56 protein-coding genes, 1 tRNA gene and 1 pseudogene (1 of these 58 running past the window's edge) are annotated in these 57671 nt (G+C 42.5%); 32 read left to right on the forward strand and 26 right to left on the reverse strand.

Annotated elements, in window-relative coordinates; translation table 11 throughout:
• Positions 1–163: 163 nt before the first annotated feature.
• The 10 genes from Q7U33_RS08030 to Q7U33_RS08075 all read right to left on the reverse strand — a co-directional run bounded on the left by Q7U33_RS08030 (position 164) and on the right by Q7U33_RS08075 (position 9739).
• A tRNA-Met gene (locus Q7U33_RS08030) sits at positions 164–240 on the reverse strand.
• A 158-nt stretch (positions 241–398) separates the two neighbouring features.
• Positions 399–1184, reverse strand: coding sequence for a 3-deoxy-manno-octulosonate cytidylyltransferase (gene kdsB / locus Q7U33_RS08035; RefSeq protein WP_304859539.1), 786 nt, complete (start codon positions 1182–1184; stop codon positions 399–401).
• Positions 1168–1350 (reverse strand): Trm112 family protein, encoded by a 183-nt coding sequence (locus Q7U33_RS08040; RefSeq protein WP_304859541.1) that lies wholly within the window; start codon positions 1348–1350, stop codon positions 1168–1170. Before Q7U33_RS08040 ends, kdsB begins: the two co-directional genes overlap by 17 nt.
• Positions 1351–2355 (reverse strand): tetraacyldisaccharide 4'-kinase, encoded by a 1005-nt coding sequence (gene lpxK, locus Q7U33_RS08045; RefSeq protein ID WP_304859543.1) that lies wholly within the window; start codon positions 2353–2355, stop codon positions 1351–1353.
• 11 nt (positions 2356–2366) lie between these two features.
• The gene (gene msbA / locus Q7U33_RS08050; protein ID WP_304859545.1) at positions 2367–4139 is read right to left on the reverse strand and encodes a lipid A export permease/ATP-binding protein MsbA; all 1773 of its coding nucleotides are present in this window, start codon (positions 4137–4139) and stop codon (positions 2367–2369) included.
• Between the two features lie 54 nt (positions 4140–4193).
• Complete coding sequence (locus Q7U33_RS08055; protein WP_304859548.1) at positions 4194–4619, reverse strand: biopolymer transporter ExbD; 426 nt, start codon at positions 4617–4619, stop codon at positions 4194–4196.
• Positions 4620–4649: 30 nt separating this feature from the next.
• Positions 4650–5255 carry a MotA/TolQ/ExbB proton channel family protein gene (locus Q7U33_RS08060; protein WP_304859550.1) on the reverse strand — a complete coding sequence of 202 codons (606 nt, stop codon included), beginning with the start codon at positions 5253–5255 and terminating at the stop codon, positions 4650–4652.
• Positions 5256–5403: 148 nt separating this feature from the next.
• Entirely contained in the window at positions 5404–7788 is a 2385-nt protein-coding gene (locus Q7U33_RS08065; RefSeq protein WP_304859552.1) for a DNA internalization-related competence protein ComEC/Rec2, read from the reverse strand.
• Positions 7789–7791: 3 nt separating this feature from the next.
• Positions 7792–8478 (reverse strand): lipoprotein-releasing ABC transporter ATP-binding protein LolD, encoded by a 687-nt coding sequence (gene lolD / locus Q7U33_RS08070; RefSeq protein WP_304859554.1) that lies wholly within the window; start codon positions 8476–8478, stop codon positions 7792–7794.
• Positions 8471–9739 carry a lipoprotein-releasing ABC transporter permease subunit gene (locus Q7U33_RS08075; protein ID WP_304859556.1) on the reverse strand — a complete coding sequence of 423 codons (1269 nt, stop codon included), beginning with the start codon at positions 9737–9739 and terminating at the stop codon, positions 8471–8473. The genes lolD and Q7U33_RS08075 overlap by 8 nt, the downstream gene beginning before the upstream one ends.
• A gap of 58 nt (positions 9740–9797) precedes the next feature.
• Between Q7U33_RS08075 and Q7U33_RS08080 the strand changes: the two genes are divergently transcribed.
• The 7 genes from Q7U33_RS08080 (at position 9798) to Q7U33_RS08110 (ending at position 15607) form a co-directional block, all read left to right on the forward strand.
• The gene (locus tag Q7U33_RS08080; protein ID WP_304859558.1) at positions 9798–10454 is read left to right on the forward strand and encodes a riboflavin synthase; all 657 of its coding nucleotides are present in this window, start codon (positions 9798–9800) and stop codon (positions 10452–10454) included.
• 2 nt (positions 10455–10456) lie between these two features.
• Entirely contained in the window at positions 10457–11578 is a 1122-nt protein-coding gene (gene ribBA, locus Q7U33_RS08085; RefSeq protein WP_304859561.1) for a bifunctional 3,4-dihydroxy-2-butanone-4-phosphate synthase/GTP cyclohydrolase II, read from the forward strand.
• A 19-nt stretch (positions 11579–11597) separates the two neighbouring features.
• Positions 11598–12179: a YqgE/AlgH family protein gene (locus Q7U33_RS08090; protein WP_304859564.1), complete on the forward strand. Its 582-nt coding sequence runs from the start codon at positions 11598–11600 to the stop codon at positions 12177–12179.
• 17 nt (positions 12180–12196) lie between these two features.
• Complete coding sequence (gene ruvX / locus Q7U33_RS08095) at positions 12197–12667, forward strand: Holliday junction resolvase RuvX (RefSeq protein WP_304860187.1); 471 nt, start codon at positions 12197–12199, stop codon at positions 12665–12667.
• A gap of 144 nt (positions 12668–12811) precedes the next feature.
• The gene (gene pyrR, locus Q7U33_RS08100) at positions 12812–13369 is read left to right on the forward strand and encodes a bifunctional pyr operon transcriptional regulator/uracil phosphoribosyltransferase PyrR (RefSeq protein ID WP_304859566.1); all 558 of its coding nucleotides are present in this window, start codon (positions 12812–12814) and stop codon (positions 13367–13369) included.
• Positions 13370–13373: 4 nt separating this feature from the next.
• Entirely contained in the window at positions 13374–14336 is a 963-nt protein-coding gene (locus tag Q7U33_RS08105; RefSeq protein ID WP_304859568.1) for an aspartate carbamoyltransferase catalytic subunit, read from the forward strand.
• On the forward strand, positions 14333–15607 hold the full coding sequence (locus tag Q7U33_RS08110; protein WP_304859570.1) for a dihydroorotase: 1275 nt from the start codon (positions 14333–14335) through the stop codon (positions 15605–15607). Before Q7U33_RS08105 ends, Q7U33_RS08110 begins: the two co-directional genes overlap by 4 nt.
• Positions 15608–15710: 103 nt before the next feature.
• Here the strand turns inward: Q7U33_RS08110 and Q7U33_RS08115 are convergent, their stop codons facing one another.
• Positions 15711–16847 carry a PilT/PilU family type 4a pilus ATPase gene (locus Q7U33_RS08115; RefSeq protein WP_019899406.1) on the reverse strand — a complete coding sequence of 379 codons (1137 nt, stop codon included), beginning with the start codon at positions 16845–16847 and terminating at the stop codon, positions 15711–15713.
• Between the two features lie 72 nt (positions 16848–16919).
• Positions 16920–17963, reverse strand: a complete 1044-nt coding sequence (locus Q7U33_RS08120; RefSeq protein ID WP_019899407.1) for a type IV pilus twitching motility protein PilT — start codon at positions 17961–17963, stop codon at positions 16920–16922.
• 73 nt (positions 17964–18036) lie between these two features.
• Here Q7U33_RS08120 and Q7U33_RS08125 point away from each other — a divergent pair, with 73 nt between their 5' ends.
• From Q7U33_RS08125 to Q7U33_RS08140, 4 genes are all read left to right on the forward strand, one after another.
• Complete coding sequence (locus tag Q7U33_RS08125) at positions 18037–18756, forward strand: YggS family pyridoxal phosphate-dependent enzyme (protein ID WP_304859575.1); 720 nt, start codon at positions 18037–18039, stop codon at positions 18754–18756.
• Positions 18757–18835: 79 nt separating this feature from the next.
• Positions 18836–19642 carry a pyrroline-5-carboxylate reductase gene (proC, locus tag Q7U33_RS08130; protein ID WP_304859577.1) on the forward strand — a complete coding sequence of 269 codons (807 nt, stop codon included), beginning with the start codon at positions 18836–18838 and terminating at the stop codon, positions 19640–19642.
• A gap of 31 nt (positions 19643–19673) precedes the next feature.
• Entirely contained in the window at positions 19674–20249 is a 576-nt protein-coding gene (locus Q7U33_RS08135) for a YggT family protein (RefSeq protein WP_304859579.1), read from the forward strand.
• Positions 20250–20263: 14 nt separating this feature from the next.
• Positions 20264–22339, forward strand: a complete 2076-nt coding sequence (locus tag Q7U33_RS08140) for a dynamin family protein (protein ID WP_304859581.1) — start codon at positions 20264–20266, stop codon at positions 22337–22339.
• Positions 22340–22452: 113 nt separating this feature from the next.
• Here Q7U33_RS08140 and rng read toward each other — a convergent pair whose 3' ends face one another.
• On the reverse strand, positions 22453–23904 hold the full coding sequence (gene rng / locus Q7U33_RS08145; protein ID WP_304859583.1) for a ribonuclease G: 1452 nt from the start codon (positions 23902–23904) through the stop codon (positions 22453–22455).
• A 27-nt stretch (positions 23905–23931) separates the two neighbouring features.
• A complete protein-coding gene (locus Q7U33_RS08150; RefSeq protein ID WP_304859585.1) occupies positions 23932–24534 on the reverse strand; it encodes a nucleoside triphosphate pyrophosphatase in 603 nt (200 codons plus the stop codon).
• A gap of 74 nt (positions 24535–24608) precedes the next feature.
• On the opposite strand from Q7U33_RS08150, the gene Q7U33_RS08155 reads away from it, so the two are divergent.
• The 4 genes from Q7U33_RS08155 to Q7U33_RS08170 all read left to right on the forward strand — a co-directional run bounded on the left by Q7U33_RS08155 (position 24609) and on the right by Q7U33_RS08170 (position 27245).
• Positions 24609–25241, forward strand: coding sequence for a YchE family NAAT transporter (locus Q7U33_RS08155; protein ID WP_304859587.1), 633 nt, complete (start codon positions 24609–24611; stop codon positions 25239–25241).
• An 82-nt stretch (positions 25242–25323) separates the two neighbouring features.
• Positions 25324–25767, forward strand: a complete 444-nt coding sequence (locus tag Q7U33_RS08160) for an NUDIX hydrolase (protein WP_304859589.1) — start codon at positions 25324–25326, stop codon at positions 25765–25767.
• 23 nt (positions 25768–25790) lie between these two features.
• On the forward strand, positions 25791–26900 hold the full coding sequence (gene mnmA / locus Q7U33_RS08165) for a tRNA 2-thiouridine(34) synthase MnmA (protein WP_304859592.1): 1110 nt from the start codon (positions 25791–25793) through the stop codon (positions 26898–26900).
• 15 nt (positions 26901–26915) lie between these two features.
• Entirely contained in the window at positions 26916–27245 is a 330-nt protein-coding gene (locus tag Q7U33_RS08170; RefSeq protein WP_304859594.1) for a hypothetical protein, read from the forward strand.
• Between the two features lie 154 nt (positions 27246–27399).
• Here the strand turns inward: Q7U33_RS08170 and Q7U33_RS08175 are convergent, their stop codons facing one another.
• Positions 27400–28014 (reverse strand): glutathione S-transferase N-terminal domain-containing protein, encoded by a 615-nt coding sequence (locus Q7U33_RS08175; RefSeq protein ID WP_304859596.1) that lies wholly within the window; start codon positions 28012–28014, stop codon positions 27400–27402.
• Positions 28015–28099: 85 nt separating this feature from the next.
• On the opposite strand from Q7U33_RS08175, the gene nadC reads away from it, so the two are divergent.
• From nadC to asd, 6 genes and pseudogenes are all read left to right on the forward strand, one after another.
• Positions 28100–28996, forward strand: coding sequence for a carboxylating nicotinate-nucleotide diphosphorylase (gene nadC, locus Q7U33_RS08180; RefSeq protein ID WP_304859598.1), 897 nt, complete (start codon positions 28100–28102; stop codon positions 28994–28996).
• Positions 28997–29136: 140 nt separating this feature from the next.
• The gene (locus tag Q7U33_RS08185; protein ID WP_304859601.1) at positions 29137–30921 is read left to right on the forward strand and encodes a GspE/PulE family protein; all 1785 of its coding nucleotides are present in this window, start codon (positions 29137–29139) and stop codon (positions 30919–30921) included.
• 172 nt (positions 30922–31093) lie between these two features.
• Positions 31094–32818, forward strand: coding sequence for an acetolactate synthase 3 catalytic subunit (locus Q7U33_RS08190; RefSeq protein WP_304859603.1), 1725 nt, complete (start codon positions 31094–31096; stop codon positions 32816–32818).
• Complete coding sequence (gene ilvN / locus Q7U33_RS08195; protein ID WP_019899427.1) at positions 32818–33309, forward strand: acetolactate synthase small subunit; 492 nt, start codon at positions 32818–32820, stop codon at positions 33307–33309. Before Q7U33_RS08190 ends, ilvN begins: the two co-directional genes overlap by 1 nt.
• A 263-nt stretch (positions 33310–33572) precedes the next feature.
• A pseudogene (ilvC, locus tag Q7U33_RS08200) lies at positions 33573–34583 on the forward strand (ketol-acid reductoisomerase); the annotation flags it as partial.
• 193 nt (positions 34584–34776) lie between these two features.
• Positions 34777–35643, forward strand: a complete 867-nt coding sequence (asd, locus tag Q7U33_RS08205) for an archaetidylserine decarboxylase (protein ID WP_304859610.1) — start codon at positions 34777–34779, stop codon at positions 35641–35643.
• A gap of 49 nt (positions 35644–35692) precedes the next feature.
• Here asd and Q7U33_RS08210 read toward each other — a convergent pair whose 3' ends face one another.
• Positions 35693–36178, reverse strand: coding sequence for an RNA pyrophosphohydrolase (locus Q7U33_RS08210; RefSeq protein WP_304859612.1), 486 nt, complete (start codon positions 36176–36178; stop codon positions 35693–35695).
• 109 nt (positions 36179–36287) lie between these two features.
• Here Q7U33_RS08210 and Q7U33_RS08215 point away from each other — a divergent pair, with 109 nt between their 5' ends.
• The 3 genes from Q7U33_RS08215 to Q7U33_RS08225 all read left to right on the forward strand — a co-directional run bounded on the left by Q7U33_RS08215 (position 36288) and on the right by Q7U33_RS08225 (position 39382).
• Positions 36288–37283 (forward strand): beta-propeller fold lactonase family protein, encoded by a 996-nt coding sequence (locus tag Q7U33_RS08215; RefSeq protein ID WP_370651999.1) that lies wholly within the window; start codon positions 36288–36290, stop codon positions 37281–37283.
• A gap of 756 nt (positions 37284–38039) precedes the next feature.
• The gene (locus Q7U33_RS08220; protein ID WP_304859618.1) at positions 38040–38576 is read left to right on the forward strand and encodes an SRPBCC family protein; all 537 of its coding nucleotides are present in this window, start codon (positions 38040–38042) and stop codon (positions 38574–38576) included.
• A 458-nt stretch (positions 38577–39034) separates the two neighbouring features.
• Positions 39035–39382: a prepilin-type N-terminal cleavage/methylation domain-containing protein gene (locus tag Q7U33_RS08225; RefSeq protein WP_304859621.1), complete on the forward strand. Its 348-nt coding sequence runs from the start codon at positions 39035–39037 to the stop codon at positions 39380–39382.
• A 173-nt stretch (positions 39383–39555) separates the two neighbouring features.
• Here the strand turns inward: Q7U33_RS08225 and Q7U33_RS08230 are convergent, their stop codons facing one another.
• Together Q7U33_RS08230 and Q7U33_RS08235 are read right to left on the reverse strand one after the other, a co-directional pair.
• Positions 39556–40638 carry a cyclic nucleotide-binding domain-containing protein gene (locus Q7U33_RS08230; protein ID WP_304859623.1) on the reverse strand — a complete coding sequence of 361 codons (1083 nt, stop codon included), beginning with the start codon at positions 40636–40638 and terminating at the stop codon, positions 39556–39558.
• Between the two features lie 185 nt (positions 40639–40823).
• Positions 40824–41606 (reverse strand): 3',5'-cyclic-nucleotide phosphodiesterase, encoded by a 783-nt coding sequence (locus tag Q7U33_RS08235; protein WP_304859625.1) that lies wholly within the window; start codon positions 41604–41606, stop codon positions 40824–40826.
• A 77-nt stretch (positions 41607–41683) separates the two neighbouring features.
• Between Q7U33_RS08235 and Q7U33_RS08240 the strand changes: the two genes are divergently transcribed.
• From Q7U33_RS08240 to folE2, 5 genes are read left to right on the forward strand one after another with little or no spacing between them, the layout of a single operon-like run.
• Positions 41684–42412, forward strand: coding sequence for an alpha/beta hydrolase (locus Q7U33_RS08240; RefSeq protein ID WP_370652000.1), 729 nt, complete (start codon positions 41684–41686; stop codon positions 42410–42412).
• A 46-nt stretch (positions 42413–42458) separates the two neighbouring features.
• The gene (locus Q7U33_RS08245) at positions 42459–42728 is read left to right on the forward strand and encodes an exodeoxyribonuclease VII small subunit (RefSeq protein WP_304859628.1); all 270 of its coding nucleotides are present in this window, start codon (positions 42459–42461) and stop codon (positions 42726–42728) included.
• Positions 42721–43632, forward strand: coding sequence for a polyprenyl synthetase family protein (locus tag Q7U33_RS08250; protein ID WP_304859630.1), 912 nt, complete (start codon positions 42721–42723; stop codon positions 43630–43632). The genes Q7U33_RS08245 and Q7U33_RS08250 overlap by 8 nt, the downstream gene beginning before the upstream one ends.
• A 34-nt stretch (positions 43633–43666) precedes the next feature.
• Positions 43667–45520: a 1-deoxy-D-xylulose-5-phosphate synthase gene (gene dxs / locus Q7U33_RS08255; RefSeq protein WP_304859632.1), complete on the forward strand. Its 1854-nt coding sequence runs from the start codon at positions 43667–43669 to the stop codon at positions 45518–45520.
• 42 nt (positions 45521–45562) lie between these two features.
• Positions 45563–46363, forward strand: a complete 801-nt coding sequence (folE2, locus tag Q7U33_RS08260; RefSeq protein WP_304859634.1) for a GTP cyclohydrolase FolE2 — start codon at positions 45563–45565, stop codon at positions 46361–46363.
• 112 nt (positions 46364–46475) lie between these two features.
• Here the strand turns inward: folE2 and Q7U33_RS08265 are convergent, their stop codons facing one another.
• From Q7U33_RS08265 to Q7U33_RS08285, 5 genes are all read right to left on the reverse strand, one after another.
• Positions 46476–47141: a TIGR02281 family clan AA aspartic protease gene (locus Q7U33_RS08265; RefSeq protein ID WP_370652001.1), complete on the reverse strand. Its 666-nt coding sequence runs from the start codon at positions 47139–47141 to the stop codon at positions 46476–46478.
• Entirely contained in the window at positions 47141–48313 is a 1173-nt protein-coding gene (locus tag Q7U33_RS08270; protein WP_304859636.1) for an MFS transporter, read from the reverse strand. The genes Q7U33_RS08265 and Q7U33_RS08270 overlap by 1 nt, the downstream gene beginning before the upstream one ends.
• Before the next feature lie 79 nt (positions 48314–48392).
• Positions 48393–49481, reverse strand: coding sequence for a chorismate synthase (gene aroC, locus Q7U33_RS08275; RefSeq protein ID WP_304859638.1), 1089 nt, complete (start codon positions 49479–49481; stop codon positions 48393–48395).
• 195 nt (positions 49482–49676) lie between these two features.
• Positions 49677–50384, reverse strand: coding sequence for a type 1 glutamine amidotransferase (locus Q7U33_RS08280; protein ID WP_304859641.1), 708 nt, complete (start codon positions 50382–50384; stop codon positions 49677–49679).
• The gene (locus Q7U33_RS08285; RefSeq protein WP_304859643.1) at positions 50381–50935 is read right to left on the reverse strand and encodes a pseudouridine synthase; all 555 of its coding nucleotides are present in this window, start codon (positions 50933–50935) and stop codon (positions 50381–50383) included. The genes Q7U33_RS08280 and Q7U33_RS08285 overlap by 4 nt, the downstream gene beginning before the upstream one ends.
• Before the next feature lie 15 nt (positions 50936–50950).
• Here Q7U33_RS08285 and icd point away from each other — a divergent pair, with 15 nt between their 5' ends.
• Complete coding sequence (gene icd / locus Q7U33_RS08290; RefSeq protein ID WP_304859645.1) at positions 50951–52207, forward strand: NADP-dependent isocitrate dehydrogenase; 1257 nt, start codon at positions 50951–50953, stop codon at positions 52205–52207.
• A gap of 111 nt (positions 52208–52318) precedes the next feature.
• Here the strand turns inward: icd and Q7U33_RS08295 are convergent, their stop codons facing one another.
• A complete protein-coding gene (locus Q7U33_RS08295; RefSeq protein WP_015831543.1) occupies positions 52319–52522 on the reverse strand; it encodes a cold-shock protein in 204 nt (67 codons plus the stop codon).
• 347 nt (positions 52523–52869) lie between these two features.
• Here Q7U33_RS08295 and pilB point away from each other — a divergent pair, with 347 nt between their 5' ends.
• Positions 52870–54594 carry a type IV-A pilus assembly ATPase PilB gene (pilB, locus tag Q7U33_RS08300; protein WP_304859655.1) on the forward strand — a complete coding sequence of 575 codons (1725 nt, stop codon included), beginning with the start codon at positions 52870–52872 and terminating at the stop codon, positions 54592–54594.
• Positions 54595–54641: 47 nt separating this feature from the next.
• Positions 54642–55862, forward strand: a complete 1221-nt coding sequence (locus Q7U33_RS08305; RefSeq protein WP_304859657.1) for a type II secretion system F family protein — start codon at positions 54642–54644, stop codon at positions 55860–55862.
• Positions 55863–55971: 109 nt separating this feature from the next.
• Here the strand turns inward: Q7U33_RS08305 and Q7U33_RS08310 are convergent, their stop codons facing one another.
• Together Q7U33_RS08310 and Q7U33_RS08315 are read right to left on the reverse strand one after the other, a co-directional pair.
• Positions 55972–56688 carry a DsbC family protein gene (locus Q7U33_RS08310; protein ID WP_304859659.1) on the reverse strand — a complete coding sequence of 239 codons (717 nt, stop codon included), beginning with the start codon at positions 56686–56688 and terminating at the stop codon, positions 55972–55974.
• A 91-nt stretch (positions 56689–56779) separates the two neighbouring features.
• Positions 56780–57671, reverse strand: the 3' portion of a protein-coding gene (locus tag Q7U33_RS08315) for an FAD-dependent monooxygenase (protein WP_304859662.1). Its footprint extends 305 nt past the window's final position; 892 of the gene's 1197 nt are visible here — the last part of the coding sequence; its start codon lies beyond the right edge, outside the window; the stop codon is at positions 56780–56782.

Here is a 57671-nt window from a genome sequence, read left to right on the forward strand (position 1 = left end):
GCACCCACACTTATCAGTTGTTATATTGTTAAAGAACTTTTTGTTTCCCCGTTACGCTTTGCGTTAACGAGGTGCGCATTATACAGAGCTTTTAACGCTCGTCAACCTTAATTTCGTAATATTTACTCATTAAAATTAACCTATATAACACACCATTAATACTTGGTTGCGGGAACAGGATTTGAACCTGTGACCTTCGGGTTATGAGCCCGACGAGCTGCCAGACTGCTCCATCCCGCGTCCGGCTCGACATCACTTAATACATGTTGCGTCGAGAGGTGAGACTATAGCAAAGGTAGATTGTTTCTGCAAGGACTATTGAGAGAATTTATGATAAATACCGAGCACTTATTTAGCCAGACTTAGCAAAACTGATACATATGAATGACTTAGCTAAATTAGGCCATTAATGCACGAACACGCATTAAGTCACTTTCAGTATCTACACCTGCAGCAGGCGCATTATCCGAAATAGTGACAGCTATCTTATAGCCTTGATATAGGACACGAAGTTGCTCTAAACATTCATATTGTTCTATTGCTGCTGGTGCAAGATTTGCATATTGCTTCAGGAAGCTTGCACGGTAAGCGTAAATCCCGATATGTCGATAGGCAGGAATGCCATCAACCAACCCCTGATCATTACCAAAGGTATCTCTAGGATATGGAATAGGTGCCCTACTAAAATACATCGCATTTCCATTCACATCCATCACAACTTTAACAACGTTAGGGTTTGTAAAGTCCGACTTATCATGAATAGGGTGGCATGCCGTTGCCATCACCGCCTCATGATTAGTAGACAACGCAGTCGCAACCTCTACAATAAGCTTGGCATCTATCAGCGGCTCGTCACCTTGTACATTCACAACAATTGCATCATCACGCCAACCTTCAACAGATGCAACCTCTGCAATACGATCCGTTCCGCTTACGTGATCTGCTTTTGTCATCAACGCTGCATGACCATGCTGATTCACAACATTAACGATGCGCAAGTCATCCGTAGCAACAATAACTTGTTTCGCCCCACTAACTAGTGCGCGCTCAGCAACCCAGACAACCATAGGTTTACCAGCAATATCCAATAAAGGCTTTCCTGGCAACCTTGTACTGGCGTGACGAGCTGGTATTACCACATAAAATTCAGGTACCACTGTTAAAGGCTTAGGCAATTTCTTCATCGTCCGCTAGTTTACGTGCTTCGTCTTCTAACATAACAGGAATACCATCGCGCACTGGATATGCTAAACGCGCTGATTTAGAAATCAGTTCACTCGTCGCCTTGTTATAAACTAAAGGGCCCTTTGTCACTGGGCAGACCAAAATCTGTAAGAGTTTCACATCCATTTAATTTCTCAATTTATCTAGTTTACTTAATATGTTGGTTAACAACTGTTTATCAATATCCGCATTGACTGGCAATACCCAAAAATTAGGGCGCGCAAATGATGTACATTTAACAGCGTCTTTCTCTGTCATGAGAATAATATCGGTTTCCACATCCTCAAAGTCTTGAGCACTGTATTGATAGTGATCATTATATGCTTTGCATTTAAAATGCAAACCCATCGTGCTTAATTGGCGAAAGAAGCGTTCAGGATTGCCAATGCCAGCAATGGCCGTGATAGATTTTCCTGCAAACGCTGCTGGGCCTAACGCTAACTCACGATTATTAAGGTTATAGAAAGCACTTGCTTTCAATTGCATTTCAATGGGTAACGGTGTGATTATCTGATTTGTATCTGCTTGAGCACCATTTCGCACTAAGAGATCGACCGTGTTGAGTCTACCAATTGGCTCACGCAAAGGTCCTGCTGGTAAAAGAGCGCCGTTGCCAAAACCTTTCATACCGTCAAAAACCACCAACTCTACATCTCTTTGCAAGGCATAGTGTTGAAGACCATCATCACTGATAATAATATCGCACTCTGGATGCATCTTTAAAAGAGCTAAGCCAACTTCCACTCGCTTAGCCCCAACAAACACAGGACATGCCGTGCGCATGGCAATCAAAACTGGCTCGTCACCAACCGTGGACGCCACGCTATCAGGAGATACCGACGCCACGCCAATCAAGCTACTTCCATAGCCGCGACTAATAATTCCAGGTTTATAGCCAGCCTGCTTTAATTGCTCAGCCAACCATATGACCAAGGGGGTTTTACCCGCGCCACCTACATTAATGTTTCCAACGATCACAACAGGAACATTTAAACGATAGCTGCGAAAAAAACCTACTTTATATAAGAGCCTTCTTAAGGTTACAACTATTGAGAACAAGCAAGAAATAGGCAGAAGCAACAGATGCCAGAGTGTGAAAGTGAGCCACTGTTTTTGTAGCCAATTAGCCATTTGTATCAGGCTTACACGCTAAATTGCTTGTGATATAGCTTTGCATAATATCCATCAAGCTTCATTAGTTCATCATGTGAGCCAATCTCAACAATACGGCCATGTTCCATCACCATGATGCGGTCTGCATTTTCGATGGTGCTTAATCTGTGTGCGATGACAATACTCGTACGATTAAGCATCAGCGCATCCATGGCTTGCTGAACATGCTGCTCAGATTCAGTATCTAACGCTGATGTCGCTTCATCTAACAACAATATTGGCGCATTTTTTAGAATGGCACGCGCAATAGCAATACGCTGACGCTGACCACCTGACAGTTTAACGCCACGATCACCGATTTCATTTTGCAAGCCATTGGGCAGTTGCTGGATAAATTCCCAGATGTTAGCGGCTTTAGCTGCAGCAATCACTTCTGCTTCGGTTGCATTACGCAATACACCATATGCAATATTATTGAAAATAGTATCATTGAATAAAATAATATCTTGGCTAACTAACGCAAATTGCTGACGCAAATTTTTAAGTTGTATTGCACGACAATCGACACCATCTAACAATACCGCACCATGCTGCAACTCATAAAACCTAGGGAGTAAATTTACTAGCGAGGTTTTACCACCGCCTGAGCGCCCAACCAAGGCGACTTTTTCCCCAGCCTTAATAGTAAAACTTAAGTTATCCAATGCTGGCTTTGGCGTATCTTCATAGTGCAAAGTAACATTCCTAAACTCAATATCACCTTTTGTTCGATCTAATGTCAACTCTCCTTGATCCATTTCTGGCTGACTATCGATCACATCAAAAATACTTTGTGCAGCGGTTAACCCAACTTGCAAGTCTTCATTGGCAGCAGCGATGTGCTTAATTGGAGAAATAAGCATGAGTAACGCACCAACAAAGGCAGCAAACTCACCTACACTAAAGTTACCCATCGCATAATAAATAACTAAGCCTAAGGCCAGTGCAGCAAATAGCTCGACAACAAAACTACTCAAACCAGCTATGCGCGCTACGCGCAATTCAATTTTCCGGTTATTAGAAACAATTTGAGAAAAACGACTATATTCAAAATCTTGTGCGCCAAAAATCTTAACGATTCTCTGGCCGGCAATCGCCTCCTCAGCAGACTTGGTCATTTCACCCACGCTGTACTGCACCTGCTTTGCATTTTTCTTTAATTTTGGCGTCATTTTTTTCAAATACAACGCTATAAAAGGAAGGACGGCTGCAAAAATTAGCGTCAGTCGCCAATCAAGATAGAGCATATAGCCAATTAAACCTATCACCGTCAACAAATCACGCAACACGTTCATCCATGAACGAGTGGTAGCTGTTGAAAGCCTTTCTACATCATAGGTAAATTTAGAAACAATAGACCCTGCAGATCTTGCATCAAAGTAATGTACTGGTAACAGCATTAATTTAGAAAACATTTCCTTACGAAAGTCTTCAACCACACGGCGCGCAACCACGCGCATACAATAGGATGAAACAAACCCAGTAATACCTCTTGCCACCATCAGCGCAACAATCATCAATGGTAAAAGTATTGCCTTATCCGCTGATTTTTTGACAAAACCTTCATCCGTCACTTGTTTAATGAGCGCAAGAAACGCAGTATTGCTCCCAGCCAATAAAACCAGTGCGAGAATACTCAGCATGAACACATATTTGTAATGCCACGCATAGCGGAACAAACGCAAATATAAAGCTTTTGCGTTTGATATATGCGCGACATCGTGCGTTTTAGATTTAGATTTTTTTAGATTTGAGTTCGACATGAGCTAACGTCGATAAGAATTAATAGGAAACGTGCGGGATTGAGTTTATAAAGCTCAAGACCCAGACTGCACTTGTGTGGCAAATGTAATTCTTGTGTATCCTGCAACACGTGATGCTTCCATCACATTAACCACAGACTGATGCGTAGCATTAGCATCAGCATTAATGACAATAGTTGGCTCTTCATTACTAGCTTTAGCTGCAGCCTGTAGCGCCACACTAATTGCGGAAACCGAGGCATCAGCCAACGGCTTGCCATCAATTAGATATTTGCCCGTTGCATCAACTGCCACTTCTATCATTAACGGTTTATCCTGAGGTGCATTTGCCTCAGCTGTTGGTAGATTGATTTGCAGTTCGTTAGTACGTGAAAATGTTGCACTGACGATTAAGAAAATAATAATCACCAACAATACATCGATCAACGGGATAAAGTTGATTTCAAGTTCTTCGTGTTTTTTCCCACGTTGAAAATCCATTTGGTGGTTCCCTTTATCTATCGCGCTAAATTACTGACGTTCGCCGTGAATGATTTCGACTAACTTAATGGCTTGTTGCTCCATTTCAATGAGCAAAGCATCTACTTTTGTACGGAAATAACGGTAAGCAATCATCGCTGGCACCGCCACTACAATACCTGCGGCAGTGTTATAAAGGGCGATTGAAATGCCACGTGCGAATTGGGCAACATCATGCCCTTGCGTAGTAAATGCACCAAACAACTCAACCATACCAATCACAGTACCGAGCAACCCTAACAATGGTGAGACTGTTGCAATGGTGCCTAGTGTAGAAAGATATTTTTCCATTTGATGTGCAACTGCACGTGCTGTTTCTTCAATAGACTCTTTGGTTACTTCGCGTGAATTTTTAGCATTAGCAAGTGCGGTTGCAAACACACGACCCAACAATGAGTGCTGTTCTAAGCGAGTAATCGTATCTTTTGTGATACCACCTTTAGTAAGCCAAGCTTGCAACTCGGGCAATAGGTTTTGAGGGGACACAATACTTTCGCGCAAAGCAAAACTACGCTCACCTATAATTGCCACAGCAATCACTGACGCAATAACAAGCGGCCAGATAGGCCAACCAGCAGCTATAATGATTTCCCACACAGTGAAATTCCCCTTAAATCAATACCAAATAAAATTCTGTAACAAATGCCTAAAATCAGGCCCAGCGATACTTTAGCTTGTCGTGTGCTTTTGGGCAAGCCTCACCTAAAAATGATTGCTACCTCAACCATCCCTTTACTACACAATTTTAAAATGCATCATGCCAATAACGCTTGCGTTGAGCGCGCCAATTACGCACTGCAATTTCTGGTGTAGTCCCTTGTTTATTGAAGTTCAACTCTATTGCGCCATGATAATCTGATTGATATATGTTACTGTTAATCGTTTTATATCTCGCAATTACTTCGGGGCGAGGATGTTTAAAGCGATTTAAATACCCAACTGTAAAAATAACGACACTAGGAGCAACGGCCTCAACAAAATCTTGAGTAGATGATGTTTTGCTACCATGATGCGGCACGACTAGGACATCACTTTTCAACATAGCAGGCAACGAACTTGAATTTTCTGAAATTAAAGCAGACTCAGCATTGCGCTCAATATCACCAGTGAGCAATAGACTTCCTGACTCACTAGTGATTTTCAACACACAACTTCGGTCATTATCTTTAATTCTAACATTATCATAATCAGTTAGATTCGGGTAAAGCATTTCAAAATCAACACCATCCCAATGCCAACTCTGGCCAGCGTAGCATTTCATACGCTCAACATTTGGAGGAATCGTCACCGTTTGAGGTATCGAACTTGCAAACCAGTCAACTGGCATTAAGGTCAACACAGAGCCCATACCGCCACTATGATCATTATCATCGTGCGTCACAATGAAACCATCAAGCTTTTGAACGCCCTCACCTTGCAGAAATGGCACAACGACACGACTACCAGCATCACTTTGGGCATTGAATTTTGCTCCCGCGTCATAAAGTAAAGTGTGTTTTGATGTTTGCACAACAACACTCAAGCCTTGCCCTACATCCAGAATCGTCGCTTTCATGTCACCTAGCGCTGGTCGACTCGGTGAAATTAAAATCATCGGTAAAAAACCAAAAACACCTAGCCAGCGTAGCGGCACACCTCGTGGCAACAACATCCAAACCACACCTACTACCGCTGGAGCTAATGTCCATCGCGTAGGCGCATGTTGTTGCCACACAGCAACGGGTAACTGATTTAGCCAATCCAGAAAGATAACACAACGCTCTAGCAGGTAATAAGCGAGATGTAATGGCCAGTCAATTGGTAAAAAGCTACCGAGCAAAGCCAGAGGTGTGACAAAGAAGCTGATTAATGGAATTGCAATCGCATTTGCTACGGGTGAGATAATAGAGGCTTGATGAAACATGATTAATAGTAAAGGCAACATACCTATTGTGACAGCCCATTGCGTTTGGACGGCAACTTTTAGCCAGTGCGGTGTAGCGATGCGAGCGCCCATCGCAAAGCTCAGCAGTGCTACAGCACCAAAAGACAACCAAAAGCCTGCTGAAATCACCGACCAAGGATCAATTAAAACCACGATGACCAACGCCAACGCGAGTACTTGCGCAATGACAAATCGCCGACCCGACCATAATGCAACACCAAACACCATTAGCATATAGAGTGTGCGTTGCGTAGGCACTGAAAAGCCAGCCACTAAGGCATAAATAAGCGCAGTGAGAAGCCCTGCAAAAGTTGCGGCTTTTCGCGTTGGGACTTTATTGCTAAGGTTGGGGATGCGTCTCCAAACAAAATTAACCAGAACAAACATCAAGCCCGACAGCATGGTGATATGCAAACCAGAGATACTCATTAAATGTGTAATCCCGGTGCGTAAAAACAATTGCCAATCTTTCACTGAAATCTGACTATCATCCCCCATCACCAAAGCCTGCACTACGCCGCTATATGGCTTATTCATTAAGACTTTCGCAATGCGTTGCTTCACTATCTGACGAGTACGCTCAACTACATATTGTGGGCGCCAGACGAACGCATCAAGTATTACGGGCTTACCATTTACGTTACCAATGGCGCGAATATTTTCAGCCAATGACCATGACTCAAAATCAAAACCATGTGGATTCTGTACGCTATGTGGACGTTTGAGCCGAGCGACCACACGCAAACGCTGGCCTGCTTTAAAGTCTGGAAACTGCATAAGCTCATGCGCTTGTGATTGCTGTTCTCGCTTGCGGTAAATGCTTAATGAAAGATGCTCTGGAACAATAGCATCAGCAGTCAAAATGTGTTCAACAGCAAAATTAAAGCGGGTACCATGCTCGGTCAAGACAGGAACGCTAGCCACAACGCCCACTAACTCGATAGGTTTATTTTGCCAATGAACTGGCAGCGCTTCAGCAAGTCGGTATGTAGCAAAAGCAGCAGACCAAAAGAATCCCAATATCAGTGCAATCAATATCCATAATTGCGCTCGAAACAGACCCACGAATCTAGATTGCGCATGACGAAGACAAACATGGATAAAGAATAAAGGTAAGACTGACAATGACCATATCAGGTCTGGCAAGAATGGCATCTGTTGCAGGATAAAAGCACCCAAAACAAACCCCAGTGCAAAAAGAATCATGCTTTACAACGTCACCAACTTACCATCAACGAGCTTATAGCGTCGCTGCATTTTTGCCGCAAGTTCCAAGTCATGCGTCACAACAACCAAACTCACATTTTGCGTTTGATTCATTTCCAGCAGCAAATCAAACACCGCATGTGCCGTATGGCGGTCAAGATTGCCTGTAGGCTCATCTGCAAGAATACATTGCGGCGAAGTGACCATTGCGCGCGCTAATGCCGCACGCTGCCTCTCCCCTCCAGACAACTCACCTGGCATATGCTCCAAACGATGCTTTAGCCCTACTTTTTCCAACATTTCACCCGCGACTGTAAGTGCTTGCTCACGTGGAGTGCGGCGAATCAACAATGGCATCGCTACATTTTCAAGTGCAGTAAATTCTGGCAATAAATGATGAAATTGGTAAACAAACCCTAAAGACTGATTACGTAAATTACCCTTTTGCGTTTCAGATAATTCTGCAAGATTATGTTCAAGAATATACACATCCCCACTGCTAGGGCTATCTAAACCTCCCAGTAAATGCAACAAGGTACTTTTACCAGAGCCAGAGGCGCCAACAATTGCTACTTGTTCCCCAGTGTTAACACTAAGGTCGATACCATTCAGCACGGCCACATCTAAGCCCTGATACGTTTTATACAGATTCTGACAAGCAATGATTGGCTTTGAAGTTTGGCTACTCATAACGCAAGGCCTCAGCTGGGTTGATTCTACTGGCTTTAAAACTCGGGTAGAGCGTTGCTAGTAAACTTAAAATAAATGAAACCGTAACGATGGTCACTACATCAGACCAAATCAAATCAGAGGGTAAGTCACTAATGTAATAGACATCTTTTGCCAAAAACTGCACATTAAATAGACCTTCTATAAAAGGGATGATAGTGCCTATATTGAGTGCAATCAAAATACCAAAGAGCGCACCTAATGCGGTACCTATCACGCCAATCAATGCCCCCTGTACGATAAATATTTTCATAATACTATTTGGGCTAGCACCGAAAGTTCGCATGATGGCAATATCAGCACGTTTATCTGTCACGGCCATCACTAGCGTTGACACAATATTAAAAGCGGCGACGGCAACAATGAGCGTAAGAATGATAAACATCACGCGCTTTTCCATCTGCACTGCGCGGAAAAAATTAGCGTGCTGCCTAGTCCAATCAGACACATAATAGCTACCACTTTGATTCAGTTGGCTATTTAATTGATCTGAGATATTGGCGGCCACGACTGGTGCATCAAACAAATCATCAAGCTTTAAACGCACGCCAGAAACGTTTTGCCCCATACGGTAAAGTTTTGCCGCATCTTCTATATGAATTAAAGCCAAGCCTGCATCATACTCATACATGCCAATCTGAAAAAGCCCGACCAACGTAAATTGCTTTAAGCGTGGCACGACACCAGTGGGGGTAAACTGACCTTGTGGCGCCATCAACACAACTTTATCTCCAATTTTCGCCCCAAGCGACAATGCCAGATCTACACCTAAAACAATGCCAAACTCGCCCGCGCGTAAATCATCCAGGCGGCCAGCTTTCATATGTTTACCTAAGTCGGCCACTTGGTCTTCCGCGCTAGGAATCACGCCGCGGACAATCGCACCTTGCACACCTTGATCATAACTCAACATGGCTTGCGCACTTATGTATGGCGCACTTGCCTGCACATTTGGCAACTTTGTGGTGAACGCTGCGACCGACTGCCAATCTGCAAGCTGATTACTAGCGCCAGTCACTTCCAGATGTGAAGCCACGCCTAAAATACGCGTACGTAGCTCTTTTTGGAAACCATTCATCACCGAAAGCACGACGATTAATGCAGCCACACCAAGTGCTATGCCAATCATACTAGTTAAGGAGATAAATGAAATAAAGTGATTCTTGCGTTTAGCCCGCGTGTAACGCCAGCCGACAAATAATTCATAGGGTAAATATTTCATAGGCAGATTTTAGCAGGCTTCTAATCGTTATCTAGTGTTATCTGTTAAAATTCTGATTATGTTTACAGGAATCATTCAATCAGTCGGTGCAATCACGCAAACAAATCCAGTTGGCGCCGATATGCAACTTTCAATAGCTAGCGAAGCGCTCAACATGAGCGATGTGAAGTTAGGCGACAGTATCGCAGTCAATGGTGTTTGCCTGACTGTGGTCAACATGTCCTCATCGCATTTTGAAGCGCATGTTTCTCAGGAAACATTATCGGTGACCGTCGGGCTCAACATGTCGCATCCAGTGAATCTAGAAAAAGCGCTACGCTTATCGGACAGACTAGGTGGGCACTTGGTGAGCGGCCACGTAGATGGTGTTGGCAAGGTACTCAAATTTGAGTCATTGGGAGAGTGCTGGCAACTGGATATTCGCGCACCGCACGCGATTTCAAAATACATTTCGATTAAAGGTTCTATTTGTGTCGATGGTGTCAGCCTTACTGTCAACAAGATTGCTGGAGACGATTTCAGCATCAATTTAATTCCGCACACTCTGGAAAACACCACCTTAAAACACTTATGCGAAGGTAGCGCTGTCAACCTAGAGGTTGATCAGATTGCGCGTTACGTAGAGCGCATGGCACAGTGGTACGAAGATGACCGTATTCAAGAAGAAAAAATTAAAAATGATGCTCAAGCATCACCAGAAAAGCAGGGACACTAGCCATGAGTAACACAGAGGTACTGGTCAACAACATCAGCCCAGCCAAAGAGATTATCGAAGAAATTAGGCTCGGACACATGGTGGTGCTAGTCGATGACGAGCATCGAGAAAATGAAGGTGATTTAGTGCTTGCTGCAGAGTTCGCCACGGCAGAACACATTAACTTCATGGCTAAGTATGGGCGAGGCCTGATTTGCTTAACACTCACTGAGGCTCGCTGCAATCAACTCAACTTAAGTAAGATGGTGCAAAAAAACGGTGCACGAATGGGCACCAACTTTACGGTATCCATTGAAGCAGCAGAAGGCGTCACGACTGGTATCTCAGCAGCTGACCGTGCCAGAACTATTCAAGCGGCGGTGGCAAAAACAGCCAAACCGCAAGATATTGTAAGCCCTGGCCACATTTTCCCGCTGACCGCAATGGATGGCGGCGTGCTGGTGCGCGCAGGTCATACAGAGGCAGGCTGTGATTTGGCAGAACTGGCTAACTTAGAACCAGCCAGTGTCATTTGTGAGATTCTAAAAGATGATGGCAGCATGGCGCGCCTGCCAGATTTAATGCAGTTTGCCGCAGAACACAAACTTAAAATTGGCACAATTGCCGATTTAATTCACTACCGCGCTGAAACAGAAAGCCTGATTGAACGCTCTGCAGAACGTATGGTGCAAACACCTTACGGTGAAATGAAGCTGATTGCTTATGAAGATAAAATCGCTAAAGAAACACATCTGGTATTAATCAAAGGCACACCAACACCAGAACAAGAAGTATTGGTGCGAGTTCACGAGCCGCTTTCAATTTTTGATCTATTAGATAGCTCAAGTTGCACTCATAGTTGGAATACGCTGCAAGCGATGAAAGCCATAGCAAGCGCTGAAGCTGGCGTCATGATACTGCTTCATCATCAAGAGTCTGGCGAAACGATTGTTGATCGCATCAAAGGTGCGGACGAACCTATACGTGTGAATCAAGAGCTTCGTACTTATGGTATCGGCTCGCAAATCCTAATTGACTGCAATGTCAGAAAAATGAAGCTGATGGCTAATCCACGGAAAATGCCAAGTATGGCTGGGTTTGGGCTAGAGGTTACAGGCTATTTGGAAGCACCTAAAACTGCTTAAATATTTGTTTTTTTAATATATGTCTTTAGATAATATGAATCTCACAGGCCACTTTTTAATTGCCATGCCAAATCTAACTGACCCTTACTTTGCAAAGTCAGTCACATTCATATGCACGCACAATCAAGATGGCGCAATGGGCATTGTCATTAACCGCCCGACGGATATGACATACGAAACCTTATTCGACAAAATCAACATCGAACTAGCGCACACCAATATCGCAAACAATCCTGTGCTATATGGCGGCCCTGTTCAACCCGAACGTGGGTTTGTATTGCACGAACCTTGTGGTGATTGGGATAGCTCAATTACGATTAACGATAAGACATCACTCACCACGTCAAAAGATATTCTAGAAGCTGTGGCAATAGGCACTGGACCAAAGAATCTAATATTGTCACTAGGTTATGCTGGATGGACACCTAACCAACTAGAGCAAGAAATTGTGCAAAACAATTGGCTTTCCGTGCAAGCCAAAGATACAGATACGCTCAATAAAATCTTATTTGAAACACCGCACGAAGAACAATTTAACGCCGCCATCTCTCTGCTAGGGTTTGATCCTGCAATGCTGTCAGACGTTGCTGGGCACGCTTAATGTCAGCAACGACACACATGCAACTGATTGATAACGAAAAAGTTTACAACAAAGATTATGTGCAATCAGGCACTGTGCTCGCATTTGACTTTGGTGAAAGACGTATTGGCATTGCCGTTGGTGAACACTTACTAGGCAGTGCAACCCCGCTAATGACGATTGATAATGAAAGTAACGAAATACGCTTTCAGATCATTACCAAACTCGTGAGTGAATGGCAGCCTCGGCTTTTAGTGGTTGGCTTACCGCTGAGTTTAGACGGTACAGAGCACGCAGTCACACAGTTATGTAAAAAATTTGCACGCCGCCTTAACGGTAGATTTAACATACCTGTCATGCTTATTGATGAACGCTACAGCTCTGTTGAAGCAAGCCAGCTGTTAAATGAAGCGGGCATTAGAGGCCGTGCGCAAAAAGAAATGTTAGACCAAGTGGCGGCACAAACCATATTACAAAGTTATTTTGATCATGCATCAAAACAAGCTTAAGCTTGAGATAAGCACATCTATATCGCAAATAATTGATCACTAAAACAATGATTTTATAAATGCACAACTTTGATGTGCATTCAATTTTTAGGTACATTCAATTAAGAATTACAAGTAACCAGGAATATTCAGTAAAATAACAAAATGACTGATGCCAACAACACTCTCGATAATAGCCAACTGCCAGATGCAGAACAGCTACTTCATATACTTGCAACCAAGCTCAAGCCATTGCTTAAACCCAATACTGCCCTAGTCGGTATTCACAGCGGTGGCGTCTGGATAATGCAAAGGCTGTTAGTGTTGCTAGACGACGTCATTCAGTTACATCAAATTGAACATGGCACCCTAGACGTTTCTTTTTACAGAGATGATTATACGCAACGCGGTTTAAAAGCAGAAAATCGACCAAGCCAGATTCCGTTCGATGTAGAAAACAAACATATCATTCTGATTGATGATGTGTTTTATACAGGTCGCACTACACGTGCAGCCATGAACGAGCTGTTTGATTACGGCAGGCCTGCCAGCATCACATTAATTGCACTGATTAACCGTGGTGGCCGTGAGTTGCCAATTGCCCCGCAAATCATTGCGGCTGATCTGCCATTGGACATATCACAGCGCCTACAGTTAACGCAGTTAGCTAACGGCAGTTTAGCCTTAGACCTTACCCCTCAACACAATAGTGCGAGACAATAACAGCATGAATAACCCTCAACTTGATACTGACGGTCAACTGCGACACCTGCTTTCGATTGAAGGCCTACCAAAAAGAATATTAAACCAAATTTTAGACACTGCGGAATCGTTTGTAGGGGTTGCTGAACGTGAAGTAAAAAAAGTGCCATTACTACGCGGTAAAACCGTATGTAATCTATTTTTCGAAAACAGCACCCGCACCCGCACCACTTTTGAGATTGCGGCAAAACGCCTCTCTGCGGATGTCATCAGCTTAAACGTAAGCACTTCGTCTCAATCTAAAGGCGAAACTATTTTAGACACGGTGGATAACTTAATCGCCATGCATGCTGATATGTTCGTCGTGCGCCATGCTCAGTCAGGGGCCGCCCATTTAATTGCTAAACATGTGCCACCGCACATACACGTTATTAATGCAGGTGATGGGCGTCACTCTCACCCTACACAAGGCTTACTGGATGTATTTACCATTCGTAAATATAAGCCTGAGCTACACAACTTAAGAGTTGCGATTGTCGGTGACGTTTTACACTCGCGCGTAGCACGTTCAGAGATTCATGCGCTCACCACACTAGGTGTGCCAGAAGTACGTGTGATTGCACCAAAAACACTACTGCCAGCACAAGTAGAAAAACTTGGCGTGCACGTATATCACGATATGGATGCAGGGCTAAAAGATGTTGATGTCATCATGATGCTACGCTTGCAAAATGAGCGTATGAATGGCGCAATGTTACCAAGCTCAGAAGAATACTTTAAAACCTACGGACTCACTCAAGAAAGACTGGCGCTAGCCAAACCTGACGCAATTGTCATGCACCCAGGCCCAATGAATAGGGGCGTGGAGATTGACTCAACGGTAGCCGATGGCAAACAATCCGTGATATTACCGCAAGTGACTTATGGCATTGCGATTCGCATGGCGGTCATGGCAATTCTGGGTGGCGGTGCAGGAGCAACACTATGAAAATTCATATTAAAAATGGGCACGTGATTGACCCAAAAAACAACATCAACGACAAACTAGATGTATTTATTGCCGCTGGAAAAATCGTCAGTATCGGTGCGATGCCAAATGGATTTGTTGCGACCAAAATCATTGATGCAACCAACCTGATAGTATGCCCTGGCTTAGTTGACCTATCTGCCAGACTGCGTGAACCTGGCGATGAGTACAAAGCCAGATTAGCGAGTGAACTACAAGCCGCGGTTGCTGGTGGCGTCACTAGCCTAGCCTGCCCTCCTGATACAGACCCAGTGCTAGATGAGCCTGGCTTAGTAGAAATGCTTAAACATCGTGCAAAGCAGCAAGGGTTGGCGCATGTATATCCATTAGGTGCAATGACTAGGCAATTAAAAGGTACTGCACTTTCAGAAATGAACGAACTGCATACCGCAGGCTGTGTCGGCTTTTCTCAAGCCAATGTAGCGGTGACTGATACTCAAGTATTATGGCGAGCGATGGAATATGCTGCTACATTTGGTTTCACACTATTTTTACATGCTGAAGAACCATTTTTAGCTGCAAATGGCGTAGCACATGATGGAGAAGTCGCCACCAGAATGGGGCTAAAGGGCATCCCTAGCGCAGCAGAAGCGCTAGCCTTAGCGAGCATATTACGCATTGCCCAAGAAACAGGTGCAAGCGTACATATTAGTCGCCTATCAACAGCAGAAGGTGTTGCCATGATTCGCACCGCCAAAGCAAAAGGTTTAAAAGTAAGCTGTGATGTCAGTGCAAATCATCTACACCTGACAGAACACGATATTGCTTACTTTGACGCTAACTGCCACCTAAAACCACCACTACGCACGCAACGAGACAAAGCTGAACTTACATTAGGCTTAAAAGACGGCACGATTGATGCCATTTGTTCAGACCACACACCAGTGGACGACGATGCCAAATTAGCCCCTTTTGCTGAAGCAGAAATTGGCGCAACGGGACTAGAGCTTCTTTTGCCGCTGACACTCAAATGGGCGATGCAAGAAAAAGTAAGCTTGTTACACGCTATTGATCGCATTACAACTGCTTCAGCTAATATTTTAGGGATTGCCGCTGGCGACCTAAGCCCAAACAGCAATGCGGATTTGTGTATTTTTGATGCAAATGAGTACTGGAAAGTTAACCCTAAGACACTGAAAAGCCAAGGAAAGAATACGCCATTTACAGGATTAGAGCTCGCAGGTAAGGTGAAATTCACCCTGGTGAATGGACAAGTTGTTTATCATGATTAACTGCAATCACTGCAACCAAGGCTTCGTAATATCCAGTTAAAAAAGAGGGGCTGATTAATCAGCCCCTCTTTTTTTATTACTGAAATTAAACAATGACCTAAGGTTAAACGATACCTAATGCATCTAGTCCTGCAGACAAATCTTTATTATGCGCTCCCTTGCCTTCAAGTTTAATTTTGAGGCGCAAGTCATTCACTGAGTCAGCATTGCGTAAAGCATCCTCATAGGTAATTGCATCAGCCTCATACAAATCAAACAATGATTGGTCAAAGGTTTGCATCCCTAACTCACGTGATCTAGAAATAATCTCTTTAATTTCATGCACTTCACCTTTAAAAATTAAATCTGAGATTAATGGTGAGTTAAGCATCACTTCCATCGCTGCAGTTCTACCCTTGCCTTCTTTTTTAGGAATCAGTCGCTGTGAAATAAATGCACGCACATTTAACGACAAGTCCATCAATAACTGATGCCGACGCTCTTCTGGGAAAAAGTTAATAATACGGTCTAGTGCTTGATTGGTACTATTTGCATGTAAAGTCGCCATACAGAGATGGCCTGTTTCAGCAAAAGCAATCGCATAATCCATTGTTTCGCGATCTCGTATTTCCCCAATCAAAATCACATCAGGTGCCTGGCGTAAGGTATTTTTTAAGGCGATATGCCAATTATCCGTATCTACACCTACCTCACGCTGGGTAATAATGCAGTTCTTGTGCTCATGTACGAACTCAACAGGGTCTTCAATCGTAATAATATGTCCGTAGCTGTTTTGATTACGATAACCAACCATTGCCGCTAAAGAGGTTGATTTACCCGAACCTGTGCCGCCTACAAAAATAACTAAACCACGTTTAGTCATGGCAACATCTTTAAGTACAGAAGGTAAACCTAAGTCTTCGAACTCAGGAATTTTAGTAGTAATCGTTCTAAACACTAACCCAACAGAACCTCTTTGAATGAAAGCATTTACGCGGAAGCGTGCAACACTTGGTATCCCAATGGCAAAGTTACATTCATTGGTAGCATCAAACTCTGCAGTTTGCTTATCATTCATAATCGCGCGTGAAATTTCACGCGCCTGCTGAGCAGATAGCACCTGACTGCTGAGTGGCGTTACTTTACCATCCACCTTAATTGCAGGTGGAAAACCAACTGTAATGAACAAATCAGAAGCATTTTTAGCTAACATTAGCCTTAATAAGTCGAACACAAACTTTTCAGCTTGTCCTTTTTCCATTTGTCCTTGCACGATGACTCCCTTTACTAAACCCGATATTAATGCGATTACCTAAGATAAATACAAAATTACCTAGCCCATAATTGCATCTTTGTTTGCCGCTTTGGAGCGTGCTTCACTTGCAGAGACTACGCCACGTTTTACTAAATCCTGTAAGTTTTGATCTAAAGTCTGCATACCTACATTTTGGCCTGTTTGAATCGCTGAGTACATTTGTGGAATCTTATTTTCGCGAATCAAGTTACGAATCGCAGGTGTACCAATCATAATTTCATGTGCAGCAACACGCCCTTGCTCATCTTTTGTTTTTAACAAGGTCTGAGAAATCACTGCGCGCAAAGACTCAGACAACATTGAGCGTACCATTTCTTTTTCGGCTGCGGGAAACACGTCAATAATACGGTCTACCGTTTTAGCCGCAGAGCTTGTATGTAAGGTACCAAACACCATGTGCCCAGTTTCTGCTGCGGTCAACGCCAAACGAATAGTCTCCAGATCACGCAACTCACCAACCAAAATCACATCAGGGTCTTCACGCAATGCTGAGCGTAACGCATTGTTAAATGACAATGTATGCGGACCAACCTCACGCTGGTTAATTAAACACTTCTTAGATTGATGCACAAACTCAATAGGATCTTCTACGGTCAGAATATGTCCAAACTCTTTATCGTTGATGTAATCAATCATCGCGGCCAAAGTAGTGGATTTACCAGAACCAGTAGGGCCAGTGACCAAACAAATACCGCGAGGTGTGTCTGCAATATCTTTAAAAATAGCTGGGCAATTTAGTTGCTCTAAGGTTAGTATTTTTGAAGGAATCGTACGGAATACCGCACCAGAACCACGGTTATGATTGAATGCGTTGACACGAAAGCGGGCCAAATTAGGGATCTCAAATGAGAAGTCACACTCCAGCGTTTCTTCATAAACCTTACGCTGACCATCGTTCATAATATCGTAGACCATATCATGCACTTCACTATGATCCATCGCTGGTACATTAATTTTTCTAATATCTCCGTGAACACGAATCATTGGAGGCAGGCCTGCAGATAAGTGTAAATCTGAGGCTTTATTTTTAACTGAAAATGCGAGTAAATCTGAAATATCCACAACCTGCTCCTGATATAATTCTGATGATTAGTTCTTAATTATTACATGCTCGAAACTCTAGGCTTAGTGAATTATGACCACAATTAGCAATCGCTTGCAAGATATTCTAGCAACAATTCAATCAGCAGAAGCAAACAGCGCTTATCAGCAACGTGTGCAACTACTCGCTGTGAGTAAAGCACAACCAGCATCTGCGATTCGAGAAGCTTATGCAGCAGGGCAAACTATTTTTGGCGAAAACTACAGCCAAGAGGCACTGGAAAAACAAAAACAGCTCATGGACTTAGTCATAGAATGGCATTTTATCGGGCCAATACAAAGCAACAAAACCCAAATCATTGCGCAAAATTTTAGCTGGGTTCACAGTGTAGATCGCCTAAAAATCGCCCAACGCTTGAATGAAGCAAGAGCATCAATCAAAACGCCACTAAATGTCTGCATACAAGTGAATGTAAGCAACGAAGATACTAAAAGCGGTGTTTTGCCAGAGCAACTAGAAGCGTTAGCAGAAGCCATCGAGCCATTACCCAATTTAAAACTGCGCGGCTTGATGGCGATTCCCGCCCCTACGGCAGACACAACCCAACAAATTGCTCAATTTAAACAAGTAAGAGAATGCTATGATGCGCTTATTAGTAGAGGGTTTGCTCTAGATACACTATCCATCGGCATGTCTAACGATTATGAAACTGCAATCAGCCAAGGGGCAACGATTGTGCGGATAGGCTCTGCTTTATTCGGCGCAAGAGCACCCGCAAAAAACACAGCGCTATCAACGAGTAACAATATTTAACTTAATCCCCTAACAAATTATCGATAGTTTTAGATAATGATCATTAGGATAAATTAAATGCGAAAATTTAAGGACATAAATGAAAATTAACTTTATTGGCGGCGGCAATATGGCACGCGCAATCATCGGTGGCTTAAAGCAAAATGGTTTTGATATGTCTGGCATTACTGTGTTAGAACTCGATGCTCAAAAACGTATTGAATTAGCACAAGACCTAAATGTTCAAGTTACCGACACTTATGCTGAGTTTCGCAACACAGATGTGATTGTGTTAGCCATTAAACCTCAGCAGCTTAAAGAGGTCTGCCATCAATTACATCCAGTATTAACCTCTCAACTGATTGTGTCTATTGCGGCAGGCGTAAGAAGCAAAGACATCTCCACTTGGTTAGATGAGTACAAAGGCATTGTGCGTGTCATGCCTAATACGCCAGCACAAATTCAAGCTGGTGTTTCCGCACTTTATGCAATGCCAGATGTAAATCAAACACAGCGAGAACAAGCCAATACAGTGCTTGCAGCTGTCGGCAAAACACTATGGCTTGATGATGAGACTAAAATGGACGCTGTGACCGCGATATCTGGTAGCGGGCCTGCTTATGTGTTTTACTTTATAGAGGCGCTACAAGAAGCTGGTATAGCACTAGGGCTTGAGGATACGGAAGCAGAGATGCTTGCACTACAGACATTTGCTGGCGCTAGTTTACTAGCCTCACAGAGCGCTAGTGACGTTAAAACGTTGCGCGCGCAAGTCACGTCTAAAGGTGGCACCACTGAACAAGGTATATTAAGTTTAGAATCTGCCAACATTAAGCAAACTATTGCTAAAGCCGCCAAAGCTGCAGCTGATAAATCAGTGACACTAGGAGACATACTAGGCAAATAATTTATTTATATTATTTACCTAAAAAATACTTATGTTAATAAACGCTATTTTATTTTTAATACAAGCTGTACTCACTATGTTAAGTTTTGCATTCTTATTGAGGTTTTATTTACAGCTCACAAAAGCGCCATTCCAAAATCAATTTGCTCAATTGATTGTGACCGTTACTAACTTTGCTGTAAAACCTGTACGCCGCTTTTTACCTAGCATTGGTAAGATAGATTTATCAACGTTATTGCTTGCCTATTTAACTCAAGTCATCCTTAGCTTTTGTACTTTATGGCTAAAAGGCTTTCCTATTCTAGTAGCGGGCAATACCGTCTGGCTCGTTATTTTTGGTGTAGCACTGATTGGTATTATCAACATCAGCCTATCTATTTTCCTTTATGCTGTTTTAATTCAAGCAATTTTAAGTTGGATTAATCCGCATACGCCAATCGCACCGATTTTAAATAGTCTTACCTATCCAATATTACGTACATTAAGAAAATACATCCCGCCTGCAGGTAATTTTGACCTCAGTCCACTCGTGTTTATTATTACGGCACAATTATTGCTAACTACTGTACTGATTCCATTAGAAAACAACTTACTTTCCACATTGTAAGTTAAGATAACATCATGAGCGTACCGATATCTACCACTGGACAAGATCAAGCGATTACTGCTGTTTCGAACTTAACTTCGAAAATTACAGAGTACAGTCAATGGCGAGAAAGTCTTATTGCCACGATTGATGAGTATATTGATTGGCCTGGTCATGCTGAATCACTCAATGCCATACAAGAGTTACGACTATATGACCTTAAGGAAATCCTAAAAAAAGATCAGTTAGTACTAGCATTATTGGCCGAGTTTTCACGTGGAAAAACCGAGACGATTAACGCATTGTTTTTTTCAGATTTTAATCAAAGACTACTCCCTAGCGAACCTGGTCGGACGACCATGTGCCCGACAGAGATTTTCTGGAGTGATAAAGAAGAACCCTGTATTAAGCTCTTACCGATTGAAACCAGACAATCTGACGACACGCTCAGCTATCTGAAAACAACACAAGACGTATGGCATAAAATAAGGCTAGATATTCATTCTGCCGATGCGATGAAACAAACCTTACGGGCGTTGGTTCAAAAAAGAGAAGTTGATATTGAAACAGCTAAAAAACTAGGGTTTTGGAATGAAAACGATCCCAGCATGCAAAGACAACTTGCTGAAAGTGGGAAAGTTGAAATTCCAGTTTGGCGTCATGCACTAATCAACTACCCCCACCCATTACTAAAAAATGGTTTAGTCGTCTTAGACACTCCAGGTCTAAATACCATGGGGGCAGAGCCTGAACTAACATTGAGCATTTTACCTAATGCTCAAGCGATTCTATTTTTAACCGCCACAGATACAGGCATTACCAAATCGGACATGCAGATTTGGACAAACTACGTGCAAAAGCGCGCAGCGCATAAATTGGTTGTACTCAATAAAATAGACATTCTTTGGGACGGACTAGAATCCGATGCTGAAGTTGAACTGTTAATTCAGAAGCAAATTAGAAACACAGCGCATGAGCTTGGGCTAGACTCAAAAAGTATTTTTGCCATTTCAGCGCAAAAAGCACTGGTAGCAAAAATTAGAAAAGACGAGGCATTACTTAAACGAAGTAAAATCAATGAGCTAGAGAACTCCCTTGCTGAGCAGATGGTGCAATCAAAGCATGAAGTGCTAGGTAGGGCGGTCGTCACCGAATGTTCAAATATGATTAGAGCATCTCGGAAACTCGCTCAAATTCGAGTAAATAGCATCAAAAATCAACTCACTGAACTGCATGACCTGCAACATAAAAGCCATGACGCCTCTAAAGAAATTCTCGCCAAAGTTGTTGCTGAGCGAAAACGCTACGAAGCCTCAATTCTGACCTTTAACCAAGGTAGTGAAAAAATAAAAAGACTAAGTAGTAAACTATTACGCCACTTAAGTCTAGGCTATTTAGATACAACACTGGCTCAAACCAAACAAGATATGGGTGACAGCTGGACAACAGTAGGACTTAATCGAAACATTCGTGAAATTACAAGGCTAGCAATTAACCTCGCTGAAGAAATCAGCACTGAAGGTCAGATTATTAAAAAACATGCAGATGATTTATATCAACTATTTTCGAGTAAGCATGGTTTTGAAAAAACGGAGGCGATTGAGCTCGATATGCGTCGCTTTATTGAAAACATTCAAGCCTTAGAGAAAGTAACCGAAGAGTTTTGCACTAGTCCAGTTAACCTACTGACAGAAAAAAACTTTTTAATTCGTAAATTCTTTTTAGGCTTAGGTGTGCAAATTCAGGCCATTTTTGAGCAGTCACATTTAGACTGTACTCACTGGCTCAACCAAGTAATTGGGGAATTAAAAAATCAAATCAGTGTACACAAAAATGCGCTGGATCAACGCGCTGAATCACTGATGGAGTCACACAACAATGCAGACAAAGTGGTTAAAAACATAGCCCTTGCTGAAAAAAACCTGATCAAATATCAAGATCAATCCAACCAACTAGACGCTACTTTACTCAAGCTTATGCGTAGTGTTAAATTCAATACCGATTTATCCGCAGATGGAAAGGTAGTGCAATTAAATATCGGCACTGCGAATATTACTACTACTAGTGGCGACACTAATACGACAGCAAAGTTTGATGCGCCGTTTATCTAAGTAATTACAATTGTACGTAATTAAAGCGCTAAGTAATTTAAGTCTACAGCCTAATGTAAGCTAAATAATAGATACGATTAAATTAAGTGTAAATCTAGCACTAAACCAACAGACTACATCAAAATAATATCAAACGATTCTTGCCCATAGCTAGATTCAACCTGTAATGAAATAGGCTTAGCGATAAAATCTGATAAGTTTGCCAAGCTCTGCGACTCTTCATCAAGCAACATCTCAATCACTTTAGGTGCAGCAAGTACACGTAGTTCACGTGCACTAAACTGACGAGCCTCTCGTAGCAGTTCACGTAAAATTTCATAACATACTGTTTGCGCAGTTTTCAACTCGCCACGGCCTTTGCATGTGGAACAAGGCTCACAAAGAATATGCGCTAAACTCTCACGCGTTCTTTTACGTGTCATCTCCACCAAGCCTAAGGGTGTAAATCCATTAATGCCAGTGCGCGCACGGTCACGTGCAACAGCCTTTTGCAGCTCTTCCAGCACGGCCGCACGCTGAACATCTTCATCCATATCAATAAAATCAATAATGATGATGCCACCTAAATTGCGTAGTCGCAGTTGACGTGCAATTGATTGTGCGGCCTCAAGATTAGTTTTAAAGATGGTGTCGGAGAGATTTTTGCCACTGACGAAACTACCAGTGTTGACATCGACAGTGGTTAAAGCCTCAGTCTGGTCAAAAATCAAATAGCCGCCAGACTTTAGCTCAACTTTACGCGACATCGCTTTTTCAATTTCTTGCTCAATACTGTACAAATCAAATAGTGGTCGCTCACCTTGATAATGCACTAATTTATCTAAAGCTGAAATTGCATATAAATTAGAAAAATCTACTAATTTTTGATAGGTTTCACTCGAATCAACACGCACGACTTCAGTATCCGCACATAGCACGTCACGTAGTACACGCATCGGCAAATTCAAGTCTTGAAATATCAAAGTTCGTTCAGGTACGGTAATACTCTTGCCTTTAATATGCGTCCAGGTTTTATTCAAATAATCAATATCCGCTAACAACTCCTCATCGGTTGCTGCCTCTGACATGGTACGGATGATGTAACCACCTACTCGCTCCTCAGGTAACAGGCCTAGCAAGCGCGCTTTTAAAGACTCTCGCTCAGCCTCAACTTCAATACGTTGTGAAACACCAATACGCTCTTGCTGAGGCAAGTACACCAAAAATCGCCCGGCAATACTAATTTGCGTTGTCAATCGTGCACCTTTGGTACCAATCGGCTCCTTAATCACCTGTACCATCACAGACTGACCTTCGTGTAGCACTTCTTGTATGGGTCGTTTCAGTTCAGAGTCACCACACTCCAAAATATCGCCTGCATGTAAAAAGGCCGCTCGTTGCAAACCAATTTCTACAAAAGCCGACTGCATACCTGGCAACACTCGGCATACCACGCCTCTGTAGATATTCCCAACCAAGCCCAATGATGAACTACGTTCAATTTGCAGCTCTTGCACTACACCATTTTCCATCATGGCAATGCGAGTTTCTTGCGGCGTTACATTAATTAGTACTTCTTCGCTCAATTTATACTCACTTCATTCATTAATCGTTTAAATCGTAATAATGCGATGTTTTCTTAACAAAGCTGCTGTTTCATATACAGGCAATCCCATCACGCCAGTATAGCTTCCTTCTATTCTTTTGATCCAAGCACCTGCTAAGCCCTGTATGCCATAGCTACCTGCCTTGTCACAGTGATCGCCTGTAGCAATATACTGTTCAATTTGCTCGGCTGATAAGGTCATCATTTCAACATTAGTCGAGCTTAACAAGACCTCTACTTCACCATTAAAATTTAACGCCACTGCCGTATGCACTTGATGCACTCCTCCAGATAGCTTGCTTAGCATATCACGCGCATCATCGTCATCTGTAGGCTTACCTAATACAAGCTCAGCTAAAGCCACTGTGGTATCTGCTGCCAAAATAGGATAATCGAGATACTCTGTTGTTAGCATAGATGCGCAAGCCACCGCTTTTTCTTGCGCCAATCTGAGTACATATTGCACTGGCGACTCTTCAGGGAACTGAGACTCATCAATATCTGCTGGGTAGATTTCGCAATCTAAGCCAATCTGCTTGAGCAACTCTACGCGGCGAGGGCTACGTGAGGCAAGAATAATGGTTAAGTTTTTATGATTATTTTTCCACATATACTCACTTTAATTTACTATCTAAGAATTAACAACGCGTTAATGACATTAGATTGCATGAAATGGGAATGAATATGATCGATTGGCCAAGTTTATTTAAAATCAGCCTAGGCTTGTTTGCTATTGTGAACCCTATTGGTAGCGTGCCTATTTTCATTAGCGCGACCAGTGGCTGGAGCAACGAAGAGAGGGCAAAAACGGCAAAAACAGTGGCTTTTTCAGTATTTATCATCCTGACGATATCATCGCTCATGGGCGATCAAATCTTAGATTTCTTTGGCGTCTCCATCCCATCGTTTCAGGTAGGTGGTGGCATTCTACTCATGCTTATCGCCATTTCAATGATGCATGGCAAACAAAGTGGTGCCCGTCAAACACCAGAAGAAGCACAAACAATGGCAGAGCGAGAAGTAATCGCGATTGTGCCACTGAGCATTCCATTACTGGCAGGGCCTGGAGCCATCAGCAACATGATTATTACCGCTCAAAAAAACGCCAGTCTGCTAGGCCATCTTTCCCTTATCATTCCAATCCTCCTAGTCTGCATCACCATTTGGCTGGTATTAAAATTATCAGTCAGAATTTCATACAAGCTAGGCACCATCGGCATTAACGTTGTCACTAGATTAATGGGCTTAATATTAGCCGCGATGGCCGTTGAGTTTATTGCGCATGGCTTGACTGGGCTTTTCCCCGCGTTGGCATGATGACTATTTATTCCTAAAGAGATATTTCAGTAAATGGCATGCTTCAGAGTAAAATAGCGTTAAATTAATTGAAGATATGATTATGCAATGGAAGCCACACGCCACAGTCGCGGCAATTATCGAAGAAAACGGTAAATTTCTGCTCGTAGAAGAAACAACCGATCGCGGAAACCGTTTCAACCAACCAGCTGGGCATCTTGAAGATAACGAAACCTTGCTAGAAGCGGTGATACGCGAGACTTTGGAAGAAACCACCTACACCTTTCATCCAACCAGCTTGCTTGGCGTTTATCATTGGAAACATGAACACAATGACACCACTTATTTAAGGTTCGCATACATAGGCAATGTGAGTAATCACCAACCAGCGCTAGGCCTTGATGATGGCATCATTCGCACCGTCTGGATGACGGCTGAAGAAATCCGCAATAACGCCATGCTGATGCGTAGCCCGCAAGTCATTACTTGTATTGAAGACTACCTGAGTGGACAACACTTCCCACTATCAGTCATTACGCACTTATAATCCAAAATCGATGAATTTGAATCATGAATTTAAATAAAGCTCAAAAAAAGAAAATAGTAGTCGGCCTTTCTGGCGGCGTAGACTCGTCAGTCACTGCCCTGCTACTTAAGCAACAAGGCTATGAAGTCACTGGTCTCTTCATGAAAAACTGGGAAGATGACGATACTGATGAATACTGTTCAAGCAAACAAGATTTAATCGATGCAGTATCAGTGGCTGACAAAATTGGCATTGATATTGAAGCAGTGAACTTCAGCAAAGAGTACAAAGACCGTGTGTTTGCCAACTTCTTAAGCGAGTATCAAGCTGGCCGCACGCCTAACCCAGACATTCTTTGCAATGCTGAAATCAAATTCAAAGCGTTTCTAGATCATGCAATGAGCATGGGGGCAGACTTAATCGCCACTGGGCACTATGCACAAGTGCGAGAAAATCCACTCAAGCCAGGCCTATTTCAACTCATGAAAGCAGATGACGGTAGCAAAGACCAAAGCTACTTTCTCTACCGCCTCAATCAAGCGCAACTCTCTAAAACACTATTTCCGCTTGGGCAACACTTAAAACGCGAAGTACGTGAAATTGCACGTAATGCTGGGCTTATAAATGCAGAAAAAAAAGACTCTACTGGCATTTGCTTTATTGGTGAGCGTCCGTTTCAAGAGTTCTTAAGCAAATACTTACCGCGCGAACCAGGTGACATGAAAACCCCAGAAGGCAAACTGGTAGGCCGTCACGAAGGCTTAATGTATTACACACTTGGACAGCGCCAAGGCTTGAAAATCGGCGGTAGCCGCGAGAGCAATGGTGAGCCGTGGTTTGTAGCTGCAAAAGATATGGAAAAGAACGAACTCATCGTGGTACAAGGTCATGAACACCCTTTACTACTTAACGATGGCCTAAAAGCAAGCCAACTTCACTGGATTAGTGATGAAAACCCAATCACCAACTGGGTCTATGCAGCAAAAACTCGCTACCGCCAACCCGATGCACCATGTGAAATTGATAGCATTAGTAGCAATGAAGTAGAAATTAAATTTGGACAAAAACAATGGGCCATCACGCCAGGCCAATCAGCTGTCGTTTACGAAAGCAATGTGTGCTTAGGCGGCGGCATCATTACTGGTGCAGTTTAAATAAAGGGTGACATCATGGCTTATGTACTAAAAAACTCACAAGGTGAAATTATCGCGACCAGTGCTACGGAGAAACTCAATGATGATTGGGTGGAAGTTGATGCTAAAGATAAAGGCTACATTAGCTTTTTAGAGACATCACTGGCGGAAAGCGATCCATTTCGCGAAAGTGATATCCATCTAGCACGGGTGTTGGAAGATTTAATTTCCTTACTGGTAGAGCGTAATACAATACGCTTTACTGACCTACCAGAACATGCGCAAAAACGACTAAATCAAAGGCAGTCTATGCGAAGCAAATCACAACTTTCTGGCATTCTTGATGATAGCAACGAGCTGTTTTAATATTTTTACTGCCTGAGCATTTACTGTACCTAAACAACCGCGCATTTCATCAGCAAATATCTCACAAAATACTTGCTGATGAGAAACGTAGCTACTCCAAATTAAACTGACACTCCGCGTTAGACGGTCACTATAAAATAGACCGCCCTAAAAATTAGTTAGCAACAGGCAAGGTATCTTTAAATGACTGGCGCTGCAGTAAAGTTGACTGCAATCGCTCGAGATTTGCATAATCCTCGGCCAAATTAATTACATTGCTAAATCTAAGACCAAGATAACCCAAGGTACAACCTACCGCAATATCAGCCAAGCTAAAAGTGTCATCTACACACCATTTATTTTGACCCAAATCATTATTTAACACAGTCAGTCCACGTGTGACTTTATCCATCTGCTTTGCAATAAATGTCTGGTCTTGCATCTGTTCAGATTTTCTTTGTTCCAACATCACAGCAACAGCCGCATCGCAAACACCATCGGCCAAAGCCTCCCATCTACGCACAGCAGATTTCGCACCATTATCTTTAGGAATCAAATGCGCCAATGGCGTGCGATTATCTAAATACTCAGCAATCACCCGAGAATCGTACAAGCTATCACCATCACTCAAAATCAGCACTGGCACTTTGCCTAATGGGTTATATTCTTTCACAGGACAATCAGGCGCTGACAACACCACCTCCTGCAAATGAACCTCAATGTGCTTCTCTGCCGCAACAATGCGAACTTTGCGTGCATATGGACTATTTACCGTGTATAAAAGCTTCATAATATTGACTAATCACAATGTTGATGTTTATAGATTGTTTGTTAGCATTATAATTCAATCACAAGCCCCTTTTACGATAACTTATATGATGCAAACGAATAAAAACCACCCAATCGGTCTAAAAGGTTTCAATACGGCCGACTTCAGTGCAATGGTGCAGGCGCAAGTTAAAAATGCGCTAGATGAAGATGTTGGGAGTGGCGACCTCACAGCAATGTTGGTGCCCGCAATACAAACAGCGACTGCAAAGGTAATTGTGCGTGAGCATGCTGTTATTTGTGGCATTGATTGGTTTAATGCATGCTTCAAACAGATTGACACTCATGTACAGATTGATTGGCTAGTCACAGAGGGTGAACATGTGCAGCCGAACCAAACATTGTGCCAAATAACAGGCTTAGCTCGCTCCTTACTAACAGCGGAGCGCTGTGCACTTAATTTCCTGCAAACACTATCTGCTACCGCTACCGAATCTGGAAAATATGTAGATGCTATTGCTGGGACATCTGCGCAAATTCTTGATACTCGAAAAACCATACCTAATCTGCGGCTAGCTCAAAAGTATGCGGTCACTATCGGCGGAGGCCACAACCAGCGGCTTGCGCTCTATGATGGCATCCTTATTAAAGAAAACCACATTGCCGCTGCAGGAAGCATTAACAAGGTAATGCAACAGGCTTTTGCACTCAATTGTGGTAAAAGCATACAAATTGAAGTAGAAAACCTAGAACAACTACAAGAGGCATTAGATGCTGGTGCCACGAGCATTCTTTTAGATAACTTTAACATCGCTCTGCTGTGCGAAGCTGTAAAAATTAACAACAACGTGACTAAAAAAGCCATATTAGAAGCATCTGGAGGCATTACTCTACACAACGTTCGCGAAGTTGCACAAACAGGAGTTGATCGCATTTCAATCGGCGCAATCACCAAAGACATTAAAGCTATTGATTTGTCGATGCAAATCACACCCAATAGCTAAATCATCAATTGCAATCATAAAAGCGCATACTTCATAATCTAAATGCTTACTAACAGACTTCTATCAGAAAAATTAGTCCATGTTAAACTACAAAATAGTTCCATAGATTGCATTTAGTTTATTAGTTTAAAAGGCAAAAAATGAGCAAAGCTACACTACCCATCAAACCATCGGGCCGCCTAACACTTGGTGATGCGCTCCGCATCCTTGTCAACGATGGGATATTAGATAAAGTACAAGCTGAAAAACTATACAAAGACCGGAAACTAGACAGTTCTAACCTGCATCCACTGGTAGTGATTGGTGAACAAAAATGGAAAAACCTTAATACACCTCACAATGCGATTACAGTTGAATGGCTTTCATCATGGCTAGCCGCCCACGCAGGCTTAGATTACTATCACATTGATCCACTCAAACTAGATTTCGGTTCTGCTGCACAAATTGTATCAAAAGGCTATGCAGAACGCCTGAAAATCATGCCAATTGCTATTAAAGATGGCATGGCAACAATCGCTACAACTGAACCTTTTAGTACCGACTGGATTGAAGACCTAGAGCGCGTACTTAAGATGAAGGTGAAACTGGTTTTTGCGAACCCACTAGAGGTTAATCGCTACCTGCCTGAAATGTACAAATTAGCCAGTTCAATGAATGCAGCCAATTTGGCAAAAGCTGGGCAAATTGTAGGCGTACAAAATTTCGAGCAATTAGTTGAACTGGGTAAAGATAAAAATCTAGACGCCAATGAGCAACACGTAGTCAATATCGTTGACTGGCTGTTTAAATATGCATTTGAACAACGTGCCAGCGATATTCATTTAGAACCTAGACGCAATATGGGCATGATGCGCTTTCGAATCGACGGCGTTCTGCATCAAGTCTACCAGCTCCCCCCTAACATCATGAATGCCATTACCAGTCGGATTAAGCTGCTGGGGCGGATGGATATGGTTGAAAAACGCCGCCCGCAAGATGGGCGCATCAAAACCCTATCGGCTGAAGGCCAGGAAGTCGAGTTGCGTTTATCTACCATGCCCACTGCGTTTGGTGAAAAGCTCGTGATGCGTATATTTTCACCTGACATTTCAGGCAAAGACTTTTTATCACTGGGCTTTTCAAAAGACCAAGCAGATAAGTGGAGCGCTTGGACAAAAGCGCCTAACGGCATTATTCTAGTCACAGGCCCTACAGGTTCAGGAAAAACAACCACCCTGTATTCCACCTTAAAATTACTAGCCACATCAGAAGTCAACGTATGTACAGTGGAAGAACCAATTGAAATGGTTGAACCTGCGTTCAATCAAATGCAGGTTCAACAAAACATCGGACTTGGCTTTGCAGATGGCATACGTACCCTAATGCGGCAAGATCCTGACATTATCATGGTGGGTGAAATTCGCGACCTTGAAACTGCGGACATGGCAATTCAGGCTGCGTTAACAGGGCATTTAGTCCTATCAACTTTACATACTAACGACTCACCGTCGGCTATTACACGTTTACTAGACTTGGGTGTACCATCTTACCTCATCCACTCTACCGTACTCGGCATCATGGCACAGCGGCTAGTGCGTACACTTTGCCCAAGTTGCAAGACAAAAGAGCCCATTGAACAAAGTAAATGGGATGCACTTGTTGGCACCTTCAACCTGCCAAAACCAGCACATATTTACAAAGCTGTTGGCTGCCTAGAATGTCGCAACACAGGCTTTAGAGGGCGTAGCGGCATTTATGAAATGCTTACCATTACCCCTGCATTACGAAAACTGATTACACCAGAAACAAACTTAGTAAAACTGACTAAATTAGCACAACAAGAAGGTATGCAACCACTAATAATCAATGGTGCTGAAAAAGTAGCAGCAGGACTCACCACTATTGAAGAACTACTAAAAGTAGCGCCGCCACTAGAGTTCGAGTAAAAGCCTTGTTTTTATGATGGTTTTCTAAAATCATCCACAAAGCAAAACAAGGCTGCCTCTGTTGATATTTAGTCAATTAAATATGCATGCTTAACACTTTCGTCCTTGACCAAACACACTCAAACCGTTATCGTGTAGGGTTACAAATAAATTATTAAAATCAAAAAGATTTATGGCAGAGACTACTCATCCGCAGCACATCACAGGCGCAGAAATTGTTATCCGTTGCCTAGAGCAAGAAAATGTAAAATTTGTGTTCGGCTACCCAGGTGGTGCCGTTCTGCATATTTACGACGCGATTTACAAACAAGGCCACTTTAAACATATTCTTGTGCGCCACGAACAAGCTGCCGTACATGCCGCAGATGCATTTTCACGCGCAACAGGTGAAGTTGGTGTTGCGCTCGTTACATCAGGCCCAGGTGCAACTAATGCCATTACTGGTATTGCAACCGCCTACATGGATTCAATCCCACTTGTTGTTATTAGTGGCCAAGTGCCAGTGCCAGCCATTGGCTTAGATGCATTCCAAGAAGTAGACATGGTTGGCGTTACTCGTCCATGTGTTAAACACAACTTTTTGGTTAAAGATGTAAAAGACATTGCGACAACACTGAAAAAAGCATTCTATATCGCAAAAACTGGCCGACCAGGTCCAGTAGTTGTCGATATTCCAAAAGACATTACGGCACACTTTGCCGATTTTGTTTACCCAGAATCAGTTGAAATGCGCTCATACAACCCAGTGACCAAGGGTCACAGTGGCCAAATCAAAAAGGCAGTTAAATTACTGCTTGAGGCTAAACGCCCGATGGTATACACAGGTGGCGGCTTAGTATTGGGTGATGCATCAGAGTTACTAGTTAAACTGGTCAAAGCGCTTGGTGTGCCAGTCACCAACACATTAATGGGTTTAGGTGGCTACCCTAGCACTGACAAGCAGTTTCTAGGCATGCTTGGTATGCACGGCACGTATGAAGCAAACATGGCGATGCAAGACTGTGATGTGCTGTTAGCGGTAGGCGCTCGTTTTGATGATCGAGTAATCGGCAATACTGATCACTTCTACAGCAAAGATCGCACGATTATTCATGTAGATATCGACCCATCATCCATTTCTAAGCGCGTCAAAGTACACGTACCTATCGTGGGCGATGTTAAATCAGTGCTAGCTGAAATGAACGAACTCGTTGCACTTGAAAAGCCGACGCAATCACCAGCATTAAAAGCGTGGTGGACACAGATTGAAAGCTGGCGCGGTAAGCTATGTTTAGACTACAGCAATAACAACGGCCTCATCAAACCACAATATGTGATTGAAAAACTTTGGGAAGTCACCAAGGGTGACGCCTATGTCACATCCGACGTTGGTCAACATCAGATGTGGGCAGCGCAATACTACAAATTTGACAAACCACGCCGCTGGATTAACTCTGGCGGCCTTGGCACAATGGGGGTTGGCTTACCTTATGCAATGGGCTGTCAATTTGCAGACCCAACTGCACAAGTGGCATGCGTGACAGGTGAAGGCAGTATTCAAATGAATATTCAAGAGCTTTCGACCTGTAAGCAATACAGCCTACCAATTAAAGTGATTCTATTAAACAATCGCTACTTGGGCATGGTACGTCAGTGGCAAGAGTTCTTTTATGAAAATCGCTATTCAGAGTCATACATGGACAGCTTGCCTGACTTTGTAAAACTTGCTGAGTCTTACGGCCACGTTGGCATGCAAATTACGAAACCAGAAGATGTTGAAGGCGCACTAAAAGAAGCTTTCGACATGAAATCTCGCTTTGTGTTTATGGACTTCATTACAGACCAAAAAGAAAATGTATTCCCTATGATTCCAAACGGCAAAGGGTTATCTGAAATGATTCTGGCGGAGGACTTATAATGCGTCATATTGTTTCACTATTGATGGAAAATGAAGCTGGTGCATTATCTCGCGTCGCAGGGCTTTTCTCAGCTCGTGGCTACAACATCGAGTCTTTAACCGTAGCGCCAACTGAAGACCCAACATTATCACGCATGACCATTGTTACCTCTGGCTCTGATGACGTGATTGAACAAATCATTAAACAGCTTAACAAGCTGGTAGATGTAGTTAAAGTACTTGATTTGAACGATGGAAAATTCATTGAACGTGAACTGATGCTGGTGAAAGTTAAAGCAACAGGTGCGTTCCGTGAGGAAATGAAGCGTATGTGCGACATTTTCCGCGGTCGAATTATTGACGTAGCAGATGGCACATTCACCATTGAGCTAACTGGTTCTGGCCACAAGCTAGACGCGTTTATTGAAGGGTTAGACAACGCAGCGATTTTAGAAACAGTGCGCACAGGTGCATCTGGTATCGGTCGTGGCGATAGAATCTTAAAAGTATAAATTAGCACCACTAGAAACACCCTCTACTCCACGCATAGGGTACAAAAATGCGTTGTTTAGCGATAGTTTAGATATTGTTCTAAATTTTAAGTGTTTTCAAAGTAAGTGTTTTTATAGCCGAATTTATAACCAAATTGTAGTTTTCTTAAACAATGTAGTTTGTAGTGTCAAAGCAACAGGTGCAACGAAAGTATCTCAGATGATTTTTCTCTGTGATTGCAACGTTCTCTGTAGCAAATATTTTTAGAGGAAAAGAAATGTAAGTTTATTACGACAAAGACTCTGATTTTGGATTTATAAAAGGCAATAAAGTAACAATCGTTGGTTATGGCTCAAAAGGTCACGCTCATTCTGCAAACTTAAAAGATAGCGGCGCAAACGTAACTATCGGTTTACGTAAAGGCGGTAGCTCATGGGCTAAAGCAGTAGCAGCTGGTCACAACGTACTAGAAATCGCAGAAGCAACAAAACAAGCTGATGTTGTTATGTTGTTATTGCCTGACGAAACAATGCCAGAAATTTTCCACGCTGAAGTTGCTGCCAACCTAAAGCAAGGTGCTGCATTAGCTTTCGCACACGGCTTCAACATTCACTACAACCAAATCACACCACGTGCTGATTTGGACGTGATCATGATCGCTCCTAAAGGTCCAGGCCACACAGTGCGTTCAGAGTACCTTAAAGGCGGCGGCGTACCTTCATTGATCGCTGTTTACCAAGATAAATCAGGTAAAGCGAAAGACATCGCACTTTCATACGCAGCTGCAAACGGCGGCACTAAAGGTGGCGTGATTGAAACTGACTTCCGTGAAGAAACAGAAACTGACTTGTTCGGTGAGCAAGCTGTGCTATGTGGCGGTGCGGTTGAGTTAGTTAAAGCTGGCTTCGAAACTTTGGTTGACGCAGGTTACGCACCTGAAATGGCATACTTTGAATGCTTGCACGAATTGAAATTGATTGTAGACTTGATGTACGAAGGTGGTATCGCGAACATGAACTACTCAATCTCAAACAATGCTGAGTACGGTGAGTATGTTACTGGTCCTAAAGTGATTAACGATGAATCACGTTACGCAATGCAAGAAGCTTTAGCTAACATCCAAAACGGTAACTACGCTAAACAATTCATTTTAGAGGGTCGTACTAACTACCCTGAAATGACAGCACGTCGTCGTTTGAACGCAGCACACCCGATTGAACAAGTTGGTGGCCAATTACGTGCGATGATGCCTTGGATTGCTAAAAACAAATTAGTTGATCAATCTAAAAACTAAGCTTAGTCTAACATCTAGGTTGCGTTTAAATAGTTTTCATTTTAAAAATTTAAACTAGCTTAAATAGAAAGGGCAAAACGTTTAACGATTTGCCCTTTTTTATTAGCGATTTATACTTGCTAGTACCATTCACACTAAAGTCGCGCACACTATATTGAGTTTTATAATAAAAATAACGATTATTGGAACTATCGTGCAAACTAACATCACAGTACTCACACAATACTTATTACCTAAACAAGCAATCACCGCGATTGCAGGAAAACTTGCCCATCTAAAGGGAGGTAATACAACCACTGCCGTTATACGCTGGTTTGTTAAGCGATATAACGTCAATATGAACGAAGCTGCTAACCCTGACATTAGCTCATACAAAAGCTTTAATGAGTTCTTTACTCGCCCATTAAAAGCTGATGCAAGGCCGCTCGCACAAGCTGATTTTATTTGCCCAGTCGATGGCGCAATTAGCCAATTTGGTCATATCGAGCAAGACCAGATTTTCCAAGCAAAAGGTCATCAATACACAACAACAGCACTCATTGGCGGTGATACTGAAGCTGCCAAAAAGTACGAAAACGGTCACTTTGCCTGCCTGTATTTAAGCCCTAAAGACTATCATCGCATCCATATGCCATGTGATGGGCGCTTACTAAAGATGACTTATGTACCAGGTGATTTATTCTCTGTTAACCCCACCACAGCGCAAGGTCTCCCAGGCTTATTTGCACGCAATGAGCGAGTAGTCTGCGAATTCTCTTCAGTGCAGTATGGAAACTTTGTCATGGTGTTAGTTGGTGCAACCATTGTTGGTAGCATGGCAACAATTTGGCACGATGCAAAAGATGGCATTATCAACCCACCTCGCCTGCCTAGTATTAAAACTTGGTCTTACACAGACAAAAACATCAGTTTAAAACAAGGTGAAGAAATGGGGCGCTTCTTGCTAGGTTCTACTGTAGTGATGCTATTTCAAAAAGATACACTGCAATTTAATGCCAACTGGCAACCCGCACGCGCGGTTAAATTGGGTGAGATGATGGGTATTAAACTAAACCTATAAATCTATTGTAGCCTTGGCGCAGTGCATCAAGGCTACAACAGATTATTTCTTACTTAATAACTTTGTGATGCAAATTTGGCGCCAACTCGTTCAATGCTGCCTCATAGACACCGCGCTTAAATTCGATTACATCCTCTAAAGGAACCCAATAATCATTCCAACGCCAAGCATCAAACTCTGGATGGCTAGTAGCTCTCAGTGAAACATCACTGTCTCGTCCCATTAAACGCAACAAATACCAAATTTGTTTTTGCCCACGATAGCTACCACGCCACTCACGCTTTACCCAGCTCGTTGGCACTTCATAGCGCAGCCAATCTTTAGTTCGGCCCAAAATCTTAACATGCTCAGGCTTTAAGCCAACCTCTTCCATCAGCTCACGATACATCGCCTGCTCTGGACTCTCGCCAAAGTTAATACCACCTTGTGGGAACTGCCAAGCATGCTCACGGATACGCTTACCCCAAAATACCTGATTGTTAGCATTGCATAAAATAATGCCAACATTCGGGCGAAACCCATCACGATCTAACATAGCATATACTGCCTAAATAATACTGTTATAAAATATGATGCAATTTTTTCATATTTCCAGCATTATTGAAAGCAACCATTTGCTTCATACCGAATTAATATTAAATCTAATGAATCCTAAAATAAGCATTTTCACAAAAATCGGCAGATACATTGCAATTATCAGCATTAATCTAACCATGATGTCATGTTCGGCAAACACTAGCTCAAACTCACATCAAGCCTACATCACCAACCAAGGCGAACATACTGTATCGGTAATTGATACTAGCAAAAATCAAGTGATACACACCATTAGTGTTGGCAAAGGCCCTGTTGGTGTCGCTATCGCATCGGGATTAAGTCGGGTTTATATTTCCAATGTTGAAAGCCAAGATATTTCAGTCATCAATACTCAAAACAATACATTGGTTAATACGATCAAAATTAATGGCTCACCAGTCGGCCTAGCCACCTCACCAGATGAAAAAACACTATACGCCACAGACTGGTTCAATAACCGAGTAGTATCCATTGACACAGATAGCAAGCACACAATGCGCGAGTTATCTATTGGTGATGCACCCGCGGGGCTAGCCATTAGCCCAGATAGCCAAACACTATATGTCACTAATCGTGATAGCAACGACATCGCAATCATAGACACCAACACACTCGCAATTAAACAGCGGATATCAGTTGGGAAACATCCTTTTGGAATAGCCTTAAGCAACACAGGGAAACTGCTCGCAAGTGTTAACGTGCAAGACGATACCGTTAGCATCATCAATACAGAAACAATGACCAAAGAAACAATGAAGGTAGGCTACCACCCATATTGCGCAGCATTCAGCCTTGATGAAAAAACGCTTTACGTCACCAATACACAAGATGACAGTGTCACCGTACTAGATATTGTAAATAAAAAGGTCATAACAACTATTAATGTAGGCAGCACCCCTGAAGGTATTAGCATAGACCACGCAAACCATCGTGCTTATGTGGCTAATTGGGGTAGTAACAATGTGAGCGTGATAGATACGAAAAAAAATAAACTTACCACCTCCATCAAAACGGGTGAAAAAAGCCGTGCATTCGGTCAATTTATTTTAAACCTACATCCTTAGGCTCGTCGTCTATCGCTAATCTTTAAACCATCATATCAGCCTATCACTTGTACCACAGGCACTCAGATTTTCTAACCGTAAGCCAGTCATTGGCTTCCCCAATTTGCTAAGCCAGCAAACTGGCAAGCAAAGTGTGAAAGGGCATCACCACCAATCTAAGCAGCTAAAGCTACAAGATTGGTGCGATAAGAGGTAAACCTCTTGAAAAGTCGTATGTAGTAGCGGCTACTAGCCGCGAACAAAGCCTCTCAAATTGATGCATGGTTAGACGATTGAATTGTCAGGTGAAATTTCACCATTGCTTTCGCGGTCAATGACCGCTCCTACTGATAGCTGACTTTGCACCCTTGTACCACGGGTACTCCGATTTGCTAAGAGATCAATCTCTTGCAAAGTCGTATGTAGGAGCGGCTAGTAGCCGCGAACAAAGCCTCTCAAATTGATGCATGGTTGGACGATTGAATTGTCAGGTGAAGTTTCACCATTGCTTTCGCGGTCGGTGACCGCTCCTACAAAATTCTGTATTTATTTTGGGAGACTAGCAAAGCCCAGTAGGTTAAATATTTACTAACACTCATGACTAAATCACCCTCAACAATATTAAGCATGTCAACCAAGCTTAATTATCCACGTTAAATAAACCACAAACAGCCTACAAGTGAATATTCGAGTTCTCATAAGTTCTGTTTCTACTTTATAATGTAACGTTGTTTTTGAACAGTTCCTCTCATTACTGAGATTTTTGGAGAAAAGTGTATGAAAAAAATTCTAGCGTTAATCGCACTTAGCTTAACTACAAGCTTGGTTTCTGTATCCGCATCAGCACATGGCCCATCACCACTTAAAGTGGATAAATCCATCACAATCAAAGCTGAGCCAGCTAAAGTTTGGGCATTGGTAAAAGACTTTGGCAATATGCAAAAATGGCACCCAGCGATCACTAACACCAAGTTAGAGAAAAAAGGCGAAGACACATTCAGAACGCTAACCCTTAAAGATGGCGGTACAATTCTTGAGAAATTACGTAGTGCAGATGATGCAGACATGAAAATCCGCTACGAAATTGTTTCAAGTGGTTTGCCATTAACAGACTACAACGCTTACATGGTGGTTAAAAAAGGTGCAAACGATAGTGAAACAACAGTGCAATGGGTTGGTCGCTTTTACCGCCTATACAAATTGAACCCACCTATTCCGGCTGGTCAAGATGATGAAACTGCATTAAATACAATCAACAGTATTTTTGATACAGGTTTAGCAGGTTTAAAAAAGGCTGCTGAAGCGTCAAAGTAGATAACCGCGAAGGCTCTCAAAATAAAGCCTCTACAAATTGGTCACTGATGCAATGGTTACGTGACCTTTTTTGACAGTTTGAGCGGTAGAAAATACAAAAAATTGTCACTTTAATAAAAAAGCGGAACCTAATGTTCCGCTTTTTTATTGCCAATTGATTAGCATTGATACTGCTATCCAATTAAATATATTGAGCTTGTTAAAACCAGCATATTGATTGTTATCAACTTAAAATAAATCTAAGTACGTATAAAATTAATTTAAATACATATAGTTACAATACATAACATTTTGAAAAAAATCCTTAAACTCCTTTACACTTCAGCTTAAACCACTCCAAATACTGCAATGAAATACATCAATAATTAAAAACTGGCACAGCAGTTGCTTGTTAATAATCGAGCATTACCATTTAAGACATAGTGTAGAAACACTTACTTTTACCAAAGGAAACTAAAATGAAACAAGTACAAAAAGGTTTTACGTTAATTGAGTTGATGATTGTTGTTGCAATTATCGGCATCTTGGCAGCAGTTGCTTTACCACAGTATAGAGCATACACAGAAAGATCTGCTGACGCAGCCTGTTTAGCTGAAGCAACAGGTGTAGCACGCGGTGTTGCAGCTGCAGTTGCTAATCAGGACGGTGCTTTAGTTCCAGTTGTAGTTCCTTCATCTTGCGGTGATGCAGGCGGCGTTGCAGCGGGCGTAGTACCTGCAGCAGGAACTGTATTGACATTTGCAGCTAGCCCTCGCGGCACTAGAGCTGTGACGTGTCAAGTGGATACAGGCGTTTGCACATTCTAGACTGCTAAATTAAGCACGTTTAGCCTCGATGACGTGTAGTGAGATATAGAGTGAAAGCAACAAACCCCTAATTCTTGCTACACACCATCATAGCTAAAAAAATGCCCATCCATTGATGGGCATTTTAACATCTATGCATAATCTTTCATCGACTTCACTTCATGGTATCGAGGCTAAAAGTGCTGCTGCCTAGCGCCCCCATCCAGCACCACTGCATCAAACCCATTTTGCACCAAAATAAACGCGGCGGCAGAACTACGCCGCCCAGTTTGGCAATACACTAAATAAGTTTTACTGTGATCTAAGGTTGATGTCAGTTGCCTGATCTCGTTTAAAGGTAAGTTAATTGCACCTTCAATATGCTCATATTGATACTCTGAAGGTAGTCTGGCATCTACCCATACAGCACCATTGGCAACTTTAGCCTCTGCAACTTCTCTGCTGATATGCGTGAGCATCGGCTCTTTAAGTAGCTCAACAAAATCATGTTTATTAAGCCGCAATAGTTGTCCATCTGTTTTCATGGTGACAGTTGCATTACGTTTGTTATCAGAGACTAGCGCCTCTTCACCAAAAGCATCGCCCATTTTTAACTCTGCAACTAAAATTGATGGCGCATTAACACCATCAGCACGGCTGACCAGAAGCGAGCCATGCTCAATGAGGTAATAGTAATCACCCTCTGCACCTTGTTGAATAATCACTTGCCCTGCAACCGTGTTTATTCGCTCCATACGTTTAAACATGGCTTCAATATTAGCAACAGGCACTTTACTAAATACGCCAGATTGTAATTTAGCCACACTAAAAACGCCTGTGTCACGCATCCACTCAACTGGAGTTCTATTAGCCTTGCCATCACTTGCCTTGTGATGCAGATTGTTAAGAACGCCCTCACCAGTAGATAACTGATCCCACGTCATCATGATATCTAACAGGTCGTTGTCTATACGCAGTATTTCAATATCGGTAAGGGCTATACTCTCCACTAGGTTTTGATCACAATTAACAGGATGTTTTGCCGCAGGCGTATCACAACGCAAGAGCAGTTTGCCATTTTTAACGAACCTTAACTCAAGATCTCCCTTAATTAAATAGACCGCCTGTTTTACATGCGTTACATTCATGCGAAGGGGGTTAACACCTTTGCTTACCTTTTCTACAAAACACAAATCAGCAAGCTCCTGCTTACGGCCTGCTGATAGTTTAGCAATAGGTTCTATCTTATTTAATAAGGCAAGTGCAGGAGCTGTCATGTTTTGCATCAATATATAAATAGTTAGAGTGATATTTTTTAGCCATTATTTTTTATCCACTCAGATCATCAATAACGCTTGGCCTATAGTGGCTGCTGTTAACTTAATAAAGTTGAAACCTTTGCAAGAAACGGAATATGGCTAAAATTCCAACAAAGATAATAATATAGTGTTAAATCCTCAGGTTATAGCTCAAAAGTCTGTTGCCGACTAAGCGCTTTAATAGGCAAGCCCATATCCCACTCAGCTATTTCGTTCATAATATGCACGTCCTCACCTGGTTTTAAGTGGGTAATGTACACTTCAAGCTCACTTGCTAGATGCGCTGCATTCAACTTGGCCAACTCTTGCAAAAGCAATGATGGACATAGATGCTTAGATATCGTTGCCAGCTCAAACTCGTCATTGCTAAAAGCTGTTTCTATAATCAAATACTTAAGGCGGCTTATCTTGTTCACTTCATGCCATAAAGCATCGCAAGTTGTAGTGTCCCCAGTATAAACCAAACTCTGACGCGCACCTTCTATATGATACCCAACTGCAGGCACCACATGATGAGCAGGCAATGGTGTGATTTTTCTTTTACCAAGCATTACTTTTTGTCCAAGTTTTATTTCTTGGTAGCGCAAAAATGGTATATCACTATTGGGTATGGCATTAAAATCTGGCCATATTTTCCAATTAAAAATATGTTCTTTCAGAATAGATAGTGTTTCTTTTGTCGCGTACACGGTAATTGGTTCGGTATGAATCCCCATCACGGTATCTAACAACAGAGGAATAAATGCAATATGATCTAAGTGCGAATGTGTCACAAATATATGGCTAATGTTAAGCAACTCATTCATCGATAAATCACTAACACCCGAGCCAGCATCAATCAGCACATCCTGATCTAGCAACAGTGATGTTGTGCGGTATTCTCCACCTATTCCACCACTACAGCCAAGCACTTTGAGTTGTGTCATTTCGACATTCACCTTATTAACGATAATGATCTATATCACTTATGAAGCCATGTACGGGCTATTTTGAGTACAATGTTATGATTACCTCAACATTTAAAATCGCCACCATCACTATGACTTATCAGCAACCACTTGAGCTTAGCCTTTCCACATCAGATAACAGCAAAATCGATGCCAGCGTCATCTGGCTACATGGGCTTGGTGCTGATGGATATGATTTTGAACCGATTGTTGAGCGCTTTTTAGAAAACCCATTATTTAGCACAGTACGATTTATATTGCCACATGCTCCCGAAATGCCTGTGACCAGAAATAATGGATATATCATGCCAGCTTGGTATGATATCTATGGAAACATCCCTGTTACACAAGAGGATGAGGCTGGGATCAAAGCAAGCCAAGAATACATCAACACATTGATTAATAATGAAATTAACAGAGGAATCGCATCTGAGAGAATTTTACTTGCCGGGTTTTCACAAGGCGGCGCAATTGCGTTGCATACTGCAGTGCGGTACCCGCAAAAGTTGGCTGGCGTACTGGCGCTTTCCACTTACTTACCATTGCATGCGCTACTAAATAAAGAAGCAAACACAGCCAATACTAATACGCCAATTCTAATGGCTCACGGCATTTATGATGATGTCATTTCGTTAGAAATGGCAGCAAAGTCGCGCGATTTACTACAAAACTGTCAATATTCCGTCAATTGGCGTGAATACAACATGGCACATTCACTTTGCGATCAAGAAATAATCGATATTCAAGCCTTTTTAAAACAAGTTTTGTCCTTAGATTTGCCTTAAGATTTGGTAGAATAGCGGATTGATTAATCATAGCCACTGAGACGCGATGTCTGCATCCAAAACAAAAAATACTGCTACTAGCGACAAAGACGCGCTTGAATCTACGCTAAGCTTTGAGCAAGCGTTTAGCGAGCTAGAAAGCATCGTAGCGCAAATGGAGTCAGGACAAATGGCGCTAGAAGCTTCACTTGCGGCGTATAAACGTGGCAACTTACTACTCACGTTTTGTCAACAATCACTGGCTGATGTTGAACAGCAAGTAAAAGTACTGAATGAGCGCCAACAACTTGTACCGTTCACTGATAATAATGACTAACACCAACATGACAGACAAGTCAGAAACTGATTTTTTAATATGGGTAAAAGAGAAGCAAGCCCATATTGAAATGGTACTCGACGAAGCATTGCCTAGTGAAACAACCGCTCCAGAATCATTACATGAGGCAATGCGCTACAGCCTATTAGGTGGTGGTAAGCGTGTAAGAGCCCTACTTTGTTACGCAGCCGCAGAACTATGTGCGACAAATACTGAGGTCACGGATGCTGCGGCCTGTGCCGTAGAAATGATTCATGCATACTCATTAGTCCATGATGACATGCCCTGTATGGATAATGATGATTTACGCCGCGGCAAACCTAGCTGTCACAAACAATATGATGACGCTACAGCACTATTAGTGGGCGATGCTCTGCAAAGCTTAGCCTTTGACATACTCTCCACACCTACACTTTGTGAAAATGCTAATCAGCAAGTATCCATGCTCAATATTTTGGCAAAGGCATCTGGCTCATTAGGCATGGCTGGAGGGCAAGCCATTGATTTAGCAGCAATTGGCAAACCACTCACGCAAAATGAATTAGAAACCATGCACAAGCTAAAAACTGGCGCACTGATTCAGGCAGCGGCATTGTTGGGTGCATCAGGTGGCACGCATGAGCAAATGTCTGCCATGATTTCATATGCAGAACATATAGGGCTGGCATTTCAAGTGGTTGACGACATTCTTGACGTTGAAGCAGACACTAGCACGTTAGGAAAGACTGCTGGCAAGGATGCCGATAGTAGCAAGCCTACGTATGTCACCATTTTAGGGTTAGATCTCGCAAAAAAATTGGCTGACCAACTATATGAAGCTGCCATTTTGGCATTAGCGCCATTTGGTGAAGATGCAAAACGCCTGCGCGAGCTAGCTGGATTTATTCTACACCGCAGCTTTTAACCCAATCCACTATTAAATAAATGACAATCTGCTCGTGACCCCACTATTAAACACTATTAACTACCCCGAACAATTGCGGTTACTTGAACGTAGGGAATTAACGCAACTTGCACAAGAGTTACGCTTATTTTTGGTAGACAGTGTCGCTAAAACTGGTGGGCATCTTGCCTCTAACCTTGGCGTAGTAGAACTCACCATTGCATTGCATTATGTATTTAATACACCAGACGATAAACTAGTTTGGGATGTTGGGCATCAAACCTACCCCCATAAAATATTGACTGGCCGCCGTGAAGCCATGCAAAACCTGCGGAAGCCACAAGGTATTGCGGGCTTTCCTAGACGCAATGAAAGCGCATATGACACTTTTGGTACTGGTCACTCTAGCACCTCAATCTCCGCTGCATTAGGCATGGCTGTCGCCGCGCAAAAGGCTGGGAGCGAGAGACGCGCTGTGGCGATTATCGGTGATGGCGCCATGACCGCCGGCATGGCTTTTGAGGCGCTGAATAATGCAGGCAATATGGATGCAAATCTGCTAGTTGTACTCAACGACAACGACATGAGTATTTCTAATAATGTCGGCGCACTCAATAACTATTTAGCAAAGTTACTCTCTAGTCGCTTCTACGGTACCGTTAGAAAGTCGGGTAAGAAAGTGTTATCAGCATTACCGCCCATGATGGAATTTGCTAAACGTGCAGAAGAACATGTTAAAGGCATGGTCACTCCAGGTACTTTGTTTGAAGAATTTGGCTTCAACTATATCGGGCCTATCGATGGCCACGACCTAGATGCCCTTATTGATACCCTGCACAATATTAAACAACTCAGCGGCCCTCAGTTTTTACACATCGTCACGCAAAAAGGTAAAGGCTTTGAACCTGCTGAAGAAAACCCTAATAAGTATCATGGTGTAGGTAAATTTGACCCATTCAACGGCAACGCCATCAGTGCAAAATCAGCTAAGTCATATACCGAGATTTTTGGTGATTGGCTTGTTGATATGGCAGGTGCTGACGATAGGCTCATCGGCATAACACCCGCGATGTGCGATGGTTCTGGCTTAAATGCTTTTGCCAGCAAATATCCAGATCGCTATTACGATGTTGGCATCGCAGAGCAACATGCGCTTACGTTTGCCGCAGGCATGGCTTGCGATGGATTAAAACCAGTGGTGGCTATTTACAGTACGTTTTTACAACGTGCTTATGACCAACTGATTCATGACATTGCTTTACAAAACCTACCTGTTCTACTCGCCATTGACCGCGCAGGCTTAGTTGGGGCAGATGGCCCGACGCATGCTGGTAGTTTTGATTTAACCTACATGCGCTGCATTCCTAACATGGTGATCATGACCCCTAGTGATGAACATGAATGCCGCCAAATGCTCACTACTGGATTCCTGTACGATGGCGTAGCTGCCGTGCGCTACCCTAGAGGCAGTGGTACTGGCGCTAACGTGAGTAGTAAACTCGAACCGATAGAAATCGGTAAGGGTATGATAGCGCGTAAAGGTGAAAAAGTTGCGATTCTGGCATTTGGCTCAATGCTGGCACCAGCACTGGAGGCCGCTGATACACTCAATGCTACAGTGGCTAATATGCGCTTTGTTAAACCAATTGACCATGCACTCATCGCACAAATTGCACAAGAACATACGGTCATTGTCACCATAGAAGAAAATTGCATTATGGGGGGAGCAGGCTCTGCCGCGATGGAAGCGCTGCAATCTATACAGCCCAATATCCCGCATACGATTAAAACACTAAGTCTAGGATTACCAGACAGATTTATAGAACACGGCGTTCATGAAACTATGCTCGCAGATTGCGGTCTAGATGCTGATGGGATAGTTTCTGCAATTGCGAAGCTAATAACCTAGTGATATACTCAACTAATATTTGTAAAATTTAAGAAAATATACATGGATCAGACTACGCAAAAAACCCCGATTGAAGACGTACAAAACACGGTAGATACACGCCATTTGGCTATTGATAAAGTTGGTATTAAGGCGATTCGCCATCCAGTTGTTGTAAAAGACAAAACTGGTGGTGAACAACATACTGTTGCCATGTTTAACATGTACGTCCATCTACCGCAGCAATTCAAGGGCACACACATGTCTCGTTTTGTTGAAATTCTCAACATGAATGAGCACGCAATTTCTGTAGAGTCTTTTGAAACGATTCTACGTGAAATGGTAAAACGACTTGAAGCGGAATCTGGTCATATTGAAATGACATTCCCTTACTTTGTGAACAAAGCAGCACCTATTTCTGGTGTAAAAAGCTTATTAGACTATGAAGTCACTTTTATTGGTGAGATTCATCATGGAAAATTTGAAATCACGGTAAAAGTATTGGTGCCAGTCACTAGCTTATGCCCATGCAGTAAAAAAATCTCTAACTATGGTGCACATAACCAGCGCTCACATGTCACAGTAACAGCCCTGATTAATGACTTCATCTGGATAGAAGATATTATTGACTTAGTAGAGAAACAAGCATCATGCGAGCTTTACGGCTTACTGAAGCGTCCAGATGAGAAATTTGTCACGGAACGCGCTTACGACAATCCAAAATTTGTTGAAGACATGGTGCGCGATGTTGCCGCGCAACTAAACGCAGAGAAACGTATTATTGCCTATACCGTTGAATCTGAAAATTTTGAATCCATTCATAACCACTCAGCCTATGCGTTAATAGAAAAAGATAAGCGCTAGCATTAAGAAATAAAAAAGCCACTTAAATTAAGTGGCTTTTTTTATACACGTCAGCTTGTTTCTAGCAAAAATATTACATAAAAAAGATTATGCTTTCATGCTTATTGGATTGTTAATACTTTTTAGTTAACGTCATGGTAACACTCTGATGCTTTATATCCATCCGACTTAAAGCACTCATTCCCATCAAAACAATTGAAGGTGACCCACCTTCTAACACATTACCCTCTACTTGATGTAGCGTTATACCGCCAATTTTCAAGTTCGCAATGGTCACTTTATATGCCGTCACAACACCATTGGCTGTGCCTACTAAAACAGGCTCACCCTTTTTATAGTCAATTTTAGCAAATTTAGCATCGCCACTGTTCAATGCAACGGTAGTTGCCCCTGTATCAATTAAAAACTTGAGCGCAGCACCATTAATCTTACATTCAGAAACAAAGTGTCCTTGGGCATTTGCATACAAAGTCACACTGGGGATGCTGTTAGTTGATGCATCAGCCACAGAGGCAGCTTGCCCCATACCTAGCTTCTTTGTTTCACCTTCTATGACCAATGTCGCTGAGCTACTATCCGCAGCAATCAATTTAACCCCATCAACAGTTTGCCCAACACTCAAGGTTCTGGGCTTTCCATTATTAATGATAACAACTGCCTTATTGCTATATAAACCCACAATATTTACTCGCGTATTTGCCAAGGCTGTTGCTGGTAATAATGACGCAAAAACTGATAGTGTAATCAGCATCCATTGGCGTAAATTGCTATATACCATTATTTAAACATTCCTTGCTGAGTTGGAAGCTGATGACTAAGATTCAACCCAAAGGCTATCACAGCCAAACCTATTAATGGGAAAACTGCCGCGAGCACAAAAGTTTGCTGACCACCCAAATACTGCAAAGCATAGCCGCCAGCCACACCACCCACTGTACCACCAACACCGTAAGCGACACTGTTATAAATCGCCTGACCTTTTGCTTGGTGACGTCCATTAAAAAACTGGGTAATCACATCAATTGATGCCGCATGAAAGCTGCCAAATGTAGCCGCATGTAAAGTTTGTGCCAATATGAGCAACCATAGGCTATCCACTGCTACACCAATAAGCCCAAAACGAACCACAGCTAATACTAAACTCACCAGTAAAATCGTTTTTAACGTAAATCTTGCCAAAATCCTAGGCATCATCATGAAAATACCAATTTCACAAACTACGCCTATCGCCCAAAGCAAGCCAATGGTGGTTTTACTGTATCCATGCTCGCTCAAATAAATAGAGTAAAAGTTATAAAGTACGCCATGTGCAGTCACCATCAGGGAACAACCCACCAATAATGCAATCACATTAGGCTGACGAATCACTTGCCAAATTGAAAAATGATCATGTGGATGTGCTGCAAGCTTTGGCTCGGGCAACGAAAACGTGAGTGCAAACAACAGCACTTGCACCGCAAGCAAGAACCACAATAAACTTGAAATGCCCGCTGAATCTATCAAAAAACCTAACACAACAGCCGCCACAATAAACCCTGATGAACCCCACATACGAATACGGCTGTAATGCCCATTGGTAGTAGCAAGATGCGCCAAAGTAAGCGACTCTGCTAATGGCAAAGTAGAGCTGGTAAATAAGCTCAATGCTGCCATCACAAAGAACATCCAGAAAAAACCATGCGCCCAGAATACGGCTACAAAGCCACACAAGCCTAAAAAAGCAGTCAGTTTAATCCAAGGTGTGCGTTTACCTGTATGGTCTGCAAGCCAACCCCAAAAATTAGGTGCAAAAATACGGCTAATTTGGAATAAAGACATCAATATCCCAATATCAGCGGCAGAAAATGACTCAGACTTTAAATACAAACCCCAATATGGAACAAAAGCACCGACAAAGAAGTAATAGATAAAATAGAATCGAGATAAACGGTAATGTAACGCTGTATGCATATCGATATGATACCGATAAAAAAAGTCGGCAGATGCCGACTTGAAAATTAATGTTTAATCCAGAGTGTTTGCGAAATATTTATACGATTTTTGGTGTATTACACAACACGTCTGCATTTTGCCCACGATTACGCAACGCATGGTCCATCAACACCATTGCTAACATTGCTTCTGCAATCGGGGTTGCTCGCACGCCAACACATGGATCATGACGACCAGTAGTTTGCATGGTCACTGCATTTCCACTTTGATCAATTGAACGGCGCTCTTGTGGGATGCTAGAGGTTGGTTTTAACGCAACATTCACGCGAATTTCTTGGCCAGTAGAAATGCCACCTAAAATGCCGCCAGCATGATTGGTAACAAAGCCTTGCGGCGTCATTTCATCAGAATGTACGCTACCACGTTGTGCTACGCTAGAAAAACCAGCACCGATTTCAACCCCTTTGACTGCATTAATGCTCATCATGGCATAGGCAATTTCAGCGTCTAATCGGTCAAAAATCGGCTCACCTAAACCCACAGGTACATTTTCCGCAACCACTGTAATGCGCGCGCCTACGGAATCACGTTCGGCACGAATATTATCTAAATACGCCTCAAGTGTGGGTAAGATAGTAGTATTAGGTGAGAAAAATGGATTACTATTTACCACATCCCAACTTTCAAATGGAATGTCAATTTCACCCAGTTGGCTCATATAGCCACGCACGACAACGCCATAACGCTCTTTTAGCCATTTTTTCGCAATTGCGCCAGCCGCCACACGCACAGCAGTTTCACGCGCACTAGAGCGGCCACCTCCACGATAATCGCGCACACCGTATTTTTGCGTATATGTATAGTCCGCATGGCCTGGACGAAATGTATCCATGATTTTGCTGTAATCTTGGCTACGCTGGTCAGTATTGCGGATTAGTAATCCAATGGGTGCACCTGTGGTTTTTCCCTCAAAAATACCAGAGAGGATTTCAACAGAATCAGCTTCTTGGCGTTGTGTCACATGGCGAGATGTTCCTGGCTTGCGACGATCTAAATCAATTTGCAAATCTTCAGCACATAATGCTAGCCCTGGTGGGCACCCATCGACGACACCGCCAATTGCAGCACCATGCGACTCACCGAATGATGTAAAGGTAAAAAGCTTGCCAAGTGTATTGCCAGACATGATACGACCTCAATTAAAGTTGGGTAATTTTAGCATACCCAAGCAACATGTTAAGGACGCCTCTAAAAATTCAAATGCCTGACCCAGACAAGGTGCGAACAAAAAATTGCGACAACGCATATGCCTGATATGTAAGGAGTAATTTTTTGTGAGCAACGCCGCATGGCAACGGAGGTTGGATTTTTAGAGATGTCCTTAATTAACCAAGCCTTTAATCCATTGTTGATACACTTGATTAGCCACTTTATTGAGAAAAAAACAATGCAATGGCAGTGTTTGCTGAATAATCTCGGGCGGTTGAACCGCAGGACTATCTAAAGCAGACGAGATTTCATCTACCCCAATAACACACCACTCGTTTACCATGTCTGCCGTCATTTCTATATGACATTGCAACGCTAAATGTTTGCCGATGGCATACGCTTGGTTCTCACAATATGGACTAGCTAGCAAATGTTCTGCACCTGACGGCAGACTAAATGTTTCACCGTGCCAATGAAAAGCATTGAAACTTTCCAACTCCCCAAACCAATATTGAGCAGTACTATTTCCACTGACTTTAACTTCTCCCCAGCCTATCTCTTTAATGGCATTTTTAGTGACCTCAGCACCCAATGCTTTGCTCATTAATTGAGCACCTAAACAATGTCCCAACACGGGCACATCGGCATCTACAGCCTGCCTAATTAAATCAAGCACTGGTGCAATCCAAGGCAAGTCATCATTCACACTCATCGGGCCGCCCATCAACACCATGCCACTGTAGGCATTAATTGAAGCTGGGACGACATCCCCTTCATCAATCTTAATTAAACACCAAGGAATCCCTTGCTCATCCAAAAATTCAGAGAAATAGCCTGGTCCTTCACAGCTAAAATGACGAAATATAACGACTGGCTTCATGTTTCTAATACCTTATATTGTCCAATATCAATACCATCTATTGTATAGCGTCCGATTGCGTATCTGATTAACCGCAATGTTGGAAAGCCAATTTTTGCAGTCATACGTCTTACTTGACGATTTTTACCTTCAGAGATTTTTATTTGCAACCATGTCGTCGGTATCGCCTTACGCTCCCGAATCGGTGGATTACGCAACCACAGACCTGCTGGTTCATCTATTACCTCTACATCTGCTGGCAATGTCATAAAATCACCTAAATCTACTCCGCGTCGCAGTGGCTGCAAATCCTCGTCAGACGGCGCCCCTTCAACCTGTACCCAATAAGTTTTAATTTCTTTATGTTTTGGATGACTTAAACGATGTTGCAATGCCCCATCATCGGTTAAAATAAGCAAACCTTCACTATCAGTATCTAAACGCCCAGCAGCATAAACATCGGGGATCGGGATAAAGTCTTTTAACGTGGCGTGCCTATTATCAGGATTAGGTGAATCATGCGGGCTAAATTGGCACACGACGTTAAACGGTTTATTAAATAAAATTATCATCTTAGGAAATTGTGAATGACTTCGAAAATTATCAAGCCTAGCGCTGGCGAAAAAATTTCTGTTAACGCAGACAATACGCTAAACGTACCCAACAACCCGATTATCCCATTTATTGAGGGTGATGGCATAGGTATCGATATTACTCCGCCTATGATTAAAGTTGTAGATGCCGCAGTGAATAAAGCTTATGCGGGCACTCGCAAAATTTCATGGATGGAAGTGTTCGCTGGCGAAAAAGCTGTCAACTTGTACGGCAAAGACAAAGAAGGTAAAGATACATGGTTACCAAGTGAAACCATGCAAACTGTGCGTGACTATGTTGTGTCGATTAAGGGCCCATTAACTACGCCAGTTGGTGGGGGCATTCGCTCACTCAATGTATCCCTACGCCAAGAGCTTGACCTTTATGTATGCTTGCGTCCAGTGCAATACTTCACTGGCGTACCTAGCCCTGTAAAACACCCTGAAAAAACCGACATGGTGATTTTCCGCGAGAACACTGAAGATATCTATGCAGGCATTGAATGGGCGGCAGGCACAGATGAGGTAGAAAAAGTCATTACCTTCTTAAGTGACATGGGCATGCGTAAAAAAATTCGCTTTCCTGAATCATCTGCCATTGGCATCAAACCAGTTTCAATCGACGGTAGCAAACGTCTAGTACGCAAAGCGATTCAATACGCCATTGATAACAACCGCAAATCAGTGACCATTGCCCACAAAGGCAACATCATGAAGTTTACAGAGGGCGGCTTTAGAGACTGGGGTTATGAAGTTGCGAAAGAAGAGTTTGGCGCAGTTGAAATTGATGGTGGTCCATGGTGCAAATTGCCTAATGGCATCATCATTAAAGACTGTATTGCTGATGCTTTCTTACAAGAAATTTTATTACACCCACAAGATTACGACGTAGTTGCCACGCTTAACCTAAACGGTGACTACATGAGCGATGCACTAGCAGCACAAGTAGGCGGTATTGGGATTGCACCAGGCGCTAACCTCAGTGATACAGTTGCAATGTTTGAAGCAACCCACGGTACTGCACCAAAAATTGCTGGGAAAAACATTGCTAACCCAAGCTCATTGATACTCTCTGCTGAGATGATGCTTCGTCATTTAGGTTGGACAGAAGCCGCAGACTTAGTGCTTAAGGGTGTTGCAAATGCAATTATCAGCAAACGTGTGACTAGCGACTTCTCAAGCCAAATGGAAGGCGCCACACAAGTGGGTACCGCTGAATTTGGTGACGAAATTATTGCAAATATGCAATAACAGGTTTTACATCTGAAAATGAAAAAAGGCTCTGTTTGCATTAAAGCATACAGAGCCTTTTGAGTATTGGGGACCAGATGTAGGCTAGCCCAAATTTAGTTTAGATAAAACTTAAGCTTTCTGAATATTTGAAGCTTGTTTACCTTTTGGGCCTTCAGTTAAATCAAAACTTACACGTTGGCCTTCTTTTAGGCTTTTATAACCTGATTCTACAATCGCTGAGAAGTGTGCGAATAAATCATCACCACCATCATCAGGTGTAATAAAACCAAAACCTTTAGAATCATTAAACCATTTTACGGTACCTGTTGCCATTTCATACATCCTTACATATTACAAAGGGGGGCGCCCCAAAAAGTTTGCCTCAAGAACAGAAGTCGCAGTAACTAAATTAAAGCAGGCTGCAAAAAACTCGAATTCAAACACCTAAGCATATTTATATGTTGCTTTTTCTGAGATGTCAAGAAGTTTTTGTCTTCATAGAAGCTATGTCTTGCGCTAAGCTCGTCACGCTTGATTACTTTGTCTTAAAAGTTAATATAATTAGCTAATTTTCATGATAAAAGACGTAAAGTCTTTACAAAAAAAAACGTAAAGTGCATTATTGGACTGAATAAATTAATTGGAATTGTTTGTAAGCTCATTCAACCACGACAATCAATATGGCAACTGCAACCTCACAAACAAAACTAAGTGGTCTCGCTAGAACATTAATTCAAGAAAAGCTACTTTCTGAAGATGAAGCAAGAACAGTTGAAGCGCAGGCTTCAACTATCAATGCATCGTTTATTTCACAACTGATTCAAAGTAAAAAACTGAGCGCATTAAGCATTGCAGAAGCCTCAGCAAAGGCCTTTGGCTTTCCCTACTTTAATTTGGATGCATTCAACCCAGACTACTTACCTGCCAAACAAATTGATAGCAAACTAGCTATCAGCAACCGCGTAATAGCTCTTCAAGCGCGTAACAATGTGCTGTATGTTGCAATTTCCGACCCCACCAATATCCTCGCATTAGATAGCGTTCAATTCCAAATGGGAATGAACATTTCACCAATTGTGGTTGAAGATGACAAGCTCGGCCGCTGGATAGATAAAGTCATTCAATCTAAAGATACTAGCCTCAAATCGCTTGACGTTGGGCACGATGATGACTTTGGCTTTAATGATGACAGCGCGCACATTGTTGAAGATGAGCAAGTAGAAACCGAAGTTGATGATGCCCCTGTTGTTCGTTTTCTTAATAAAATGTTGCTAGATGCCATTAACATGGGGGCATCTGATTTACACTTTGAGCCATATGAGAAATTTTATCGTGTACGTTATCGGGTTGATGGTGCACTTCGGGAGATTAGCCAACCACCTCTTGCGATTAAGGAAAAATTAGCCTCACGCATCAAAGTTATCTCAAGTATGGATATATCAGAAAAGCGTATCCCGCAAGATGGTCGCATGAAGTTAGTGTTATCCAAAACACGCACGATTGATTTCCGTGTTAGCACATTACCCTTAATTCATGGTGAAAAGATTGTGATGCGGATTCTGGATCCTGCCAGTGCATCACTTGGTATTGAAGCGTTAGGATATGAACCTATCCAAAAAGAGCGCTTACTCAATGCAGTAAGTCGGCCTTATGGCTTAGTGTTAGTCACTGGCCCAACAGGCTCAGGTAAAACAGTTTCACTTTACACATGTTTAAATATCCTCAATAAACCAGATGTTAATATTTCAACCGCTGAGGATCCATGTGAGATTCCCCTTGCAGGTATTAATCAAGTTAATGTAAATGATAAACAAGGACTTACTTTTGCAGCCGCATTAAAGTCGTTCTTAAGGCAAGATCCAGACATCATCATGATTGGTGAAATTCGTGATTTAGAAACCGCTGATATGGCTATCAAAGCGGCGTCCACGGGCCATATGGTGCTTTCTACCCTACACACCAATGATGCGCCATCTACATTAACTCGTTTGTTGAATATGGGCGTTGCGCCGTTCAATATTGCGTCAGCAGTTTCTCTTATTACTGCGCAACGATTGGCTAGACGCTTATGCAAGCACTGCAAAACCCCTATCAATATTCCTAAAGAAGCGCTTTTAAGCGTTGGATTTATTGAAGAAGACTTCAATGAACCTTGGCAACTTTATGCTCACAACCCAGAGGGCTGTGAGTTATGTAACGGTGGCTATAAAGGGCGAGTAGGTATTTACCAAGTCATGCCAGTGACAGATGCAATTAGTCGAATTATTATGAAAAATGGTACAGCACATGACATTGCTGACCAAGCAAGACTAGATGGCGTGAACGATTTACGTCGCTCAGGCATACTTAAAGTAATGCAAGGCTTAACTTCGATAGAGGAAGTAGAGGCATGCACCAATGAATAACGCTTTAAAATACCTCCATACAACAGCAAGAAACTCAGGAAATAATTATGGCAGCTAATCCTAAGGCCACAAAAGAAGTTATTTACTCTTGGGTAGGTAAAGACAAAAAAGGCAAAATTATTAAAGGTGAAATGAAGGCCTCAGGTGAGTCTTTTGTAAGCGCTACATTACGTCGCCAAGGCGTTACCGTCACCAAAATCAAAAAACAAAGCAGCTTTACAAGTGCGGGTAAAGTTTCAGATAAAGATGTGACATTATTTACCCGCCAACTTGCTACCATGATGAAATCTGGGGTGCCGTTGTTACAGACTTTTGATATTGTAGGCAAAGGCCACAGCAACCCTGCCGTATCAAAACTATTAAGTGATATTAAATCTGATGTGGAGACTGGTAGCAGCCTTAGTGCTGCATTTCGTAAGTATCCATTGTACTTTGATGCACTATTTTGTAATTTAATTAGTGCGGGGGAGCAAGCAGGTATTTTAGATACACTACTTGATAGACTCGCTACCTATAAAGAAAAAATTCTCGCGATTAAATCTAAAATTAAATCAGCACTCTTTTATCCAGTTTCAATTTTGGTGGTTGCATTTATCATCACCGCTGTAATTATGATTTTTGTGATACCTGCATTTAAAGAGTTATTTAGTAGCTTTGGCGCCGACCTTCCAACACCAACACTCGTCGTGATGGCTATTTCTGATATTTTTGTAGAATGGTGGTGGGCTATTTTTGGCTCTATAGGATTCGGGCTCTGGTTCTTTTTCTACACATGGAAACGCTCTGTTTCTTTCCAAGCGACTATGGATAGATTGTTATTAAAACTTCCAGTGTTTGGTGAGTTGGTTCGCAAAGCAACAATTGCCAGATTTGCACGTACGATGGCTACCATGTTTGCTGCTGGCGTTCCATTAGTAGAAGCCCTAGATTCAGTTGCTGGTGCAGCTGGCAATCGAGTGTATTACGATGCCACAAAAAGAATTCAAAGCGAAATCAGCACAGGGACGAGTTTAACGGTTGCGATGCAAAATACAGACGTTTTCCCTAACATGGTGCTACAAATGACTGCGATTGGTGAGGAGTCAGGCGCATTGGATTCTATGTTGAGTAAAGTAGCCGACTTCTACGAAGGTGAAGTGGATGATGCAGTAGAAGGCCTCTCCAGTTTGATGGAGCCTATTATTATGGTCGTATTGGGGGTATTAATCGGTGGTTTGGTTATTGCGATGTACTTGCCTATCTTCAAACTTGGTCAGGTAGTAGGCTAATACAGATGAACCACTCAACTCTACCGAATTAAATTGAAGAACTTGTAAACTGAAGAACCTGTCTGCGGTTTTAAAAGCAAACACTTTTAAAACCGCATAGATATCAATATTATTTCTTAGCTGCTGACAACATACGCTCAATTTCTTTATAAGGCTGCGCTCCCAGCATGCGCTTACCATCAGAAAATATTAAGGTCGGCGTGCTCGTAACACCGATTTTTCTTGCAAGCTCCCCAACCCTCTCTAACGGTACATCACAACTGCCAGCACTGCTTGCTAGTTGATCTCTTAGTATCCAATCTTCCCATGCTTTTACACGGTCTTTAGCGCACCAAATTGATTTTGATTTGTTTGCAGCATCAGGATGCAACTGTTCGATTGGGTACAAGAATGTATAAATGGTAACGTCAGTAATATTGCTCAGTTCGTTACGCTCTAGCCTTTTGCAATAAGGGCAGTCAACGTCAGAGAAAACGACCAACTTACGACTACCATCTCCCTTAACAACCTTGATTGCCTGACTTAAAGGCAGGGTAGAGAAATCAATTTTAGTCAACTCTTCCAACCGCTCACCAGTGATATCTTTTTTAGTTTTTGGATCAACTAAACGCCCTTCTGCGATTAAGAATGAGAGTTTTTCATCTGTATAAATAATCTGGCCACCCATGAATACTTCATAAAGCCCAGCATAAGGCGTCTTTGTCACTTTTTCTACTTTAAACTTAGGGTAAGCAGCTTCAACCGCTTTTTTCACACTAGCTTCGTCCGCCACAGCAAACGTTGCAAACGCGCTTAACAATGCAACACTAACGATCTTTTTTAACATCTAATTTCCTTTAAGTAATAGTAGGTAACGCATAATAGGATAACGCTTCAAACAAATATAAAGAATACAACTGAGCTAAGTAGATATCTCACTAAAGTGAAATGGCATTTGCAATTAACATTTTTTTGATTGCCTGCTGGTTTGTCGCAGACAATCCCCAGTTCCTTACATGCTTAACTACAGAATGGGAGCTTTCAAACAAATGATAGAGACCGTTTGTTAAAGAGACCATGTTTAGCAAGTCAACTTTTCTTATTCTAGCGTATTGTTTAAGTAAGGCTTTGTCGTTAATAGGCTGATAAGTGTGTTTACTCTCTAACAGATCAAGAAAATCAATCACATCTCTAAAACCTAAATTAACACCCTGACCAGCCATTGGATGAACACGATGGGCTGCATCACCTATCAATATAACTGACGAGGTAACGATCTGATTAGCTTGTTTGAGCATTAAGGGAAAGCTTGCAGGCTTACCTATGGGTGACATAGCACCTAAGCTGCTACTCCCTGCCCGCATTACTTCATTGGCAAATACATCAAGAGGCAACTTCATGAGTGCCTCAGCATGTGCTGTAGGTGCGGACCACACAATTGATATCTTATTTTCTGGTAAGGGCAACCAAGCTAGTACGCCACCCCTACCCGTTGCGTCATGCGTAAACCACTGTCTTGCTATGTGCTCATGTGATTTTTCTGTTAAGAAATTTGCAACAATTGCTGTTTGCTCATAATCTTTATGTTGCACCCCAACATCAAGCTGTTGCCGAACCCATGAGTTAGCGCCATCTGCGGCCAGTAATAAAGTACTTTCTATTGTTTGCTGATTATCCAAGGTCAACAAAGTGTGCTGTGGGGAGGATTTAATCGCTAAACACTCATGCCCTGTTAACATGCGGACATCGCTAGCCTCTATCCATTGCAGCAGCGCATCTTTTAGCAATCGTTCCTCTATGATATAACCTAAGCCATCTGCGTTTACATCT

Origin of the sequence: Methylotenera sp., from assembly GCF_030653755.1 — a bacterium.
Classification (GTDB): domain Bacteria; phylum Pseudomonadota; class Gammaproteobacteria; order Burkholderiales; family Methylophilaceae; genus Methylotenera.

Coding starts and splice junctions, on each gene's coding strand:
- kdsB (WP_304859539.1), bottom strand. CDS start 1,184: ATGAAGAAATTGCCTAAGCCTTTAACAGTGGTACCTGAATTTTATGTG.
- Q7U33_RS08040 (WP_304859541.1), bottom strand. CDS start 1,350: ATGGATGTGAAACTCTTACAGATTTTGGTCTGCCCAGTGACAAAGGGC.
- lpxK (WP_304859543.1), bottom strand. CDS start 2,355: ATGGCTAATTGGCTACAAAAACAGTGGCTCACTTTCACACTCTGGCAT.
- msbA (WP_304859545.1), bottom strand. CDS start 4,139: ATGTCGAACTCAAATCTAAAAAAATCTAAATCTAAAACGCACGATGTC.
- Q7U33_RS08055 (WP_304859548.1), bottom strand. CDS start 4,619: ATGGATTTTCAACGTGGGAAAAAACACGAAGAACTTGAAATCAACTTT.
- Q7U33_RS08065 (WP_304859552.1), bottom strand. CDS start 7,788: ATGATTCTTTTTGCACTGGGGTTTGTTTTGGGTGCTTTTATCCTGCAA.
- lolD (WP_304859554.1), bottom strand. CDS start 8,478: ATGAGTAGCCAAACTTCAAAGCCAATCATTGCTTGTCAGAATCTGTAT.
- Q7U33_RS08075 (WP_304859556.1), bottom strand. CDS start 9,739: ATGAAATATTTACCCTATGAATTATTTGTCGGCTGGCGTTACACGCGG.
- Q7U33_RS08080 (WP_304859558.1), top strand. CDS start 9,798: ATGTTTACAGGAATCATTCAATCAGTCGGTGCAATCACGCAAACAAAT.
- ribBA (WP_304859561.1), top strand. CDS start 10,457: ATGAGTAACACAGAGGTACTGGTCAACAACATCAGCCCAGCCAAAGAG.
- Q7U33_RS08090 (WP_304859564.1), top strand. CDS start 11,598: ATGTCTTTAGATAATATGAATCTCACAGGCCACTTTTTAATTGCCATG.
- ruvX (WP_304860187.1), top strand. CDS start 12,197: ATGCAACTGATTGATAACGAAAAAGTTTACAACAAAGATTATGTGCAA.
- pyrR (WP_304859566.1), top strand. CDS start 12,812: ATGACTGATGCCAACAACACTCTCGATAATAGCCAACTGCCAGATGCA.
- Q7U33_RS08105 (WP_304859568.1), top strand. CDS start 13,374: ATGAATAACCCTCAACTTGATACTGACGGTCAACTGCGACACCTGCTT.
- Q7U33_RS08110 (WP_304859570.1), top strand. CDS start 14,333: ATGAAAATTCATATTAAAAATGGGCACGTGATTGACCCAAAAAACAAC.
- Q7U33_RS08115 (WP_019899406.1), bottom strand. CDS start 16,847: ATGGAAAAAGGACAAGCTGAAAAGTTTGTGTTCGACTTATTAAGGCTA.
- Q7U33_RS08125 (WP_304859575.1), top strand. CDS start 18,037: ATGACCACAATTAGCAATCGCTTGCAAGATATTCTAGCAACAATTCAA.
- proC (WP_304859577.1), top strand. CDS start 18,836: ATGAAAATTAACTTTATTGGCGGCGGCAATATGGCACGCGCAATCATC.
- Q7U33_RS08135 (WP_304859579.1), top strand. CDS start 19,674: ATGTTAATAAACGCTATTTTATTTTTAATACAAGCTGTACTCACTATG.
- Q7U33_RS08140 (WP_304859581.1), top strand. CDS start 20,264: ATGAGCGTACCGATATCTACCACTGGACAAGATCAAGCGATTACTGCT.
- Q7U33_RS08150 (WP_304859585.1), bottom strand. CDS start 24,534: ATGTGGAAAAATAATCATAAAAACTTAACCATTATTCTTGCCTCACGT.
- Q7U33_RS08155 (WP_304859587.1), top strand. CDS start 24,609: ATGATCGATTGGCCAAGTTTATTTAAAATCAGCCTAGGCTTGTTTGCT.
- Q7U33_RS08160 (WP_304859589.1), top strand. CDS start 25,324: ATGCAATGGAAGCCACACGCCACAGTCGCGGCAATTATCGAAGAAAAC.
- mnmA (WP_304859592.1), top strand. CDS start 25,791: ATGAATTTAAATAAAGCTCAAAAAAAGAAAATAGTAGTCGGCCTTTCT.
- Q7U33_RS08170 (WP_304859594.1), top strand. CDS start 26,916: ATGGCTTATGTACTAAAAAACTCACAAGGTGAAATTATCGCGACCAGT.
- Q7U33_RS08175 (WP_304859596.1), bottom strand. CDS start 28,014: ATGAAGCTTTTATACACGGTAAATAGTCCATATGCACGCAAAGTTCGC.
- nadC (WP_304859598.1), top strand. CDS start 28,100: ATGATGCAAACGAATAAAAACCACCCAATCGGTCTAAAAGGTTTCAAT.
- Q7U33_RS08185 (WP_304859601.1), top strand. CDS start 29,137: ATGAGCAAAGCTACACTACCCATCAAACCATCGGGCCGCCTAACACTT.
- Q7U33_RS08190 (WP_304859603.1), top strand. CDS start 31,094: ATGGCAGAGACTACTCATCCGCAGCACATCACAGGCGCAGAAATTGTT.
- ilvN (WP_019899427.1), top strand. CDS start 32,818: ATGCGTCATATTGTTTCACTATTGATGGAAAATGAAGCTGGTGCATTA.
- Q7U33_RS08210 (WP_304859612.1), bottom strand. CDS start 36,178: ATGTTAGATCGTGATGGGTTTCGCCCGAATGTTGGCATTATTTTATGC.
- Q7U33_RS08215 (WP_370651999.1), top strand. CDS start 36,288: ATGAATCCTAAAATAAGCATTTTCACAAAAATCGGCAGATACATTGCA.
- Q7U33_RS08220 (WP_304859618.1), top strand. CDS start 38,040: ATGAAAAAAATTCTAGCGTTAATCGCACTTAGCTTAACTACAAGCTTG.
- Q7U33_RS08225 (WP_304859621.1), top strand. CDS start 39,035: ATGAAACAAGTACAAAAAGGTTTTACGTTAATTGAGTTGATGATTGTT.
- Q7U33_RS08230 (WP_304859623.1), bottom strand. CDS start 40,638: ATGACAGCTCCTGCACTTGCCTTATTAAATAAGATAGAACCTATTGCT.
- Q7U33_RS08235 (WP_304859625.1), bottom strand. CDS start 41,606: ATGACACAACTCAAAGTGCTTGGCTGTAGTGGTGGAATAGGTGGAGAA.
- Q7U33_RS08240 (WP_370652000.1), top strand. CDS start 41,684: ATGATTACCTCAACATTTAAAATCGCCACCATCACTATGACTTATCAG.
- Q7U33_RS08245 (WP_304859628.1), top strand. CDS start 42,459: ATGTCTGCATCCAAAACAAAAAATACTGCTACTAGCGACAAAGACGCG.
- Q7U33_RS08250 (WP_304859630.1), top strand. CDS start 42,721: ATGACTAACACCAACATGACAGACAAGTCAGAAACTGATTTTTTAATA.
- folE2 (WP_304859634.1), top strand. CDS start 45,563: ATGGATCAGACTACGCAAAAAACCCCGATTGAAGACGTACAAAACACG.
- Q7U33_RS08265 (WP_370652001.1), bottom strand. CDS start 47,141: ATGGTATATAGCAATTTACGCCAATGGATGCTGATTACACTATCAGTT.
- Q7U33_RS08270 (WP_304859636.1), bottom strand. CDS start 48,313: ATGCATACAGCGTTACATTACCGTTTATCTCGATTCTATTTTATCTAT.
- aroC (WP_304859638.1), bottom strand. CDS start 49,481: ATGTCTGGCAATACACTTGGCAAGCTTTTTACCTTTACATCATTCGGT.
- Q7U33_RS08280 (WP_304859641.1), bottom strand. CDS start 50,384: ATGAAGCCAGTCGTTATATTTCGTCATTTTAGCTGTGAAGGACCAGGC.
- Q7U33_RS08285 (WP_304859643.1), bottom strand. CDS start 50,935: ATGATAATTTTATTTAATAAACCGTTTAACGTCGTGTGCCAATTTAGC.
- icd (WP_304859645.1), top strand. CDS start 50,951: ATGACTTCGAAAATTATCAAGCCTAGCGCTGGCGAAAAAATTTCTGTT.
- Q7U33_RS08295 (WP_015831543.1), bottom strand. CDS start 52,522: ATGGCAACAGGTACCGTAAAATGGTTTAATGATTCTAAAGGTTTTGGT.
- pilB (WP_304859655.1), top strand. CDS start 52,870: ATGGCAACTGCAACCTCACAAACAAAACTAAGTGGTCTCGCTAGAACA.
- Q7U33_RS08305 (WP_304859657.1), top strand. CDS start 54,642: ATGGCAGCTAATCCTAAGGCCACAAAAGAAGTTATTTACTCTTGGGTA.
- Q7U33_RS08310 (WP_304859659.1), bottom strand. CDS start 56,688: ATGTTAAAAAAGATCGTTAGTGTTGCATTGTTAAGCGCGTTTGCAACG.